This is a genomic window from Streptomyces corchorusii, from assembly GCF_001514055.1.
Taxonomy (GTDB): Bacteria; Actinomycetota; Actinomycetes; order Streptomycetales; family Streptomycetaceae; genus Streptomyces; species Streptomyces olivaceoviridis.
On sequence record NZ_KQ948354.1, the window covers coordinates 171,554 to 227,222 of the forward strand.

Annotated in this window: 50 protein-coding genes and 2 pseudogenes (1 of these 52 only partly in view); 27 read left to right on the forward strand and 25 right to left on the reverse strand. The window is 72.4% G+C overall.

Going from position 1 to position 55,669, the window contains the following annotated elements:
- Positions 1-919 carry the 5' portion of a thioredoxin domain-containing protein gene (locus AQJ11_RS10775; protein WP_014674636.1) on the reverse strand. It extends 1,115 nt beyond the left edge of the window, so the window shows 919 of its 2,034 coding nt (coding positions 1-919); its start codon is at positions 917-919; its stop codon lies beyond the left edge, outside the window.
- Positions 920-1,115: 196 nt separating this feature from the next.
- On the opposite strand from AQJ11_RS10775, the pseudogene AQJ11_RS10780 reads away from it, so the two are divergent.
- A pseudogene (locus AQJ11_RS10780) lies at positions 1,116-1,745 on the forward strand (hypothetical protein); the annotation flags it as partial.
- A gap of 22 nt (positions 1,746-1,767) precedes the next feature.
- On the opposite strand, the gene AQJ11_RS10785 reads toward AQJ11_RS10780, so the two are convergent.
- Positions 1,768-2,016 (reverse strand): hypothetical protein, encoded by a 249-nt coding sequence (locus tag AQJ11_RS10785; RefSeq protein ID WP_167360855.1) that lies wholly within the window; start codon positions 2,014-2,016, stop codon positions 1,768-1,770.
- Positions 2,009-2,890 (reverse strand): mycothiol conjugate amidase Mca, encoded by an 882-nt coding sequence (gene mca / locus AQJ11_RS10790; protein WP_078611806.1) that lies wholly within the window; start codon positions 2,888-2,890, stop codon positions 2,009-2,011. Before mca ends, AQJ11_RS10785 begins: the two co-directional genes overlap by 8 nt.
- A gap of 159 nt (positions 2,891-3,049) precedes the next feature.
- Here mca and AQJ11_RS10795 point away from each other — a divergent pair, with 159 nt between their 5' ends.
- Complete coding sequence (locus AQJ11_RS10795; RefSeq protein WP_059262901.1) at positions 3,050-3,448, forward strand: DUF4307 domain-containing protein; 399 nt, start codon at positions 3,050-3,052, stop codon at positions 3,446-3,448.
- 200 nt (positions 3,449-3,648) lie between these two features.
- Positions 3,649-4,146, forward strand: coding sequence for a transcription elongation factor GreA (gene greA / locus AQJ11_RS10800; RefSeq protein ID WP_014674631.1), 498 nt, complete (start codon positions 3,649-3,651; stop codon positions 4,144-4,146).
- A 109-nt stretch (positions 4,147-4,255) separates the two neighbouring features.
- On the opposite strand, the gene AQJ11_RS10805 is transcribed toward greA, so the two are convergent.
- The 3 genes from AQJ11_RS10805 to ilvA all read right to left on the reverse strand — a co-directional run bounded on the left by AQJ11_RS10805 (position 4,256) and on the right by ilvA (position 7,543).
- The gene (locus tag AQJ11_RS10805; protein ID WP_059262902.1) at positions 4,256-5,107 is read right to left on the reverse strand and encodes an ABC transporter permease; all 852 of its coding nucleotides are present in this window, start codon (positions 5,105-5,107) and stop codon (positions 4,256-4,258) included.
- Complete coding sequence (locus AQJ11_RS10810; protein ID WP_058081702.1) at positions 5,104-6,087, reverse strand: ATP-binding cassette domain-containing protein; 984 nt, start codon at positions 6,085-6,087, stop codon at positions 5,104-5,106. The genes AQJ11_RS10805 and AQJ11_RS10810 overlap by 4 nt, the downstream gene beginning before the upstream one ends.
- 226 nt (positions 6,088-6,313) lie before the next feature.
- The gene (ilvA, locus tag AQJ11_RS10815; RefSeq protein ID WP_059262903.1) at positions 6,314-7,543 is read right to left on the reverse strand and encodes a threonine ammonia-lyase; all 1,230 of its coding nucleotides are present in this window, start codon (positions 7,541-7,543) and stop codon (positions 6,314-6,316) included.
- A 162-nt stretch (positions 7,544-7,705) separates the two neighbouring features.
- Here ilvA and AQJ11_RS10820 point away from each other — a divergent pair, with 162 nt between their 5' ends.
- The 3 genes from AQJ11_RS10820 to AQJ11_RS10830 all read left to right on the forward strand — a co-directional run bounded on the left by AQJ11_RS10820 (position 7,706) and on the right by AQJ11_RS10830 (position 9,199).
- Positions 7,706-8,212, forward strand: a complete 507-nt coding sequence (locus AQJ11_RS10820) for a MarR family winged helix-turn-helix transcriptional regulator (protein ID WP_175252433.1) — start codon at positions 7,706-7,708, stop codon at positions 8,210-8,212.
- A 137-nt stretch (positions 8,213-8,349) separates the two neighbouring features.
- Positions 8,350-8,853 (forward strand): sigma factor-like helix-turn-helix DNA-binding protein, encoded by a 504-nt coding sequence (locus tag AQJ11_RS10825; RefSeq protein WP_059262904.1) that lies wholly within the window; start codon positions 8,350-8,352, stop codon positions 8,851-8,853.
- Positions 8,854-8,950: 97 nt separating this feature from the next.
- Complete coding sequence (locus AQJ11_RS10830) at positions 8,951-9,199, forward strand: hypothetical protein (RefSeq protein ID WP_014674625.1); 249 nt, start codon at positions 8,951-8,953, stop codon at positions 9,197-9,199.
- A gap of 6 nt (positions 9,200-9,205) precedes the next feature.
- Here AQJ11_RS10830 and AQJ11_RS10835 read toward each other — a convergent pair whose 3' ends face one another.
- Positions 9,206-10,363, reverse strand: a complete 1,158-nt coding sequence (locus tag AQJ11_RS10835) for a cystathionine gamma-synthase (protein WP_014674624.1) — start codon at positions 10,361-10,363, stop codon at positions 9,206-9,208.
- A gap of 427 nt (positions 10,364-10,790) precedes the next feature.
- On the opposite strand from AQJ11_RS10835, the gene AQJ11_RS10840 reads away from it, so the two are divergent.
- The 5 genes and pseudogenes from AQJ11_RS10840 (at position 10,791) to AQJ11_RS10860 (ending at position 16,568) form a co-directional block, all read left to right on the forward strand.
- Positions 10,791-11,909 carry a hypothetical protein gene (locus AQJ11_RS10840; RefSeq protein ID WP_059262905.1) on the forward strand — a complete coding sequence of 373 codons (1,119 nt, stop codon included), beginning with the start codon at positions 10,791-10,793 and terminating at the stop codon, positions 11,907-11,909.
- Between the two features lie 231 nt (positions 11,910-12,140).
- A pseudogene (locus tag AQJ11_RS10845) lies at positions 12,141-13,772 on the forward strand (M48 family metalloprotease).
- 99 nt (positions 13,773-13,871) lie between these two features.
- On the forward strand, positions 13,872-14,990 hold the full coding sequence (locus tag AQJ11_RS10850) for a hypothetical protein (RefSeq protein ID WP_059262906.1): 1,119 nt from the start codon (positions 13,872-13,874) through the stop codon (positions 14,988-14,990).
- A gap of 89 nt (positions 14,991-15,079) precedes the next feature.
- Positions 15,080-15,739, forward strand: coding sequence for a peptide-methionine (S)-S-oxide reductase MsrA (gene msrA / locus AQJ11_RS10855; protein ID WP_014674620.1), 660 nt, complete (start codon positions 15,080-15,082; stop codon positions 15,737-15,739).
- Between the two features lie 103 nt (positions 15,740-15,842).
- Positions 15,843-16,568 (forward strand): type 1 glutamine amidotransferase family protein, encoded by a 726-nt coding sequence (locus AQJ11_RS10860; protein WP_059262907.1) that lies wholly within the window; start codon positions 15,843-15,845, stop codon positions 16,566-16,568.
- Positions 16,569-16,715: 147 nt separating this feature from the next.
- Here AQJ11_RS10860 and AQJ11_RS10865 read toward each other — a convergent pair whose 3' ends face one another.
- Positions 16,716-17,756 carry an NAD(P)-dependent alcohol dehydrogenase gene (locus AQJ11_RS10865; RefSeq protein ID WP_014674618.1) on the reverse strand — a complete coding sequence of 347 codons (1,041 nt, stop codon included), beginning with the start codon at positions 17,754-17,756 and terminating at the stop codon, positions 16,716-16,718.
- Positions 17,757-17,926: 170 nt separating this feature from the next.
- Between AQJ11_RS10865 and AQJ11_RS10870 the strand changes: the two genes are divergently transcribed.
- A complete protein-coding gene (locus AQJ11_RS10870) occupies positions 17,927-18,835 on the forward strand; it encodes a helix-turn-helix domain-containing protein (protein WP_208616476.1) in 909 nt (302 codons plus the stop codon).
- A 69-nt stretch (positions 18,836-18,904) separates the two neighbouring features.
- Here the strand turns inward: AQJ11_RS10870 and AQJ11_RS10875 are convergent, their stop codons facing one another.
- The 5 genes from AQJ11_RS10875 to AQJ11_RS10895 all read right to left on the reverse strand — a co-directional run bounded on the left by AQJ11_RS10875 (position 18,905) and on the right by AQJ11_RS10895 (position 26,622).
- Positions 18,905-22,210, reverse strand: a complete 3,306-nt coding sequence (locus AQJ11_RS10875) for a S8 family peptidase (RefSeq protein ID WP_208616490.1) — start codon at positions 22,208-22,210, stop codon at positions 18,905-18,907.
- Positions 22,211-22,452: 242 nt separating this feature from the next.
- The gene (locus tag AQJ11_RS10880) at positions 22,453-23,136 is read right to left on the reverse strand and encodes an ABC transporter ATP-binding protein (protein ID WP_059262908.1); all 684 of its coding nucleotides are present in this window, start codon (positions 23,134-23,136) and stop codon (positions 22,453-22,455) included.
- A gap of 51 nt (positions 23,137-23,187) precedes the next feature.
- Positions 23,188-24,636 (reverse strand): ABC transporter permease, encoded by a 1,449-nt coding sequence (locus tag AQJ11_RS10885; RefSeq protein ID WP_059262909.1) that lies wholly within the window; start codon positions 24,634-24,636, stop codon positions 23,188-23,190.
- A 156-nt stretch (positions 24,637-24,792) separates the two neighbouring features.
- The gene (locus AQJ11_RS10890) at positions 24,793-26,037 is read right to left on the reverse strand and encodes a L,D-transpeptidase (protein ID WP_041665470.1); all 1,245 of its coding nucleotides are present in this window, start codon (positions 26,035-26,037) and stop codon (positions 24,793-24,795) included.
- A 240-nt stretch (positions 26,038-26,277) separates the two neighbouring features.
- On the reverse strand, positions 26,278-26,622 hold the full coding sequence (locus AQJ11_RS10895) for a hypothetical protein (protein ID WP_175252246.1): 345 nt from the start codon (positions 26,620-26,622) through the stop codon (positions 26,278-26,280).
- Between the two features lie 109 nt (positions 26,623-26,731).
- On the opposite strand from AQJ11_RS10895, the gene AQJ11_RS10900 reads away from it, so the two are divergent.
- Together AQJ11_RS10900 and AQJ11_RS10905 are read left to right on the forward strand one after the other, a co-directional pair.
- Complete coding sequence (locus AQJ11_RS10900; RefSeq protein WP_059262910.1) at positions 26,732-27,058, forward strand: LAETG motif-containing sortase-dependent surface protein; 327 nt, start codon at positions 26,732-26,734, stop codon at positions 27,056-27,058.
- A gap of 42 nt (positions 27,059-27,100) precedes the next feature.
- A complete protein-coding gene (locus tag AQJ11_RS10905; protein ID WP_244218191.1) occupies positions 27,101-27,898 on the forward strand; it encodes a hypothetical protein in 798 nt (265 codons plus the stop codon).
- A 55-nt stretch (positions 27,899-27,953) separates the two neighbouring features.
- Here AQJ11_RS10905 and hutH read toward each other — a convergent pair whose 3' ends face one another.
- The 3 genes from hutH to AQJ11_RS10920 all read right to left on the reverse strand — a co-directional run bounded on the left by hutH (position 27,954) and on the right by AQJ11_RS10920 (position 31,872).
- Positions 27,954-29,492, reverse strand: a complete 1,539-nt coding sequence (gene hutH, locus AQJ11_RS10910; protein WP_059262912.1) for a histidine ammonia-lyase — start codon at positions 29,490-29,492, stop codon at positions 27,954-27,956.
- 88 nt (positions 29,493-29,580) lie between these two features.
- Entirely contained in the window at positions 29,581-30,723 is a 1,143-nt protein-coding gene (locus AQJ11_RS10915; protein ID WP_059262913.1) for a GGDEF domain-containing protein, read from the reverse strand.
- 354 nt (positions 30,724-31,077) lie between these two features.
- Positions 31,078-31,872 carry an enoyl-CoA hydratase/isomerase family protein gene (locus AQJ11_RS10920; RefSeq protein WP_059262914.1) on the reverse strand — a complete coding sequence of 265 codons (795 nt, stop codon included), beginning with the start codon at positions 31,870-31,872 and terminating at the stop codon, positions 31,078-31,080.
- A 152-nt stretch (positions 31,873-32,024) separates the two neighbouring features.
- Between AQJ11_RS10920 and AQJ11_RS10925 the strand changes: the two genes are divergently transcribed.
- Positions 32,025-32,678 carry a hypothetical protein gene (locus AQJ11_RS10925; RefSeq protein WP_244218192.1) on the forward strand — a complete coding sequence of 218 codons (654 nt, stop codon included), beginning with the start codon at positions 32,025-32,027 and terminating at the stop codon, positions 32,676-32,678.
- On the opposite strand, the gene AQJ11_RS10930 is transcribed toward AQJ11_RS10925, so the two are convergent.
- Positions 32,653-33,777 (reverse strand): adenylate/guanylate cyclase domain-containing protein, encoded by a 1,125-nt coding sequence (locus AQJ11_RS10930; protein WP_014674603.1) that lies wholly within the window; start codon positions 33,775-33,777, stop codon positions 32,653-32,655. The two genes, AQJ11_RS10925 and AQJ11_RS10930, sit on opposite strands and share 26 nt — an antisense overlap.
- 215 nt (positions 33,778-33,992) lie before the next feature.
- Positions 33,993-34,853, reverse strand: coding sequence for a biotin--[acetyl-CoA-carboxylase] ligase (locus tag AQJ11_RS10935; protein WP_059262915.1), 861 nt, complete (start codon positions 34,851-34,853; stop codon positions 33,993-33,995).
- A gap of 110 nt (positions 34,854-34,963) precedes the next feature.
- Between AQJ11_RS10935 and AQJ11_RS10940 the strand changes: the two genes are divergently transcribed.
- From AQJ11_RS10940 to AQJ11_RS10950, 4 genes are all read left to right on the forward strand, one after another.
- A complete protein-coding gene (locus tag AQJ11_RS10940) occupies positions 34,964-36,577 on the forward strand; it encodes an acyl-CoA carboxylase subunit beta (RefSeq protein WP_014674601.1) in 1,614 nt (537 codons plus the stop codon).
- A 32-nt stretch (positions 36,578-36,609) separates the two neighbouring features.
- Positions 36,610-36,819, forward strand: a complete 210-nt coding sequence (locus tag AQJ11_RS10945) for an acyl-CoA carboxylase epsilon subunit (protein WP_014674600.1) — start codon at positions 36,610-36,612, stop codon at positions 36,817-36,819.
- Between the two features lie 82 nt (positions 36,820-36,901).
- Complete coding sequence (gene mmpB / locus AQJ11_RS52110) at positions 36,902-37,030, forward strand: morphogenic membrane protein MmpB (RefSeq protein ID WP_014674599.1); 129 nt, start codon at positions 36,902-36,904, stop codon at positions 37,028-37,030.
- 32 nt (positions 37,031-37,062) lie between these two features.
- On the forward strand, positions 37,063-37,680 hold the full coding sequence (locus AQJ11_RS10950) for a Maf family protein (protein ID WP_086011571.1): 618 nt from the start codon (positions 37,063-37,065) through the stop codon (positions 37,678-37,680).
- Here the strand turns inward: AQJ11_RS10950 and AQJ11_RS10955 are convergent.
- Positions 37,652-38,221, reverse strand: coding sequence for a hypothetical protein (locus AQJ11_RS10955; RefSeq protein ID WP_398781002.1), 570 nt, complete (start codon positions 38,219-38,221; stop codon positions 37,652-37,654). The genes AQJ11_RS10950 and AQJ11_RS10955 overlap by 29 nt on opposite strands.
- A gap of 380 nt (positions 38,222-38,601) precedes the next feature.
- Between AQJ11_RS10955 and AQJ11_RS10960 the strand changes: the two genes are divergently transcribed.
- Positions 38,602-40,374: an acetyl/propionyl/methylcrotonyl-CoA carboxylase subunit alpha gene (locus AQJ11_RS10960; RefSeq protein ID WP_059262917.1), complete on the forward strand. Its 1,773-nt coding sequence runs from the start codon at positions 38,602-38,604 to the stop codon at positions 40,372-40,374.
- Between the two features lie 362 nt (positions 40,375-40,736).
- Here the strand turns inward: AQJ11_RS10960 and AQJ11_RS10965 are convergent, their stop codons facing one another.
- The gene (locus AQJ11_RS10965; protein WP_079082275.1) at positions 40,737-41,669 is read right to left on the reverse strand and encodes a DeoR/GlpR family DNA-binding transcription regulator; all 933 of its coding nucleotides are present in this window, start codon (positions 41,667-41,669) and stop codon (positions 40,737-40,739) included.
- A 166-nt stretch (positions 41,670-41,835) separates the two neighbouring features.
- Entirely contained in the window at positions 41,836-43,284 is a 1,449-nt protein-coding gene (locus AQJ11_RS10970; protein WP_059262919.1) for an NAD(P)H-quinone dehydrogenase, read from the reverse strand.
- Between the two features lie 96 nt (positions 43,285-43,380).
- Here AQJ11_RS10970 and AQJ11_RS10975 point away from each other — a divergent pair, with 96 nt between their 5' ends.
- The 3 genes from AQJ11_RS10975 to AQJ11_RS10985 all read left to right on the forward strand — a co-directional run bounded on the left by AQJ11_RS10975 (position 43,381) and on the right by AQJ11_RS10985 (position 47,085).
- Entirely contained in the window at positions 43,381-43,818 is a 438-nt protein-coding gene (locus AQJ11_RS10975; RefSeq protein ID WP_014674593.1) for a gamma-glutamylcyclotransferase family protein, read from the forward strand.
- A gap of 134 nt (positions 43,819-43,952) precedes the next feature.
- Positions 43,953-44,777 carry a purine-nucleoside phosphorylase gene (locus AQJ11_RS10980; protein WP_014674592.1) on the forward strand — a complete coding sequence of 275 codons (825 nt, stop codon included), beginning with the start codon at positions 43,953-43,955 and terminating at the stop codon, positions 44,775-44,777.
- 676 nt (positions 44,778-45,453) lie between these two features.
- A complete protein-coding gene (locus tag AQJ11_RS10985; protein WP_059262920.1) occupies positions 45,454-47,085 on the forward strand; it encodes a phospho-sugar mutase in 1,632 nt (543 codons plus the stop codon).
- 126 nt (positions 47,086-47,211) lie between these two features.
- On the opposite strand, the gene AQJ11_RS10990 is transcribed toward AQJ11_RS10985, so the two are convergent.
- Both AQJ11_RS10990 and AQJ11_RS10995 read right to left on the reverse strand, forming a co-directional pair.
- The gene (locus tag AQJ11_RS10990; protein ID WP_059262921.1) at positions 47,212-48,891 is read right to left on the reverse strand and encodes a hypothetical protein; all 1,680 of its coding nucleotides are present in this window, start codon (positions 48,889-48,891) and stop codon (positions 47,212-47,214) included.
- Between the two features lie 386 nt (positions 48,892-49,277).
- Positions 49,278-49,976, reverse strand: a complete 699-nt coding sequence (locus tag AQJ11_RS10995; RefSeq protein WP_059262922.1) for a PH domain-containing protein — start codon at positions 49,974-49,976, stop codon at positions 49,278-49,280.
- A gap of 135 nt (positions 49,977-50,111) precedes the next feature.
- Between AQJ11_RS10995 and deoC the strand changes: the two genes are divergently transcribed.
- From deoC to AQJ11_RS11010, 3 genes are read left to right on the forward strand one after another with little or no spacing between them, the layout of a single operon-like run.
- Positions 50,112-51,071, forward strand: a complete 960-nt coding sequence (gene deoC / locus AQJ11_RS11000) for a deoxyribose-phosphate aldolase (RefSeq protein WP_041665466.1) — start codon at positions 50,112-50,114, stop codon at positions 51,069-51,071.
- Positions 51,072-51,077: 6 nt separating this feature from the next.
- The gene (locus tag AQJ11_RS11005) at positions 51,078-52,508 is read left to right on the forward strand and encodes an aldehyde dehydrogenase family protein (protein WP_014674587.1); all 1,431 of its coding nucleotides are present in this window, start codon (positions 51,078-51,080) and stop codon (positions 52,506-52,508) included.
- On the forward strand, positions 52,501-53,385 hold the full coding sequence (locus AQJ11_RS11010) for an aldehyde dehydrogenase family protein (protein ID WP_041665464.1): 885 nt from the start codon (positions 52,501-52,503) through the stop codon (positions 53,383-53,385). Before AQJ11_RS11005 ends, AQJ11_RS11010 begins: the two co-directional genes overlap by 8 nt.
- Positions 53,386-53,492: 107 nt before the next feature.
- Here the strand turns inward: AQJ11_RS11010 and AQJ11_RS11015 are convergent, their stop codons facing one another.
- Positions 53,493-53,894: a hypothetical protein gene (locus AQJ11_RS11015; protein WP_014674585.1), complete on the reverse strand. Its 402-nt coding sequence runs from the start codon at positions 53,892-53,894 to the stop codon at positions 53,493-53,495.
- Positions 53,895-54,054: 160 nt separating this feature from the next.
- Here AQJ11_RS11015 and AQJ11_RS11020 point away from each other — a divergent pair, with 160 nt between their 5' ends.
- Positions 54,055-54,657, forward strand: coding sequence for a uridine kinase family protein (locus AQJ11_RS11020; RefSeq protein ID WP_058081680.1), 603 nt, complete (start codon positions 54,055-54,057; stop codon positions 54,655-54,657).
- A 161-nt stretch (positions 54,658-54,818) separates the two neighbouring features.
- Here AQJ11_RS11020 and AQJ11_RS11025 read toward each other — a convergent pair whose 3' ends face one another.
- Positions 54,819-55,553 (reverse strand): SigE family RNA polymerase sigma factor, encoded by a 735-nt coding sequence (locus AQJ11_RS11025; RefSeq protein WP_014674583.1) that lies wholly within the window; start codon positions 55,551-55,553, stop codon positions 54,819-54,821.
- Positions 55,554-55,669 lie beyond the last annotated feature (116 nt).

Sequence of the window (55,669 nt, forward strand, 5' to 3'; positions counted from 1 at the left end):
TGCGCAGTTCACGGAGCAGGAACTGGGCGGTGTCCAGCGCGACCCGCCGGGCGAGGTCCGAGCCGGTGGCCCGCCACAGGTGGGTGTACACCCGGCAGAGCAGGGCGTTGTCGTACAGCATCTTCTCGAAGTGCGGCACGACCCAGTCGCGGTCCACCGAGTACCGGGCGAACCCGCCGCCGAGCTGGTCGTAGATGCCGCCCCTGGCCATCCGCTCGCACGTGTCCTGGGCCATCTGGAGCGCGCCCTCGGCACCGGTCCGCGCGTGATGGCGGAGCAGGAACTCCAGCACCATGGACGGCGGGAACTTCGGCGCGCCGCCGAATCCGCCGCGCTGCGGGTCGTACTCGCGGGTGAGCCCGAGCAGGGCCTGCGCGAGTTCCTGCTCGCCGGGCGCCTCGGCGGCCTGCCGGACGATCTCCCGCTGGGCGAGGTCGCGGACGATCTTCCCGGCGACGTCGGCGACCTCGTCCCGGCGGGTGGTCCAGGCCTGCTGGACGCCCTCCAGGACCTGCCGGAAGGAGGGCATGCCGTGCCGGGGCGCGGGCGGGAAGTAGGTGCCGAAGTAGAACGGCTCCGCGTCCGGGGTGAGGAAGACGGTCATGGGCCAGCCGCCGTGCCCGGTGGCCGCCTGGACGGCCTCCATGTAGACGGCGTCCACGTCCGGCCGCTCCTCGCGGTCGACCTTGACGCTGACGAAGTGCTCGTTGAGGTAGTCGGCGGTGGCCCGGTCCTCGAAGGACTCGTGGGCCATCACATGGCACCAGTGGCAGCTGCTGTACCCGACGCTCAGCAGGACGGGCCTGCCGGTCCTGCGGGCCTCGTCGAAGGCTTCGCCGGACCACGGCCACCAGTCGACGGGGTTGTCCGCGTGCTGGAGCAGGTACGGGGACGTCTCATGGGCCAGTCGATTCGGCATGACTCCATCCTGCCGCAGCGATGCCCCCGCGGAACGCCGGGCCCGGACGGCACCTCCCGGTTCCGCCGGACCGGCGGGCGCCGCGGCGACGCCGTGGGGCGCGGCTCCCGCACCCTGACCGACCCCCAGGCAGTCGACACGGAACCCTCACCACCCCCGCTGACCGCCGCCCCCTCGCCATCGCGCATCGCCCTGCCTGGGGCAGGCGCTGGAGGAGACCCGCGAGCTGGACCAGGCGGTGCGCGACCTGGAGCGGTCCCGGACGATGTTCTCCCGGATACGGGACGTGTACGGCCTGGCCTGCGCCCGGCACCACTGGGCGCGGGCGACCCGGGACCAGCGGGCGGCGCGGACCGGCTCGCTGCGCGACTCCGGTTCCGCCCGTCAGCTCCTGGTGGACGCGCGCGCCGCCTTCCAGTGGATCGGCGTCGCCCACGGCGAGGCGTGGACCTGCCTGGAGCCGGCCGTGGTGGACGCGGGCGACGCGCGCACGCAGCAGGCGCTGGCGCTGTGCGACGAGGCGCTCGCCGTGTTCACGTCCTACGGCGACCGGCGCGGCGAGGACTGGGCCCGCTTCCTGCGCTGCACCCTGCCGCCGTACGCGGCGCCGGGCGGGGTGGAGGTGGGCACGGCCGTCGCCCAGGAGGAGCTGGCCCAGCTCGCCCGCGTCTCGCATCCGCCGCGGGACGAGAAGCCGGAGGAGTACGTCCCGGCGTACGCCCTGCTGCTGGAGCGGGGTGTCGAGCCGGAGGCCGGCTGGCAGGCCTGGCGGCTGCGCATGACGCCGGACCGCCACGCCCGGGAGGTGATGGGGGTGGCGGTGCCGGCGGGACGCCGACCCCGGCGGGTCAGCGCTGCCGGGCCGCGGAGTCGGCCTGTTCCCGGGCCTGCTCCGCGTCGGCGTCCGGGGACTCCTTGAAGTCGACCTTCTGCATGTGCTTGCTCATCGACTTCATCAGGCCCCACACGGCCACGGCCATCACCGCGAAGACGATGAAGCCGAGGACGCCGGGGGTGACCTTGTTCTCGTCGACCTCCTTGGCGAGGGGGACGAGATGCGTCACTGCCAGGCTCACGCTTGCGCTCATGTCAGGCATTGTCCCGGATGCCCGCGAAGAGGTCGTCCTCGGGGAGGGAGGTATCGACCAGAGACTTCGCCAGCTCGTACTCCTCCGTCGGCCAGACCTCCTTCTGGAGCTCCAGCGGCACCTTGAACCAGCCGCCGTCCGGGTCGATCTGCGTGGCGTGGGCGATCAGCGCCTTGTCGCGGATCTCGAAGAAGTCCGCGCACGGGATGTGCGTGGTCAGGGTGCGCTCGGTGCGCTCCATCTCGTTCCACCGCTTGAGCCACTCGCCGTAGGGCGACTCCAGGCCGCGGTCGAGCATGGCCTGGTGCAGCGCCTCGGTGCGGGGGCGGTTGAAGCCCTGGTTGTAGTAGAGCTTCAGCGGCTGGTAGGCGGGGCCGAACTCGTCCTCGGGGTACTTCTCGGTGTCCGCCGCGCCCTCGAACGCCACCATGGAGATCTTGTGGGTCATGATGTGGTCGGGGTGCGGGTAGCCGCCGTTCTCGTCGTAGGTGGTGATCACCTGCGGGCGGAAGGAGCGGATCTGCTTGACCAGCTCACCGGCCGCCTTGTCGACGTCCTCCAGGGCGAAGCAGCCCTCGGGCAGCGGCGGCAGCGGGTCGCCCTCCGGCAGGCCCGAGTCGACGAAGCCGAGCCACTCCTGCTTGACGCCGAGGATCTCCCGGGCCTCGTCCATCTCCTTGCGGCGCACCTCGTGGATGTGCTCCTCGATGTAGGTGTCGCCCTGGAGCTTCGGATTGAGGATGGACCCGCGCTCTCCGCCGGTGCAGGTCACCACCAGCACGTCCACCCCCTCGGACACGTACTTCGCCATGGTCGCCGCGCCCTTGCTCGACTCGTCGTCGGGGTGCGCGTGAACGGCCATCAGTCGCAGCTGGTCAGTCAAGACTCAATCCTCGGTAAGTCGGCGCCCCGCGTCTTGGGGTGCAGTCAAACAGGTGCCGCCCCGAAGGGGCGTCCCGGAGGGGCCGGTGGTCGGGCGGCGGGCGGGCGGCTTCTATAGTGACCGAATCGGGGGGCGAATAATTCCGCGGAGAGGACGATCATGAGTACCGCGAGCACGCGGCTGCCCGAGGGCCGCTACGGCCGTTCCTCGGATCAGCGTGCCGACCGCAAGCTCAGGATCGCCGGCTCGGTGCTGGGCGCGGCCCTGCTCGCACTGATCGGCTATTTCGCCTACCACTACGTCGCGCAGAACGAGATCAGCGCCGAGGTCATCACCTTCCAGGCCTCCGGCGACGCGGTCAAGGTGCATCTGGAGGTCCGCAAGGACGCCGGCGCGTCCGGCTACTGCACCGTGCGCTCCCAGTCGGCCGACGGCGCCGAGGTGGGCCGCGCGGACTTCCGCTTCTCCGGGTCGGCCACCCGGATCGACAAGGTGGTCACGCTCCGTACGACGGCGCAGGGGACGACGGCCGAACTGCTGGGCTGTCACGCCGACTGACACCCCGCGGACACGCGCGGCCACGCTCCGGGTTCACCCGGAATGCGTAGGCGCTGACCTGCGTTGATGTGATTCTGATGGCTTATGTCCTCCCCCTTCCGGCGTTGAATTGTTAGGCTCGTGGTTTCGCCCATACCTGAGGGAACATTCTTCTGGGTAGGGCGATGCTTTGTATTCCCAGTACCGACGAGGAGCACCCTGTGACCCAGACCAGCGAGAACGTCACCTGGCTGACCCAGGAGGCGTACAACAAGCTCAGGGACGAGCTTGAGTACCTTACTGGTCCTGCGCGCACGGAGATCGCCGCCAAGATCGCGGCTGCGCGCGAGGAGGGCGACCTGCGCGAGAACGGCGGGTACCACGCGGCCAAGGAGGAGCAGGGCAAGCAGGAGCTGCGTGTGCGGCAGCTGACCCAGCTCCTTGAGAACGCCAAGGTCGGCGAGCCGCCGGCCGCGGACGGTGTCGTCGCGCCCGGCATGGTCGTCACGATCGCCTTCGACGGTGACGAGGACGACACGCTGACGTTCCTGCTCGCCTCGCGCGAGTACGCGAGCGCCGACATCGAGACCTACTCGCCGCAGTCCCCGCTCGGCGCGGGCGTCACCGGCCACAAGGTCGGCGAGGACGCGGAGTACGAGCTGCCGAACGGCAAGAAGGCCTCGGTCCGGATCCTGAAGGCCGAGCCGTACACGGGCTGATCCCGGCCCCCTGGTTGGCTTCAGGCCCCCGGCGCCCTCAGGGCCGCCGGGGGCCTTGTCATGACCGGGCCGTCCATCGCACGGGCCCGTGCCCGCCGCCGTAGTGCTGTCAGGCGGTCGCGGAGCGGTACTTGCGCACCGCGAGGGTGCGGAAGACCAGGATGATCACGACCGACCAGATCAACGAGGCCAGGACCGGGTGCTGCATGGGCCAGGCGTCGGGTGTCCGGAAGCCCGGGGGGAGGTTGCCGAACAGCTCCCGGCAGGCCTGCACGGTGGCGCTGAACGGGTTCCACTCCGCTATGTGCCGCAGGAAGGCCGGCATCTGGTTCGCGTCCACGAAGGCGTTCGAGATGAACGTCAGCGGAAACAGCCAGATCAGGCCGCCCGAGGTCGCCGCCTCCGGGGTGCGCACGGAAAGGCCGATGAGCGCGCCGATCCAGGAGAACGCGTAGCCGAGCAGCAGGAACAGGGCGAATCCGGCGAGCACCTTGCCGAGGTTCTCGTGCGTGCGCCAGCCCACCAGCACGGCGACGACCGCGAGCACGAGCAGAGTCAGCGCCGTCTGCACCAGGTCGGCGAGGGTGCGCCCGGTCAGGACCGCGCCGCGCGCCATGGGCAGGGAGCGGAACCGGTCGATGAGGCCCTTGTGCATGTCGTCGGCGATGCCGGCGCCGGCGCCCGCCGTGGCGAACGTGACGGTCTGGGCGAAGATGCCGGCCATCAGGAACTCGCGATAGGCCTGGGTGGAGCTGGACGAGCCGACCTGGATCGAGCCGCCGAAGACGTAGGTGAACAGCACCACGAACATGATGGGCTGGATCAGCCCGAAGATCAGCATCTCGGGGATACGGCCCATGCGGATCAGGTTCCGGCGGGCTATGACCAGTGAGTCCCGGACGGATCTGCCCACGGCGTTGCCGGGCGCCGCGACGGGCGCGGTCTCGGTGACGGCACTCATTTCACGGCCTCCTTGCCGTTCCGCTCGTCCTGCTCGGCGCTCTCCGCCGCGTGTCCGGTCAGGGACAGGAAGACGTCGTCCAGGGTGGGGCGGCGCAGCCCGACGTCGTCCATCTCGATCCCGCGCGAGTCCAGCTCGCGGATGACCTCGGCGAGCAGCTTGGCGCCGCCGGTGACGGGCACCGTGAGCTTGCGGGTGTGCTCCTCGACCGATGGCTCGCCCTTGCCGAAGCCGCGCAGCACCTCCGCGGCGGCGGCTATCTCCTCCCGCTCGTGCACCACGACCTCGACGCGCTCGCCGCCGGTGCGGGCCTTGAGCTGGTCGGACGTGCCCTTGGCGATGACCCGGCCGTGGTCGACGACCGCGATGTCGTGGGCCAGGTGGTCGGCCTCCTCCAGATACTGCGTGGTGAGCAGCAGCGTCGTACCGCCGGAGACGAGCTGTTTGATGACCTCCCACAGCTGCTGGCGGTTGCGCGGGTCGAGGCCCGTCGTCGGTTCGTCCATGAACATCACCGGGGGCGAGACCACGAGGGCCGCGGCGAGGTCCAGCCGGCGGCGCATGCCTCCGGAGTAGGTCTTGGCGGGACGGTCGGCGGCGTCGGCGAGGTGGAACTGCTCCAGCAGCTCCGTCGCGCGCGCCTTGGCCGCCTTCGCCCGCATCTGGTACAGCTGCCCGACCATCTGAAGGTTCTCCCGGCCGGTCAGGTACTCGTCGACCGCCGCGAACTGGCCGGACAGGCCGATCGAGCGGCGCACGGCGTCGGGGTGCCGCAGCACGTCCACACCGGCGACCACCGCCTTGCCGCTGTCGGGGCGCAGCAGGGTCGTCAGGCAGCGGACGGCCGTCGTCTTGCCGGCGCCGTTCGGCCCGAGCAGGCCGAGGACCGTGCCCTCGGGCACGTCGAGGTCGACCCCGTCCAGTGCCCTTACGTCGCCGAAGGTCTTCACCAGGCCTTCGGCATAGATGGCACCTGGCATATGTGTCTCCACGTCGTCGGGGATTTTCGGGACGGATTCTTCGCAAAGGCTAGGTTTGTTCGCCGGGCTGCGCCCGGGGTTTTCGCGGATGCGATGCCGTGCGCGACGGGTGCCGCGCAGGGGCGGGCAGGCGGCCGGCGACCACACGACACACCATAACGCGATGTATCGCGTCCCTCAAGAGGCTTCGCTCGAACGGGTGGTGGCCGTGGCCGGCCGCCGCGGATCAGGACATGACGGTGTAGCCGGCGTCCCGCAGAGCCCGTCCGACCTCGGCGCAGTGCACCGGGCCCTCCGTCTCCAGGTGCAGCTCCACCTCGGCCTCCGTGAGACCGAGCCGGGGATCGGTGCGGACGTGACTGACGTCGAGGACGTTGGCGTCGACCGCCGACAGCACCCCGAGCAGTGTGGCGAGCGCGCCCGGCCGGTCCGTCAGCCGCAGCCGGACGGCCAGGTAGCGGCCCTGCGCGGCCATGCCGTGCCGCAGCACCCGCTGCATCAGCACCGGGTCGACGTTGCCGCCGGAGAGCACCGCGACGACCGGTCCCTCAAAGGCGTCGGGCGCGGCCAGCAGCGCCGCCACCGGGCTCGCCCCGGCCGGCTCCACGACCAGCTTGGCCCGCTCCAGGCAGAGCAGCAGCGCCGCCGACAACTGGTCCTCACTGACCGTGCGCACCTCGTCGACCAGCTCGTCGACGATCCCGAACGGCACCGCACCCGGCCGCCCCACCTTGATGCCGTCGGCCATCGTCGCCGGGTTCAGCAACGACATCGGGCGCCCGGCGGCCAGCGAGGGCGGGTAGCAGGCGGCCCCCTCCGCCTGCACGCCGACGATCCGCACGTCCGGCCGCAGCGCCTTCGCCGCCACCGCGACACCCGCCGCGAGCCCGCCGCCGCCCATGCCGACGACGATCGTGCGGACCTCCGGGCACTGCTCCAGGATCTCCAGGCCGACCGTGCCCTGACCGGCGATCACGTCCGGGTGGTCGAAGGGGTGGATGAACACCGCGCCGGTCGCCGCGGCGTACTCCTGGGCGGCGGCCAGCGTCTCGTCGACCACCTGGCCGTGCAGGCGCACCTCGGCGCCGTAGTCCCGGGTCGCGCTGATCTTCGGCAGCGGCGCGCCCTTCGGCATGAACACCGTCGCGTGCACACCGAGCAGGGAGGAAGCCAGCGCGACGCCCTGCGCGTGGTTGCCGGCGCTCGCCGCCACCACACCGGCCGCCCGCTCCTCCGGCAGCAGCCCCGCGATCCGCACGTAGGCGCCGCGCAGCTTGAACGAGCCGGTCCGCTGGAGGTTCTCACACTTCAGGTGCACGGGGGCGCCGACCAGCTGGGACAGGTGCCGGCTGCCCTCCATCGCGGTCACACGGGCCACCCCCGAGAGCATCTTCCGGGCGCCGCGCACATCGTCGAGGGTCACGGAGCGCAAGGAATCAGCCGCGCGATAGCTCATGACCCCAGCATCGCAGTTCACGTTCGCGCACGGCGGGTGTGACCAAGCAGCGAGACCGGTTCGTGCAGCGCCGGTACGGCTCGGCGCCGGGCCGCGTACCCTGTCCCCCAACCCAGCAGCCCTTCATGAAGCGAGCCTCCGGCCATGCCCAGACCACCTGAAATGTCGATGGACATGACGACTGTCGGTGACACCGGCCTCCTCGACACCCTCCAGCACGAGGTGGCGGTGTTCGCCCGCCGTGCCGAACAGACGCGGCTCGGCGGCGTCGGCCAGGTGCGCAACTCGATGGACCGCGCCGCGTACCTGCTGCTCAACCGGCTCGACAAGGAAGGCCCGATGGGCGTCAAGGCGCTCGCCGCGAGCATGGGCATCGACTCCTCCACGGTCACCCGGCAGGTGGCGCCCCTGGTCGACACCGGGCTCGTCAAGCGCACCTCGCACCCGGAGGACGGGCGCGCGGTCGTGCTCCAGCTGTCGCCGCGCGGCGCCGCACGACTGGAGGAGGTGCGCTCGTCCCGGCGTCAGCTCATGGCCGAGCTGACACACGACTGGGCGCCGGAGGAGCGCGAGCAGTTCTGCACGCTCCTCACCCGCTTCAACCACGCGCTCTCCGCGCGGATGACGGTGCAGGGCGTTCCGGCGGCGGAGCAGTCCCCGGCCTCCTGACCGCGCACCGCACAGCAGACGCCCCGGGGTCTTGACCCCGGCGCGCCACTGGCCTCATATGAGACCGGGTCCGCAGAGGGGTCCGTCCAGACCGGCTCCGGCCGGGCCGGGGGCGGAACCCGTCGGGGGGAGGCGCGGTGGGGGATCGGCAACTGGCCCGTGATGCCCGCCGGGCCCGGGAGTTCGAGGCGTTCGTCGCGGGCGCGGCCGGGCGCCTGCTGCACGCCGCCATGCTGCTCACCGCGGAGGCGCCGGACGCCAACCCGCGCGCGCGGCGCCTGCTGACGCTCGCGCTCGCCCACACCTACGCCCGCTGGGACCGGCTGCGCGGCGAGGACCCGTACGACTGCGCCCGCCAGTACCTCGCCACCCGCTTCGCGCGCACCACCTGGCACCGGTACGGCGCCTTCGGCCGCGCCCGGCCGGATCCGCGCAGTCCGCTCGCCGCGCTCACGCCGCGGGAGCGACTGGTCCTCGTCCTGCGGTTCTACGAGGGGGTCGCCGAGGAGCAGACGGCGGCCCTGCTCGGCCTGCCCACGGAACGCGTCCACGCCCTGTGCGACCGCGCGACGGCCGATGTGCTGCACCCCGCCCGCCCGGCCGCCCGCCGCGCGGCGAACACCGGGGCGGCACCGTCATGAGCCGCGCCGGCGACCTCGTGCGGCGCGTCCCCCCGGACGACCGCCACCAGGGCGGCCCCTTCTCGTGGAAGCGCCGGTCCGGCGGCGGGAGGCCGTGGTGAAACGGGAGGAGCGGGAAGCCGCCGTGCGGCGGATCATGGAGCGGGGCGGGGCGCCGGTGCCGCCGGAGCTGTGCGGGGACGCGGTGCGCCGTGGGGAACGCCTGCTGCGGCAGCGGCGGCTCGTCCGCCGGATCCTGTGGCTCCTGGCCTGCGTCGCGGCCGTCGCGTTCGCGGTGTGGGCGGCCGACGCCCACCCCTGGGTGGAGCCGCCCTCGCAGACGACCCCACCGCTCACCGGCTGGTGAACCCCGCTACTTGCCGAGCGCCTGCTGAAGGTCCTCCAGCAGATCGTCGACGTTCTCGATGCCGACCGACAGGCGCACCAGGTCGGCCGGGACCTCCAGCGCGGAACCGGCCGCCGAGGCGTGCGTCATCCGGCCGGGGTGCTCGATGAGGGACTCCACGCCGCCGAGGGACTCGCCGAGGGTGAACACCTGGGCGCGGTTGCACACGTCGACCGCGGCCTGCTCGCCGCCCTCGACCCGGAAGGACACCATGCCGCCGAACGCCTTCATCTGCTTGGCGGCGACCTCGTGGCCGGGGTGCTCGGGCAGCCCCGGGTAGAGGACGCTCGTCACGCGCGCGTGCCGGGACAGCATGTCGGCGATCCTCGTGGCGTTCTCGCTGTGCCGGTCCATGCGCACCGCGAGGGTCTTGGTGCCGCGCAGCACCAGCCAGGAGTCGAAGGGGCCGGCGACGGCGCCCATCGCGTTCTGGTGGTAGGCCAGTTCCTCGCCGAGCCCCGGGTCGGACACGATCAGCGCGCCGCCGACCACGTCGGAGTGGCCGCCCATGTACTTGGTCAGGGAGTGCACGACGACGTCGGCGCCGAGGGACAGCGGCTGCTGGAGGTAGGGCGTGGCGAAGGTGTTGTCGACGACGAGCTTCGCGCCCGCGTCGTGGGCGACCTGAGCGACGGCGGCGATGTCGGTGATGCCGAGCAGCGGGTTGGAGGGGGTCTCCACCCACACGGCCTTGGTCTTCGGCGTGATCGCGGCCCGCACGGCGGCCGGGTCGCTGGTGTCGGCGACCGACCATTCCACCCCCCAGCGGGTGGCGACCTTGGCGAACAGCCGGAAGGTGCCGCCGTAGGCGTCGTTCGGGATCACCACGTGGTCGCCGGGGGTGAGGAGCGTACGCAGCAGGGTGTCCTCGGCCGCCAGGCCGGACGCGAAGGCGAGGCCGCGGCGACCGCCCTCCAGCGCGGCGAGGTTCTCCTCCAGGGCGGTCCGGGTCGGGTTGGCGCTACGGCTGTACTCGTAACCGCCGCGGAGCCCGCCGACGCCGTCCTGCTTGTAGGTCGAGACCTGGTAGATCGGCGGGACGACCGCGCCGGTGAGGGGATCCGCGGTGTTGCCCGCGTGGATCGCGAGGGTCTCGAAGTGCTGACTGATGTGCCTGTCGCTCATGTGCACCGAGCGTAATGCGCCCGGCGGGATCGTGACGCCGCCATGAGGCGTCGCCGTGCCGCGCGATCTCTCCGGCACGCTGCGGGAGTGTCCGCTGGCATGCTCCGGACCGTCCCGCTGGCGCGCTCCCAGCCGTCCCGCCAGCATGCTGCGAACCGACTCGCCGGCACGCTCCCGACCGCCCCACTGGCGCGGTCCGGACCGCCCCGTCAGCACGCTCCGGACCGCCCCGCCGAACACTCCCGACCGCCCCGCCAGCACACTCCGAACCGACTCCCCCACACGCTCCCGACCGCCCCGCCGGCACGCTCCGAACCCCTGTGCTTCCTGCCCGCTAGGCGTCCGGCTGTCATGCCCCCGCCCGGAGTTTTCCACAGCCCGGCGGCGGGGTTCGCCAATTGTCGGCGGCGTCTGGTTCGCTTGAGGCATGTCGATTCTCTGGCTGCTCATGGCGCTGCTCCTGCTGGGCTTCGTGCTGCTCCCGCTCATACGGCGCAGGCGCGGGGGCATCGAGCAGGTCCCCCCGGGACACCCGGACGCCGCCGACCCGGCGGCCTACGGCTTCGTGCGCCAGGAGGAGCTGGACGTGCGCCTGCCCGGCCCGGACGAGGACCTGCTCCAAGTCCTGGAGCTGGTGCAGCGCACCCAGGACTACCGGGCCGCCGCCCAGCTGCTGGCCGGCACCGAGTCCGAGGGCGAGCGGCGCTGGCAGCGGGTGCAGGCCTTCGCCGGTGCCGCCGCGCTGGAGTTGCAGCAGCGGCCCGGCGGGGTGCACGAGACGCCGGGCGGCCAGTGGCTGCGGGTGTGGCGGGCCGAGCAGCCCAAGGACGCGGGCGGCGCCGCCGTCCACGCGGAGTTCCTGGCGCAGCAGGCCTGGCGGACGTCGACGCCGGGCACGGACGAATTCCGGATCATCATGGAGGAGGCGCGGGAGTCCTGTGCGCAGGCGGCCCTGCTGGCGCCCGGTGACCCGGTGCCGTACGTGGCAGAGCTGTCCATCGCGCGCGGACTGGCCTATTCGCAGGCCGAGTTCGACCAGCTGTGGCTGAAGATCCTCGACCGCGCCCCGCATCACATGGGCGCGCATCTGGCCGCGCTGCACTACTGGTGCGAGAAGTGGCACGGCTCGCGCGAGCAGGCGTACTCCTTCGCGGAGGCCGCCGCGGCCCGCGCTCCGGAGGGTTCGCTGCTCGCCGCGCTGCCGCTGTTCGCGGTGTTCGAGCACCTGCCGGAGGTCAACCTGGTCGCGAGCTTCTACCAGAGCGAGGTCGTCACCAAGGCGATCCACGGCGCGCTGCACGCCGTGCACGCGGCCGACCCGGACGACCCGACGCTGCCGCACGTCCGGCATCTGCTGCTCTTCTTCCTGGTCCGCGCCGAGCGCTGGGCGGAGGCCATGCAGCAGCTGATACACATCGACGGCCACGTCGGCGCGCTGCCGTGGACCCTGTTCACCGACCCGGCCGCCGAGTTCGCCCTGCACCGCGCGCTGGCGGTGGCCGGTTACGAGGCGAACGGCGGCAGCCCGGCCGGCCTCCCCGGCTGACGCAGCCCGCCCAGGCGCCTAGGTGTGCTGTCCCGGGACCGCCAAGCCTTCCCTCCCCCACTTTTCGCATTGCCCTCCTGACCTGCGGTAGGGCATACTCCGCATCCCCCCACACCGCACCACCAAGCACCGCCGGGCACCGCCAGGCACCGCCCGCGACCGGTCGGCCCGCCGCCGGCCCGGCACTCCGTCATGTCCCTGTTTCTGAGGTCCTGTGGGGGGATCTGCCCGATGGGCGCAACTCTGCGCGCGCTGCGCGCCCTCGTCCTGCTGCTCGGTTTCTATCTGCTGAGCCTCGTCCTGCTCGCCGCGCTGATCGGCATCGACGTCCTCGTGTTCAGCTGGGGACACGGCCCGCTCACGGTGAAGGTCGGCTTCGTCACCGTACTGCTGGCCGTCCCCGTCGTCCGCGGCATGCTGATGCTGCGCACCCCGAAGGGTGAGGACGGGCACGGCATCCCCGTCACCGAGGCCGACGAGCCCCGGCTGTGAGCGCTGGTCCGGGAGCTGGCCACGGCGGCCGGCACCCGCGCGCCCGACCGGATCCTGCTCACCGGCGAGGTCAACGCGGCCGTCAGCGAGAATCCGCGGCTGCTCGGCCTGCTCCCCGGTCCGCGCCGGCTCTACCTCGGCGTCCCGCTGCTGACCGGCCTGACCGAGGCCCAGCTGCGGTCCGTACTCGCCCATGAGTTCGGGCACTTCACCGGCGGCGACACCCGGCTCTCCGCGCTCGTCGTGCGCGGGCGCGTGCAGATCGGCCGGGTCATCGGCCAGTTCCACGAGAAGGCGGACGACAAGGTCGCCGCCGACCGGGCCCGGCAGGAACAGGCGTCCGCCAAGCGGATCGCCAAGGGCAAGAAGGCCAAGCAGATCGACACGACCGGCGTCGGAGCGACGTACCGGACGATGGCGAGGATCTACACCGCGTACGGCAAGCTCTACCTGCGCGCCTCCCTCTCCACCGCGCGCGGCCAGGAGTTCGCCGCCGACCTGACCGCCGCCCGGATCGCCGGACGTGACGCGACCGCGTCGGCGCTGCGCGAGATCCCGGTCCTGTCCGCCTCCCACGACTTCTACCTGGACTCCTACGCCACCCTCGGCCTCCAGGCCCGGCTGCTGCCGCCGCGCGGCGAGTTCTTCGGCGGCTTCGGCCGGCTGCTGACGGCCCGTGAACTGGAGCTGGCGGGGCTCCGCTCGGAGCTGCCGGAGGAGCCGGCCGGTCCGTACGACTCGCACCCGCCGATCGCCGAGCGCGTGCGCCGCATCGAGGCGCTGCCCGCCGACGGCCGCGCCGACGAGGCCAAGGGGGCGGCGCTGGCCCTGCTGACCGACCCGCCGCGCACCCTGGCCGCCCTGGAGGACGCCGTCCTCGCCGACGAGCTGCTCAGCTACCCGCGCGCGGCCGGCTGGGAGGCTCTGCTGGACGCCTCCATGGCCACGGGCCTGTCGGCGGCGCAGACCCCGCTGCACCGGGCGCTGGCCCAGTACACCGGGCAGCCAGCGACGCTCTCCGCGCTGCTCGACGTCATCGACGACGGGCGGCTGTGGCGGGTGGCCGAGAAGCTGCCGCTGTCGGAGGAGGCCGCCGCCGCGAAGGGGCGGGCGTTCCGTGAGTTCGTACGGCCCGTGCTGCGCCGCTCGCTGCGCACCATGGTGCTGGCCGAGTTCAGCAACCGTTCGCTGCTGCACTGGGAGTTCTCCTGGTCCCGCCCGGCGACGGTGCGGCTGCCCGGCTGGGGCTCACAGACGGAGGACGACGGCCCGGAGGCGGCGCTGGAGGCGGCCGTGGAGGCGGCGCTCGCCGACCACCCCGACCCCGCACAGCTGCGGGCGCTCCTGCCGCCGGCGACCCAGAACGCCTGACGGGCCGCGGGCCTGCCGGCTCTCCAGCAGGCCCGCGCCGCCCCGCCACCGCCGACCCACCACCGCCGTACCTCCCGAAACGAACGGACCCGAGCCCCGATGACCGTCCTCTTCTGGATCCTGGGCATCCTGGCCGTGCCCACGCTGATCTTCGCGCTGTGGCTGGCCTGGGTGTTCCTGAAGGAGCTGTTCCACCCGAGCCCCGACGACGACGCGGAGGCGACGGAGGCCGCGGAAGCCGCACAGGCCGCCGAGGAGCTCGGACTGCTGCCCGCCGAGCGGCAGAACACCGACTTCGCCGCGCCCCTGCCGGCGGAGTGGACCGCCGTGCTCACCGCGGTGCGCGGTGGTGACTGGCGGCCGGCCGCCGACCTGCTCGCGGCGATCGGCCGGGACTGGGAGCGCCGGTCGGCGCTCGCGTACCTGCTGGCGGACCGCGCGGCCGAGGAGGACGCGTGGCTGCTGGCGTGGGAGGCCGAGCGGCGCGACGATCCCGACGCCGCCGTCGTCCGGGCGCGCAGCACGGTGATCCTCGCCTGGAAGCTGCGGGGCGCGAAGACGGCCCAGTACACGACCCGGGAGCAGGCCGAGGGCTTCCACCGCACCCTGGTCTCCGCCCGCGAGGAGATCACCCGGGCGGCGGCGCTGAACCCGGACGACCCGACGCCGTACATCGCGGAGATATGGGTGGCGCTGGGCCTCGGCTATCCGAACGCCGAGATGGACAAGTTGTGGGCGGAGATCTCCACCCGTGCCCCGCACCACTACGAGGCCCACTTCTCGGCCCTCCAGTACTGGTGCGCGAAGTGGCGCGGCTCAAGCCGGCTGGCCTTCGAGTTCGCCGAGCGGGCCGCCGCCGACGCGCCGCTGGGCAGCCTGCTGACGGCGCTGCCGCTCATCGCGCACTTCGAGCACGACGAGTCGGAGGACACCGCGGCCGACAACACGCCCGAGATGCTGGCCCGGGTCGAGGCGGCGCTCCGGGACGCCGCGGCGGCGGACCCGTCCCACCCGCGGTTGCCGGAGCTGCGGCACCTGCTGGCGTTCTACCTGCACCTCCAGGACCGCAACGAGGCGGCGCTGGAGCAGTTCAAGCTGGTGGACGGCCATGTGAACGCGCTGCCGTGGCGCTACCGGGGCGACATGGCCGGGCATTACTGCCGGGTCCGCAACACCGTGGTGCAGGCGGTGCGGGAGGCCGCGCCGGCGCCTGCCTGACCGGAATGCGGCGGGCCCCCGGGTCGTTGTCGAGGGAGCCGGTCGGCAAGGCCGCCGGCACCCCATCCCCAGACCGAGAGGGAGACCCCATGCTCTTCGGCCGCACGCCCCGGCTGCCCACCCCCGAGCAGGCGCTCAAGGGCCGCCCCGCACTCGCCTACGAGGTCCCCGACCAGCACACCGTCCTCGGCACCCCGCTCCTCGGCCCGTACCCGGAGGGCCTGGAGGTCGCCGACTTCGGCCTGGGCTGTTTCTGGGGCGCGGAGCGCAAGTTCTGGCAGCTCCCGGCGGGCGTGTACACGACTCTGGTCGGCTACCAGGGCGGCTACACCGAGAACCCGACGTATGAAGAGGTCTGCTCGGGCCTGACCGGCCACACGGAGGCGGTCCGCGTGGTCTACGACCCGCGGCAGATCTCGTACGACCGCCTGCTCAAGACCTTCTGGGAGTCCCACGACCCGACGCAGGGCTTCCGTCAGGGCAATGACGTGGGCACCCAGTACCGCTCGGCGATCTACACCCACACCCCGGAGCAGGCGGCCACGGCGCAGGCCTCCCGCGAGGCCTACCAGAAGGTCCTGACGTCCTCCGGCTACGGCACGATCACCACGGAGATCCTCCCGGCGGAGGGCCGCCCCTTCTACCCGGCCGAGGCGTACCACCAGCAGTACCTCGACAAGAACCCCGCCGGCTACTGCGGTCTCGGCGGTACCGGCCTGTCCTGCCCGATCGGGGTCGCGCGAGCCTGAGCAGCCCGGTGGGCGACGGCTAATTCGGGCGACGGCCCTTGGCCCCTCCCCGTAGATTCGCCCCTCGTGCCGAGACGGATCGGCAGGGAGCGAAGGGGAGGGTATGGGCAGCCGGGTCTTTCTCATCGGCGGGGGCTGGAACCACGCCGAGGTGTACGAGCCGTTCCTGCGGGAGCTGGGCGGTGAGCGGCGGGTCGGGTGTCTGATCCTCGACGAGGGCGACGGGGCCGCGCAGTTCGAGCGGTACACGGCGGCGCTGCGGAAGGCCGGGCCGCCGTGCACACCGGTGCCGTTGCTCGTGCCGCTCGGCGGCCGGTTCGAGCCGGAGGCCGCGCTGGACGGGATCGACGGGCTGCTGGTGTGCGGCGGGCTCACGCCCGCGTACCAGGACGCGCTCGCGGACAGCCTGGAGCGGCTGCCGGCACTGCTGGCGGCGCGCGGGTTGCCGTACGCCGGTTTCTCCGCCGGTGCCGCCGTGGCCGCGCGGCGGGCCGTGGTCGGCGGGTGGCTGCTGGACGGGGTTCCGGTGTGCCCGGAGGAGACCGGGGAGGACCTGGCGGAGATCGACGTACGCCCGGGGCTCGGCCTGGTGCCGTTCTCGGTGGACGTGCACGCGGCCCAGTGGGGCACGCTGGCGCGGCTGGTGGCGGCGGTCGCGCGGGGGCGTGCGCCGTACGGGGTCGCCGTGGACGAGAACACGCTGCTCACGGTGGGGGACGGCCGGGCCCGGGTGACGGGGGCCGGACGGGTCCACGTGGTGCGGCCCGCCCCCGAGGCAGGCGTGGCGGTGCGGGCGTACGGCGCCGGGGAGGGCTTCGTTCTCGGGTAGCGCCCCCCGAAGGGGTGCGGGGAACTGCGCGAACGGCCACGACGGCCCGCACCCGGCGGACGATCCGCCGCAGGCCGCAGTCCGGCAGGGCGGATGCCGTTGCGGCAGTGCTGCCCCGGCAGGACTGCGGCCTGGGGGAACCGCAGGTCAGATCGTGGCCGTGTCGATCACGAAGCGGTAGCGGACGTCGCTCGCCAGCACCCGCTCGTACGCCTCGTTGACCTCGGCCGCGCTGATCAGCTCGATCTCGGCGCCGATGCCGTGCTCGGCGCAGAAGTCCAGCATCTCCTGGGTCTCGCGGATGCCGCCGATCATGGAGCCGGCGAGCGTCTTGCGACCGCCGATCACCGAGAACAGGTTGAGCGCGATGGGCTCCTCGGGCGCGCCCACGTTCACCAGGGCGCCGTCGACCTTGAGCAGCGACAGCAGCGCGCCGAAGTCCATCGGCGCGGACACGGTCGACACGATCAGGTCGAAGGTGCCGGCCAGCTCCTCGAAGGTCTTCGGGTCGCTGGTGGCGTAGTAGTGGTCGGCGCCCAGCTTCAGCCCGTCGTCCTTCTTGCGCAGGGACTGGGACAGCACCGTCACCTCGGCGCCCATGGCGTGCGCGATCTTGACGGCCATGTGGCCGAGACCGCCGAGGCCGACGATCGCGACCTTCTTGCCGGGGCCCGCGTTCCAGTGGCTCAGCGGGGAGTACGTGGTGATGCCCGCGCACAGCAGCGGCGCGGCGACGTCCAGGGACAGCCCGTCGGGGATGCGGAGGACGTAGTTCTCGTCGACGACGATCTTCTCGGAGTAGCCGCCGTAGGTGGGCTCGCCGTCCTTGCCGACGGCGTTGTAGGTGCCGACCATGCCGTTGAGGCAGTACTGCTCCTCGCCTCGCAGACAGTTCTCGCACTCGCGGCAGGAGTCGACCATGCAGCCGACCCCGACCCGGTCGCCGACCTGGAACCTGGTCACGCCGGGGCCGACCTCGGCGACCACGCCGGCGATCTCGTGGCCGGGGACCATCGGGAAGATCGCCTCGCCCCAGCCCTCGCGGGCCTGGTGGATGTCGGAGTGGCAGATACCGGCGAACTTGATGTCGATCAGAACGTCGTACTCGCCGACCGCGCGTCGCTCGATGGTCGTCCGCTCCAGCGGGGCCTTGGCGGCGGGCGCGGCGTATGCGGCAACAGTGGTCATGCGGAGGATCTCCTCGTGGGGGTCTCGCGCCCGGCTGCCTTTCCGCCGGGCACGGTCTCCAGGCTGCCGCGCGAGGCGCCGCCCACCCAGACCACGCCTTTGCGTACGACGGCGGTGCCTACCACTGGCGGGGTCAGGCTCCTGCGCCTACGACCAGGAATACTGGACGTATGGACAGCAGGGACGAGCGGCCGGACGCGAGCGTGGTCACCGGCCGGCCCTTGGACCGGCGGGCGGAGCTGAGCGAGTTCCTGCGCAGCCGGCGGGCCCGGCTGAAGCCCGAGGACGTGGGACTGGCCGCCTTCGGACGGCACCGCCGGGTGCCGGGGCTGCGCCGTGAGGAGCTGGCGCAGCTGGCCGGGGTGTCGGTGGCGTACTACACCCGCCTTGAGCAGGGCAACGGCCGGAACGTCTCGGCCGAGGTGCTGGGCTCGATCGCGCGGGCGCTGCGGCTGTCGGACGCCGAGCACGCGCACCTGACCCACCTGGCCAAGCCGAAGGCGCACAAGAAGAAGCCGGCGGCACGGCAGCAGCAGGTGCGGGGGGCGCTGCGGCAGTTGCTGGACACCATGGAGGGCGTACCGGCGTACGTGGTGGGCCGGCGCTCGGAGATCCTCGCCTGGAACCGGATGGCGGCGGCCCTCTTCGGTGACTGGGGGGAGCTGCCGCCCGGCGAGCGGAACTGGGCGCGGCTGGTCTTCCTGCGCCCCGCCTACCGCGAGCTGTTCGTCGACTGGGAGCAGAAGGCGATCGACATCGTGTGCGCCCTGCGCATGGACGCGGGGTGTGATCCGGACGACGCCCGTCTGTCGGTCCTGGTGGGTGAGCTGTCCGTCAAGAGCGAGGAGTTCCGCCGGCTGTGGGCGACGCACGACGTCAAGGAGAAGAGCCACGGCGTCAAGCAGCTGCACCACCCCCTGGTGGGTGACCTGGCCCTGAACTTCGAGAGTTTCCGCCTGACGGACGGCTCGGAGCAGTCCCTGGTCACGTATCACGCCGACCCGGGCTCCCCCTCCGCGGACTCCCTCCGTCTCCTGGCGAGCTGGGGCGCCGACGCGGCCCGCGCTGCAACGCGCTGAGGGGTGCACCGGAGGCTGTCCTCCGGTGCACCCCTCGTCAAGGAGCGTTACGGCCTACCGCGCTCCGGCCTACTTGCCGAAGTACGCGTTGTAGATCGTGATCGCCGACGTGTTGCCCTTCTTGTCGGTGATGTTGGCGCGGAACGAGATCGCCTTGTTCTTCGCCGGGTTCTTCACCGTGATCTTGCCGTTCTTGACGGTGACCTTCTTGAAGTTCTTGCCGTCGTAGGAGACGTAGACGGCGAGGGACTTCAGGTTGCCGCCGGCGGCGGAGCCCTCGACGGTGACCGGGAAGGTGACCGTCTTGCCGGCCGTGACACGGCTGTCCAGGCCGGTCGTGGCGCCGAAGTGCGGCGCGGAGGCGGGGAGCTTGGCGAAGTCCGCCGGCTTCTTGGAGCGGAAGGTCCAGGCCGCGTCGATGCGCGTCGAGGCCTCCGACACCTTCGCGGACCGCTTGACCGAGGTGGTCAGCTTGTACGCCGCGTCACCGGAGGGCACCTTGAAGGTGGCCTCGCCGAACAGCGGGTCGGTGTTCGAGCCGACCTTGGTGCCGTTGCGGTACAGCGTGGTGTTCACCGAGGTGAACAGCGAGGACCCGGCGTGCTTGGCGGAGTCGGCGAACAGCGGCAGCGCACCGAAGATCTCGTTGCCGTCGCGGAACAGGCCGAACTCCTTGCCGAGGTGCGGGCCGAAGACGGCGGTGTTGACCGTCTTGGTGTAGGTCTGGCCGCCCTTGAAGGTGAACTGGCCGAGCCCGTAGCCGGCCTCGGCGACCGGGAAGCCGTCCTGGTCGACGCCGCCGTCCTGCTCGAACTGGAGCTCCCACTTCACGCCGCCCGTGGCGGACAGGTGCAGGGTGCGGGTGCCGGGCAGCTTCTGCGGGATGCTGATGGAGGAGGCGCCGGAGCTGCCGGGCAGCCAGCCCACCGCGTCGATCGAGCCCTTCTTGCCGCTCGCCGCCGCGCCCAGCCGGGCCTTCACCGTGGCGAGTTCGCCCGTCTTGTAGTGCTTGGTGTAGCCGGTGGCGAGCTGCTTGACGGCGCCGCCGGTGGTGACGTCGTACTCCTCGGTCGCGCCCTTGGTCCAGTGGCCGTCCCACTGCTGCCACAGCGTCCCGGCGGGAAGCTGCGGGCCCAGGTGGGCGCTGCGGAAGTTCTTGTACGAGTCGAGCCACCAGCCGTAGCCGTACTGGCCGTTGCCGATGGTGACGTCGTACTCCGGCGAGGCGAACTGGGACTTCACGCCCGAGGCCGGGACGGTGATGTCCACCGGCTTGGCCTTGCGTGCGTCGATGGTGATCGTCTGCTTCTTGTCGACGGTCAGCTTCGGCTGCGCGATCCAGTCAACCCCCTTGGACGCGTCCTCGGGGTCGCCGTACACGGAGGTGTTGAGGATGTACGTGCCCTTGGGCGCGCGCACCTTCACCGTGCCGGACTTGTCGTACGGGTTCAGCGAGACGCCGTTGGCCAGGCCGGCCACGCCGTCGACGTCGGCTTCGTAGTACGGGGCGGGCTTGCCGTCACGGCCGATGAACTTCAGGGTGAGGTCGTACGACTCCACCTCGCGCTGCACCGCGGCGGCCGTGCGGACGGTCTGGCCGTCGCCGGTCGCCGTGACGTACGCCGAGTAGGCGCCGTCGACGGTGCCGCCCAGCTTGGTGTCGACGGTGAAGTCGGCCGAGGCCGTGCCGTGCGCCGGGACGGTCAGCGTCGTCGTGCCGAGCTTGAAGAAGCCGGACGGGGCCGCCGCGCCCTTGGGGTTGGTGGCGGTGCTGCTCAGGGTGAGCGTGACGTCCTTGTCGCCGAGGTTGCGGTACGTCAGCTTCTTGGTGACCGGCTTGTCGTCGGTGTGCGGCCACTGCTGCACGCCGAAGCTCACCGACACCGGGTCGGCGACGATCGACTGCTTGATGGCCTTGTCGACCTGGATGCGGCCCGAGCCCTGCTGGAACGGGGTGTACTTGCCGCCCTTGGTGGAGCCGGTCAGGGCGCCCTTCAGGTCGGCGTAGCCCCAGTCCGGGTGCTCCTGCTTCAGGATGGCGGCGGCGCCCGCGACGTGCGGGGTGGCCATCGAGGTGCCGGAGATGGTCAGGTAGCCCTCGGGCTTCTCGCCGACCTCCTGGTCGATGACGCTGCCCTTGGCCGCGGCGGCGGTGATGTCCACGCCCGGCGCGGTGACGTCCGGCTTGATGGCGCCGTCGCCGGCGCGCGGACCGGTGGAGGAGAAGTCGGCGAGCTGGTCCTTGTCGTCGACGGCGCCGACGGTGAGCGCGGCGTCCGCGCTGCCCGGCGAACCGATCGACTGGGGGCCCTCGTTGCCCGCGGCGATCGCGAACAGGACGCCCTTCTCGGCGGAGAGCTTGTTGACCTCGGCTTCGAGCGGGTCGATCTCGGGGGTGTCGTAGCCGCCGAGGCTGAGGTTGATGACGTCGGCGCCCTGGGAGGCCGCCCACTCCATGCCGGCGAGGATGCCGGAGTCGTCACCGAAGCCGTTGTCGTCCAGGACCTTGCCGTTGAGGAGCTTGGCGTCCGGGGCCACACCCTTGTACTTGCCGCCCGACTTGGCGCCGGTGCCGGCCACGATGGAGGCGACGTGCGTGCCGTGCCCGAAGTGGTCGGTGGCGTCGGCGGCGGAGGTGAAGTTCTTGGACTCGATCACCTGGTCCTTGAGGTCCGGGTGGCTGGTGTCCACACCGGTGTCCAGGACGGCGACCTTCACGCCCTTGCCGGTGTAGCCGGCGGCCCACGCGGTGGGGGCGCCGATCTGCGGCACGGACTTGTCGAGGGCGGCCTTGCGGACGCCGTCGAGCCAGACGTGCGCGATGCCGGAGGCCGTCCGGTCGCCGTTGGTGAGGGCGTCCCACAGGCCGGCGGTGTCCTTGACCGGGGTCTGCACGGCGTCCGCGTTGAGCGCCTTCAGGTTGCGGCGCAGGGTGCCCGCGTCCCGGACGTCGGCCTTGGCGGCGGTCGCGGAGCCGCGGTAGCCGACGATGACCTTCAGGCCGTTCTTCTGGGCCTTGCGGGTGGCGGCCTTGTTCAGCTCGGTGATGTCGAACAGGCGCTGGTCCAGCGTGCCGGAGGCGACCAGGTGGGCCGCGTCGGCGGGGATGACCAGCGTGTGTCCGGAGGCCTTGCGGACCTGGAAGGCTATGTGCTCGCGTCCCTTGGCCCGTTCCAGGCCGACGACACGGCCCTTGGCGTCGAGGGCGACGCGGTCACCGGTGATCAGGGTGACGTGGTGCTTGACGGCGGCCTTCGAGGCGGCGGTGGCAGCCACCGAGGCGCGGCCGGGCTTCGCCGACGCGGGGCTGGTCATACCCGCTGCGAGGGCGACTGCTGCGGCCGTCGCCACGGTGGCCGCAGCCGCGTTCTTCACTTGTCTGCGCAAGTTCTCCCCCTGGAGATGGAGTACCGGGCGAATTCCCCATTCACCCGGTCGGGGGTGGACTCGCACACGTGCCCGTCAACCCCCCGGACCTCGCAGTATGCCGGGGGGTGATCAATGGGCTCAATAGATGAGAGGACGGTGAGAAAGCGCGCCCGGAAACTGTTACGCGGCGGCCGGGACACCGTTACACAACCGCGAAGTGCACCGCGATCGGACCGTGTTATGCGCCGTCAGGTGGCCGCGTTCTCCTTCACGGTGATCTTCCCCTTGCGCAGTGTGGCCAGGCGCGGAGCCTTCTTCGCCAGTGTGGAGTCGTGGGTGACCATGATGAAGGTCAGCCCGTGCTCCTTCCAGAGGCGTTCGAGTACGTCCATGATCTCGTCCCGCGTTCCCTCGTCCAGGTTGCCGGTCGGCTCGTCGGCCAGCAGCACCTTGGGTTTCTTCACGACGGCCCGGGCGATGGCGACGCGCTGCTGCTGCCCTCCGGACATCTCGCCGGGGAGATGGCCGAGGCGCTCGCCCAGGCCGACGGACCGAAGGGCCTCCGCGGCGAGTTCACGGCGTTCCCTCACCTTGATGCCGAGGGGGACGAGGGCGGTTTCCACATTCTCCTGGGCGGTGAGGGTCGGGATGAGGTTGAAGGACTGGAAGACGAAGCCGATGCTCTCGCTGCGGACCCTGGTCAGCCGGGCCTCGCCCAGCCTGGCCAGGTCGGTGCCGTCCAGGACGACTTCGCCGGAGGTGGGGCGGTCGAGGCCGCCGAGCATCTGGAGGAGCGTGGACTTTCCGCCGCCGGTGGGGCCCTGGATGACGAGCCGGTCCCCGTCGGGGATGGTGAGGTCGATTCCGTCGAGGGCGTGGACGGTGTCCTTGCCCCGGGTGTAGCGCTTGGTGACGTTGTTCAGTTCGTACATGGGGGCTCCGGGATCTGTTGCGGGGTGGGTGCGCGCTCGGTGTGGGCCGGCCTACTCCACCCGCCTGAGCGCGTCCGCCGGGCGCAGCCTGGACGCGCGCCAGCCGCCGAACGCGCCCGCGATCAGGCCGCCCGCCACCGCGAGGCCCACCGCCAGGACGATCGTCGTCACGCTCACCGGGGCCGTGAGGGCGACCTCCAGGGTCTTCGCCGTCCGCCGGCCGGGGCCGCCGGGGAAGCCGCCGCCGCCACCGCCGAGGCCGCCGCCCGTGCCGCCGCCCACCTGGGCCTTGAGGCCGGGGCTGATGGCGGTGACGACGTACGCGCCCGCCAGGCCGAGGGCGATGCCGAGGGCGCCGCCGACCAGGCCGTTGACCATGGCCTCGCCGACCACCTGCCGGGTCACCCGGCCCGAGCGCCAGCCCAGCGCCTTCAGCGTGCCGAACTCGCGGACGCGCCGGGAGACCGCCGAGGAGGTGAGCAGGCCGGCGACCAGGAACGCGGCCACCAGCACCGCGAGGGACAGCCACGTGCCGACGTCGGCGGCGAGGGAGGAGGCCGTGGACAGGGAGCCGGAGACGGTGTCCGCGAGGTCGGCGGAGGTGGTGACCGTCGTACCCGGGACGTTCTTCTGGATCGCCGACTTGACGCTGTCGATCTTCTTCGAGTCGGCCGCCTCGACGTAGACCGTGGTGACCTTGTCCTTGGCGTCGGCGAGGGTCTGGGCCTGCTTCAGCGGGAGGTACAGGTTGGCGGCCGAGTCACCGCTGTCGGCGGTGGCGATCCCGATCACCGTGAACGTGACGCCCTTGATGGTGACGGTGGAACCGGTCTTGTACTTCTTCTCCTTGGCGTAGGCGGAGTCCGCCACGACGACCTTGGCGTCGGTCTCCGTCGCCTTGAACGTACGGCCGCTGGTGATCTTCGAGGAGGTCAGCGGGCCGAGGCCGGGCTTGGTGACGTCGGTGCCGTACACGGAGTAGCTGTTGACGTCGAAGTCGGCGCCGCCGCCCTTCACCTCACCCTGCGGCCCGCCGGTCCCGCCGCCCCGCTGGAAGCCGCCGCCGCTCTCGTCCTGCTGGAACCGGCCCCGGGTGAACTGGCCGCTGACCTTGAGGACCTGGAGGCTCAGGCCGCCGACCGCGTCCGAGACGCCGGACTGCGAGCCCACCTCGGCCACCGTGGAGGCCGGCAGGGTCTGGAAGCCCTGCACCATGACGCGGTCGCTGCTCTGGGTGGCGTCGTCGTCGTTGTTCTGCGCGTCGAACCGGAAGCGGGGCCGCTGGGCGTCACCGGTGGACGCCGACGCCGCCTTGGTCACCGTCATGTCGGTCCCCAGCCCGTACAGCGACTGGAGCACCTTGTCCTGGGCCTTCCCCATGCCGTTGGACACGGAGTTGACCACGATGACCAGCGCGATGCCCAGCGCGAGGCCGGAGGCGACGACGAGGGCCGCCTTTCTGCGGCGGCGCAGTTCGCGCCTCAGGTAGGTGAAGAACATGGCCGCAAGCTAGGGACGGACCGTGATGGCACCATAAGGCCGACATAAGAGAAGCATGAGAAGGCTTCGGCCGGGCTCGGGACTGCCGGGTGGGCGCCCGTGAAAAAACCGGTGCCGCCCCTGGGGGCGGCACCGGCACGGGCGGGTGAGGGAGCGTCAGACGGCCGAGCCGGCCTTCCACTGCGCCCAGTCCATGTTCCAGCCGTTGAGGCCGTTGTCCGGCGAGACGGTCTTGTCGCCGGTGTGCTGGACGACCACGACGTCACCGATCAGCGTGTGGCTGTAGAACCAGGCCGCCGGCGTGCTGGGGTCGTTGGCACCCTTCTTGTCCTGGAGGCCGACGCAGCCGTGACTGGTGTTCACGTTGCCGAACACCGAGGGGGCGCCCCAGTAGTTGCCGTGGATGAAGGTGCCGGAGTTGGTCAGGCGCATGGCGTGCGGCACGTCCTTGATGTCGTACTCGCCCTTGCCGTCGTCGTCGGTGAAGCCGACCGTCGCGCCGTTCATCCGGGTCTCCTTGAACTTCTCGGAGACCACCATCTGGCCCTCGTACGTCTTGTTCTCGGGCGAGCCGGCGGAGATGGGTATGGTCTTGACGACCTTGCCGTCCTGCGTGATCTTCATCTGCTTGGTCTGCGCGTCGACGTACGAGACCTGGTTGCGGCCGATGTGGAAGGTGACCGTCTTCTGCTGGACGCCGTAGACGCCGCTGGCGCCCTGGACGCCGTCGAGCGCGAGCTTCAGCGTGACGGTGGAGCCTTCCTTCCAGTACTCCTCCGGGCGGCAGTCCATGCGGTTGGCGTTGAACCAGTGGCAGGCGACCTCCTGGCCGCTGCTGGAGCTGACCGTGATGCCCTTCTGCACGGCCGCCTTGTTGGTGATCGCCTTGTCGAAGTTGATCGACACCGGCATGCCGACGCCGACCGTGGCGCCGTCGTCCGGGGTGAAGGTGCCGATGAAGCTGTTGGCCGGGGAGACCGTGGTGAAGGACGCGTTCTCGTGGGCTATGCGGCCATCGGAGTCCTTGGCCTCCGCGGCGAGCCGGTAGGTGGTGGAGCGCTCCAGCTGGACGCTGGGCTTCCAGCTCGTCTTGTCGGCGGACAGCCGGCCGTCGACGGTCTTGCCGTCCTGGCTGGTCATCGTGACGGCGGTGAGCGTGCCCTTGCGCACGGTGACGGCCGCGGAGTTGTTGATCGACGCGTTGTTGGAGCCGTCCTTGGGCGTGATCGTGATCTGCGCCTCCGACGACTTCTTGGCCGCCGCCTCGTCGACCTTGGCCTGCGAGGTGTCCTTGCCACCGGAGGCGTCGGCGTCACCGCCCGAACACGCCGTCAGCACCAGCACACCACCGAGCAGAGCGGACGCGGCCGTCAGGCCCCTGCGCCGCATACTGTCCGTCATCACAAACGTCTCCATCGTTGCCGAGTCGCGATAACCCAGAGAGTCCCCGCCAAGAACCGTCAACGCTACGGCCGGCCCGTCCCGTTCCCCAGCCCATGGTCCTGTGGGGCATCCCACGTCCGCGGAACACGGTCGCGTCCGCGGCGGTGCCGGTGGTGCGGGAGTCGGTCCGTGCGTCCCCCGGGACGACGAAACCCCGGACGGCGGTTGCCGTCCGGGGTCCTGGGTGCCCCGCGACGCTCAGCCGATGCCGTCCTCTTCCTCGTCGTCCGCCCCATCATCCTCGTCCAGGTCCCAGTCCGGCGAATCGGGGTCGTAGTCGACCCGCTCGCTGGACCAGGACGCCTGCTGGAGTTCCACTCCGGGAACCTCGCTGACCAGGTCGAACGGGTCCACGAGATACGCGAGGGCCTCCGCGGTGTCTTCCGTCACAGCGGCCTCGGCCTGGGCCCGCTCCCCCTCCGGGAGCTCCGGATCCGCGGCGATCCGGCGCAGCGCGGCCTTGGCCACCTCGTCGTCGTCCTGTACTTCCAGCACCAGCTCCACGCGAAGCCGCACAAAACGTGATGTCTCTTCTGTGCTCATGGCGGGAGCGTACGGCCGAAACCTCCCGTGACTTTCCTGTGACCCGCGCCTTTCACTAACATCGCCCCACACGGCCAATTCGCCAGCGTCACAAGGGGATCGATATTCCGTGTCATCCGCTCGCCGTCCGCTGCTGACCGCCACCGCCGCGGGCACCCTGCTGTGCGCCCTGTGGTTCGTCCCGTCCGCGAACGCCTCGCAGGACGCCCCGGCGCGACAGACGGCGCAGACGTCCGCGCCGTCGCAGGTCACACAGGCCAGAGCCGTCACGGTGGCGACCGCCGAGGGCGCGGACCGGGCGGCGGAGGAGGAGACCGAGCTGGCCGACACGGGTAGCTTCGACACCACGCCGTACGTCGTCGGCGGCAGCCTCTTCCTCGCCGTGGGTGCCGGATTCGTCGTGTATTCGGTGCGCCGGGAGCGCCTGGGCTTTTAATCGTCCTTGACGAAACTTTGACAGCCCGCTCATAGTTCGCTCATGAAGAGATCATCGGGCGTGCGGCTGTGCGCCACCGCAGCTGTGAGCGCGCTGTCGCTCGCCCTCCTCACGGGCTGTGGCGACGGGGGGTCGAAGGACTCCGGGGACGCCAAGGGCCCGGACGCGGCGAAGCCGGCCGCCAAGGCGCTGAGCGCCGCCGAACTGAAGAAGCTGATCATCGCCAAGGGCGACGTGCCCGGGTACGAGGTGGGCCCCGTCGAGGGCGGCATCCCCGACCGCGGCAAGGCCACGTCCGACGACGCCAAGTGCCGGCCGGTGCTCCAGGCGTTCACCGGCATCGCGCCCGGTGAGCCGGCGGCGGACACCAGCCGCATGGCCACGCAGGACAAGAAGAAGGACCCCACGGACGACGCCACGTCCCTGGACGACCTGGCCGACGGCAAGTTCGAGGACGCGATCAACGAGTCCATGGACCTGGACGTCACCGTGGTCACCCTGGCCTCGTACGACGGCGACGGCGCCGAGCAGGCCCTGAAGTCGGTCTCCGACGCGGTCAAGGCCTGCGCGGGCGGCTTCTCCGGCGAACAGGACGGCGAAAAGGGCACGTTCACCAAGGTCGCCGAGGAGAAGTCCTCGGGCACCGGTGACGCGTCGGTGGCCTTCACCGCGACCAACGACGCGGGCAAGGACGGCGCCCTGCCGCTGCACGCCGAGGTCGTGCGGCACGGGAACACCCTCGCCACGTACACCACGATCAACATCGGGGCGATGATGAGCAAGAAGGCCTACACGGTCTCCGCTCCGGTGGTGAAGGCGCAGGCCGCCAAGCTGAAGTGACGTTTCGTCGGTAGCGTCGAGGGGCCCCGGCCGGTGTGCCGGGGCCCCCGCGCGTTCACCGGAGCGGGCCGGTGACCTTCTCCACGGCCGCCACGAGGTCGCCGCCGCGCACGAACGCGTCGGCGGCGGCCAGGTCGGGCGCCAGGAACCGGTCCGGACCGGGGCCCTGCACCCCCGCGCCCCGGACGGCCTCGATGACCGCCCGGGAGGCGGGCGCCGGGGTGAGGCCCTCGCGCAGCTCGATGGCGCGGGTGGCCGCGTACAGCTCGATGGCGATGACCCGGGTGAGGTTGTCCACGGCGGTGCGCAGCTTGCGCGCGGCCGACCAGCCCATGGAGACGTGGTCCTCCTGCATGGCGGAGGACGGGATCGAGTCCGCGGAGGCCGGTACGGCGAGCCGCTTGAGCTCGCTGACCAGCGCGGCCTGCGTGTACTGGGCGATCATCAGGCCGGAGTCCACGCCGGCGTCGTCGGCGAGGAACGGCGGCAGGCCGTGGCTGCGGTTCTTGTCCAGCAGCCGGTCGGTGCGGCGCTCGGCGATGGAGCCGAGGTCGGCGGCGGCGATGGCGAGGAAGTCCAGGACGTAGGCCACGGGAGCGCCGTGGAAGTTGCCGTTGGACTCCACGCGCCCGTCGGGCAGCACGACGGGGTTGTCCACGGCGGAGGCCAACTCGCGCTCGGCGACCAGGCGGGCGTGCGCGAGGGTGTCGCGGCCGGCGCCGGCGACCTGCGGGGCGCAGCGCACCGAGTAGGCGTCCTGGACGCGGGGCGCGTCGTCCTGGTGGTGCCCGGTGAGTTGGGAGCCCTTGAGCACGGCGAGCATGTTGGCGGCGGAGGCGCCCTGGCCCGGATGAGGCCGGATGGCGTGCAGCTCGGGGGCCAGCACCTTGTCGGTGCCGAGCAGCGCCTCCAGGGTGAGGGCGGCGGTGACGTCGGCGGACTTGTAGAGGGTGTCGAGGTCGGCGAGGGCCATGACCAGCATGCCGAGCATGCCGTCGGTGCCGTTGAGGAGGGCGAGGCCCTCCTTCTCGCGCAGCTCGACCGGGGCGATCCCGTGCTCGGCGAGCAGCTCGCCGGCGGGGCGGACGGTGCCGTCGGGACCCTCCGCCTCCCCTTCTCCCATGAGGGTGAGGGCGCAGTGGGACAGCGGGGCCAGGTCGCCGGAGCAGCCGAGGGAGCCGTACTCGTGGACGACCGGGGTGATCCCGGCGTTCAGTACGTCGGCCATGGTCTGCGCGACCTCGGGCCGCACACCGGTGTGCCCGGAGCAGACGGTCTTCAGCCGCAGGAACATCAGGGCCCGTACGACCTCGCGCTCCACCCGGGGCCCCATGCCGGCGGCGTGCGAGCGGACGATGTTGCGCTGTAGCTGGGCGCGCAGTTCCTGGCTGATGTGCCGGGTCGCCAGGGCGCCGAAGCCGGTGGAGACGCCGTAGACCGGGTCGGGCTTGGCCGCGAGGGCGTCCACGATCTCCCGGGCCGCCGCGAGGGCCGCCACCGCCTCCGCCGACAGCTCGATGCGGGCACCGCCGCGCGCCACGGCGAGAACGTCGGACGCGGTGACCCCGGACGTCCCCACCACCACAGTGTGCATATCCATATTCAGGAGCGTACGCATTGAATGCCCTGGTGTCACTAGTGGGGACCGGGAGCACCCCTTACCGCGCGGTGTGGGCTTCGCCTCACGGCCGGCGTCCGCGGAACCGGCGCCGCTCGGCCCGCGGGGGCGGTGGCGCGTCGGCCAGCCGCACGACCGGATCGTCCGGCCCCTCCCGTCCGGCCACCACCGGCCGGTCCAGGCGCAGCGCCTTCGCCCGGTACTGGGCGGCGTCCGCGAGCCGGAACAGCCGGCGGGCGTCCCGCACCTCCCCGACGGCGTCCTCGGTCGAGGCGACCCCGCAGGCGACGCCCTCCCCCGGCTCCAGCTCACCGGCCCGCCGGCACAGTTCGTCGGCCGCCTTCACCACGTCGTCGGCGGGCGGCCCGACCGCGAGCAGACAGAACTCGTCCCCGCCGAGCCGTGCGGCCAGCGCGCCCGGCACCATCGCGCCGCACAGCGACAGCACCGAGCCGAAGCGTTCGAGCAGGCGGTCGCCGACGGCGTGCCCGAGGGTGTCGTTGACCCGCTTGAGCCCGTTGAGGTCGCAGACGACCAGGCTGACGACCACGCCCTCCGCCCGGTGCCGCTCCACGGCCTCCTCCAGGCCTACGTCCACGGCACGGCGGTTGGCCAGGCCGGTGAGGGCGTCGGTGTACGCGAGCCGGCGGGCCTCCTCCAGCCGCTCGGTCTGCGCGATGCCGGCGGCGACGACGGCGGCGAGGACGGTCGCGAAGTCGGCGTCGGCCCGTGCGAAGAGGGGCTCGCCGACCGGCCGCGCCACATACAGTTCGCCCCACGCCCGGCCGTGCAGGACGACGGGCGCGACCACGCAGCAGCCGCGACCGCGGCGGCGCAGGGCGGCGACGCGCTGGTGGAAGTAGCCGGGGGTGCCCTTCGCCGTGCCCTCGGCCGTCTCCACCCAGGCGTTGGGACCGCCGCCGCCGGCCCACCGCTCGTGCAGGAACTCGGTGATCTCCGGGAACTGGTGCACCGGGTAGGTCTCGGCCTCCGGGAACTCCTCTTCGTCCGGGGCGCGGTCGCCCACGTTCACGAGGACCCGGAGCCGGCCGAGTTCGCGTTCCCACACCGACAGCGCGGCGAAGCTGCCGTCCAGCGCGTGGCAGGCGCCGAGGGCGGCGGCCTGCCAGCACTCCCGCGGGGTGTGCGCCGCCGCCATGCCCTGCGCCAGCGCCACGACTGCGGTCAGCCGCTTGTCCTCACCCATTACTCCAGGTTAGGGAGGAATGGGCGGTTTGGGGGTGTGAGTGCGGCGATCAGGTGGCGGGCGGTGCGCTGCGCCGCGTGCGCTGCGGCGTGCGGCATGCGGCTCGGGGGGCCGGGCCGTTGCCGGGTGCGGGTGCGTGGTGGCTTGCGGCGTGCGGCTCGGGACCTCGGGCCGTTGCCGGGTGCGGGTGCGCTGTGGTTGGTCGCGCAGTTCCCCGCGCCCCTTCGGGGCCCGGACCGTTGCCGGGTGCGGGTGCGCTGCGGCATGCGGCATGTGGCTCGGGGGCCAGGGCCGTTGCCGGGTACCGGTGCGCTGTGGCTGGTCGCGCAGTTTCCCGCGGCTCTTCGGGGGCTCTTACTCCCCCGGCCACTGCGGCTTGCGCTTTTCGTTGAAGGCTGCCACTCCTTCCGCCCGGTCGCCCGAGAAGGCCACCGAGCGCCAGGCCGCGTCCTCCACCTCCAGCCCTGCCCGCAGGTCCAGCCCGTGGCCCAGGCGCAGCGCCCGCTTCGCCGCCCGCAGCCCCACCGGCGAGTTCCCGGCGATCCGCTCGGCCAGCGCCAGTGCCTCCTCGCGGTCCCGGCCGGGCTCCACCAGCCGGTCCACCAGCCCCAGCCCGGCCGCCTCCGCCGCCTCCACGCGCCGCGCCGAGAAGATCAGCTCCGCCGCGCGGGCCGCGCCGACCCGCCGGGGCAGCAGCTGGGTGCCGCCGCCGCCCGGGATCACGCCCACGGACACCTCCGGCAGCCCCACCACGGCCGTACGGTCCGCCACGATCAGGTCGCAGGACAGCGCCAGCTCGAACCCGCCGCCCAGCGCGAAGCCGTGCACCGCCGCGATCGTCGGCATCGGCAGCTCCAGCACCCCGGTGTACGCCCCGCGCGCCACCGGCCGCTGCCGTACCAGGTCGGCGTCCGTGAAGGAGTTCCGCTCCTTCAGGTCCGCCCCCACGCAGAACGCCCGTTCGTGCGACGAGGTCAGGACGACCACCCGGGCGTCCCGGTCGGCGGAGATCGCGGCGCAGGCGCCCGCGAGGGAGCGGGCCATCTCCGTGGAGACCGCGTTCATCGCCTTGGGCCGGTCCAGCACCAGCTCCGCGACGTGCCCGTGCCGCCGCACCAGCACGAACTCCCCGAACCGCTCCTCGCTCATGACACCCTCCGGTTAACGCGGGTTAACTGCCGTCGGCCCGATCATCGCAGCCGGGCCCCCGCTCGTGAAGTCCAGGGGGCTACACCCGTTCGAGTGACATCCCGGCCTTCTCCCCGCACACCGCCCACACGAACGCATAGCGTCCGGGACCCATGACACCGATACCTGCGCACTCCGGTGCGGAGCGGGAGAGCGCGCCGGAGCGTACGCCGGGAGTACGGCGCGGCCGGCATCGCAAGCCCCGGCCGCGCAAGGTGCTGCTCGCGGCCGGCGGCCTCGCCCTGGCCGCGGGCGTGCTCAGCCTGGTCCGGGCCGCCCCGGACGCGGGAGTCGGCGCGCCGGGCACGGCGGAGGCCGAGCCCCGGCTCGGCGCGGGCGGCGGGTCCGCGGACCGCTCCGCCGACGCCGCGGCCACCATCGCCGCCGCCCCGACCGCACTGCCGTCGGCGACCTCCGCCATGGGCGGCAGGAGCCTCGCGCCGACGCGCACCGGCTCCCCGGTCCGTACGGCGGCACCGGGCCCGGGCACGGCCACGACAGCGTCCGGCGGCACCGCCGTACCGACCGCCCGGACGAGCCGGACCCCGGGCCCGCCGAGCGCCACGTCCCGGCCGCCCGCGCCGACGGCGTCCGCCCCGCGTCCGGCCCCGGCGACCTCCACACCGACTCCGTCACCGAGCCACGGCCCGGCGGAGCCCGAGCCCCGTCCGGGCGGGGTGTGCGTGCCGGTGATCGGGCTGTGCGTGGACGTCCTCGGCGACAGTCCCCGGCGGCCGGCAGCTACGGCTGGCCGTCGCGGCGGGTGAGCAGCCACGGCTCCACCACGCCGAGGCCGCGCACCGGGCGCTGCCACATCGGCTGGAGCGCGAAGCGGTACACCGGCGGGTCCTCGCCCTCCTTCTCGGCCGCCGCCGCGGCCTCCGCCGCCTCCGCCTCCGAGGCGGGCGCCTCGCCGCTGCGGATCAGCTCCTCGGCGAACGCGCTGTCCACGAGGACGGCGTCGCGCGGGGCTATCGAGGTCAGCCGGGAGGCCAGGTTCACCGTCGTACCGAACACATCGCCCATGCGGGTGGTCACCGTGCCGAACGCCATGCCGACGCGCAGCTCGGGCATCGTCTCGTCGTTCGCCAGCGTCTCCACCAGCCGCAGCGCGATGTCCGCGGCCACACCGGCGTCGTCCGCCGCGTACAGCACCTCGTCCCCGAGGGTCTTGATGAGCCGGCCGCCGCGCGCCGCCACCAGATCGGCCGCGGTCGTCTCGAACGCCTCGACCAGCTCGCCGAGCTCCTCCTCCTCCATGCGGCGGGTGAGCCGGGTGAAGCCGACGAGGTCGGCGAAGCCGACGGCGAGCCGCCGGTCGACCATCTCCTCGTCGTCGGCGGTCTGCACGACCCGGCCGGCCGACGCGGCGAGCTGGCGCCGCCAGACGTAGACGAGGAACTCCTCCAGCTCGGGCAGGAGCAGCTCGACGATCGGGTACGTCACCTCGGTGCGGGTCATCCCCGGTTCCGGGGGCTCGGTCAGGCCCTCCAGGAAGGAGTCGATCTGCCATTCCGCCAACCGGGCGGTGGTCTGCCCGGTGGACCGGGCCACCTGCACCGCCATGGCCTCGCTCAGCAGTCCCGCCTCCACCAGACCGGCGAGGCGGCGCAGGGCCAGGACGTCGGCCTCGGTGAGGGCCTTGGCCTGGCCGATGTCCGCGAAGCCCATCGCCCGCCAGAACCGGGACGCCAGTTCCATGGAGACGCCGGCGCTGCGCGCGGCCTGGAACGGGGTGTAGCGGCGCTCGGCGCCCAGGATGAGCTGTTCGAGACGCAGGGCCAGCGGGTCATCGCCGGTCTCGGGGGCGTGGGGGTCCACCCGGCCGTCCCCGCCAGCGCCGGAGCCCGTGTCGTCGACGGTCACGCCTGCTGCCCTTCCGATCTGCCGCGGTCAGGTATCGACCGGCCTCAACTCTACGGCAGGTGTGCGCCAGCTCACTCCGTCGGGTTGGGGCCGACGGAGTGCGTTCCCGGCACCGGCCAGGTGAACCGGCGTGGTCCGGCCGCGCGCGGTCGCCGTGCCCGGCCGCGGGTCCATCGTGGCTGGTCGCGCGGTTCCCCGCACCCTTTCGGGGCGCTCTACGCCAGCCGCAGGTGGACGATGTCCCCCGCCCCCACCGGCTCCTGCACCCCGTTCTCGGTGGCGATGATCAGCCGCCCGTCGCCGTCCAGCGCCACGGCCTCCCCCACCACCGAGCGGTCGCCCGGCAGTTCCGCCCGCACCACCCGTCCGAGGGTCGCGCAGCCCGCGGTGTACGTCTCCTGGAGTCCGGACGCCGAGGGATCACCCCCCGTGGCCCGCCAGCGCCCGTACCAGCCCTCCAGCGACCGCAGCACCGCCCGCAGCAGCGGATCCCGGTCCGTGACCGGCGCCCCGGCCAGGGCCAGGGAACCGGCCTGCGGGACCGGCAATTCGTCCGCCCTGAGCGTGACGTTGATGCCGACGCCGATGACGACGCCGTCGTCGCCGGCCCGCTCGGCGAGGATGCCCCCGGCCTTGCGCTCCTCCCCGCCCACGGTCACCAGCAGGTCGTTCGGCCACTTGAGGGCCGTGTCGACGCCCGCCGCCCGGGACAGCCCGGTCGCCACCGCCACGCCCGTCAGCAGCGGCAGCCACCCCCAGCGGGCCACCGGCACCTCGGTGGGCTTGAGCAGGACGGAGAAGAACAGGCCCGACCGCGGCGGAGCCGTCCAGCGGCGGTCCAGCCGGCCCCGGCCCGACGTCTGCTCCTCGGCCACCAGGACGGCGCCCTCGTCGGCGTCCCCCGCGGCGGCCAGGGCGGCCAGGTCGGAGTTGGTGGAGCCGGTCCGCTGCACCACCTCGATGTCGCAGTACAGGCCCTCCTCCCTGACCAGCCCGCGGCGCAGCGCCGCGCCGTTCAGGGGTGGGCGGTCCAGGTCGGACCAGCGGCTGTCGTCTGATGGATTCTGCGGCGTCATGCAAGCCACCCTAGGTGTGGTAAACGACGCACTGCTGATCCGCAGGCCCGCCACTACTCTACGGATGAGTAACCGTCCCCCCTTTTGAGCAGGCAGGGAGCCGCATCCCGATGTCCGAGCCGGAAGAGCGTCACGAGATCCAAGAGATCGACATCCACACGACCGCGGGGAAGCTCGCGGATCTCCAGCGCCGCATCCACGAGGCGACGCACGCCGGCTCCGAGCGCGCCGTCGAGAAGCAGCACGCGAAGGGCAAGCTGACGGCGCGTGAGCGGATCGAACTGCTGCTGGACGAGGGGTCGTTCGTCGAGCTGGACGAGTTCGCCCGGCACCGGTCGACCAACTTCGGGCTGGAGAGGAACCGTCCGTACGGGGACGGCGTCGTCACCGGCTACGGCACGGTCGACGGCCGCCCGGTCGCGGTCTTCTCGCAGGACTTCACCGTCTTCGGCGGCGCCCTCGGCGAGGTCTACGGCCAGAAGATCGTCAAGGTCATGGACTTCGCCCTGAAGACGGGCTGCCCGGTCATCGGGATCAACGACTCCGGCGGCGCCCGCATCCAGGAGGGGGTCGCCTCCCTGGGGGCGTACGGCGAGATCTTCCGGCGCAACACCCACGCCAGCGGTGTCATCCCGCAGATCTCGCTCGTCGTCGGGCCCTGCGCGGGCGGCGCGGTCTACTCCCCGGCCATCACCGACTTCACGGTCATGGTCGACCAGACCTCGCACATGTTCATCACCGGCCCGGACGTCATCAAGACCGTCACCGGCGAGGACGTCGGCTTCGAGGAGCTGGGCGGCGCCCGCACCCACAACACCGCCTCCGGTGTGGCCCACCACATGGCCGGGGACGAGAAGGACGCCATCGAGTACGTCAAGCAGCTGCTGTCGTACCTGCCGTCCAACAACCTCTCCGAGCCCCCGGTCTTCCCGGAGGAGGCGGACCTCTCCCCCAGCGACGAGGACCGCGAGCTGGACACCGTCGTACCGGACAGCGCCAACCAGCCGTACGACATGCACACGGTGATCGAGCACGTCCTGGACGACGGCGAGTTCTTCGAGACGCAGGCCCTGTTCGCGCCGAACATCCTCACCGGGTTCGGGCGGGTGGAGGGGCACCCGGTCGGCGTCGTCGCCAACCAGCCGATGCAGTTCGCCGGCTGCCTCGACATCACGGCGAGCGAGAAGGCCGCCCGTTTCGTACGGACCTGCGACGCCTTCAACATCCCGGTGCTGACCTTCGTGGACGTGCCGGGCTTCCTGCCGGGCGTCGACCAGGAGCACGACGGCATCATCCGGCGCGGCGCCAAGCTGATCTACGCCTACGCCGAGGCCACCGTCCCGCTGATCACCGTCATCACCCGCAAGGCCTTCGGCGGCGCCTACGACGTCATGGGCTCCAAGCACCTGGGCGCCGACCTCAACCTGGCCTGGCCCACCGCCCAGATCGCCGTCATGGGCGCCCAGGGCGCGGTCAACATCCTGCACCGCCGCACGATCGCGGAGGCGGAGGCGAGCGGTGAGGACGTCGAGGTGGTGCGCGCCCGGCTGATCCAGGAGTACGAGGACACCCTCCTCAACCCCTACGTCGCGGCCGAGCGCGGCTACGTCGACGCGGTGATCATGCCGTCCGACACCCGCGCGCACATCGTCCGCGGGCTGCGTCAGTTGCGCACCAAGCGGGAATCCCTGCCTCCGAAGAAGCACGGCAACATCCCCCTCTAGGTCCCCAAGCCCTGCCGATTCTGGGAGCGGTCATGAACATCAAGGTCGTACGAGGCAACCCGACCCCGGAGGAGCTGGCCGCCGCCCTGGCGGTGGTCCGCGCCCGCGCCGCGGCGGCAGCGGCGACGCCGTCCGGCGCGGAGCCCCCGAGGGACGCGTGGTCCGACCCGTCGAGGATCGCGGCCCACCGCGTCCCCCGGCCGGGACCGACGTCCTGGACCCGCACCTACTGGCCGAGCTGAGGGCTTTTGGGAACCGCACCGGGCGCCAACTTGAGTAGCAGTACTCAGGCGCCCTCCCCGGCCGGAGCCGCACGCTGGAGGGATGCTGTGGTCAGACCCGGAGAACGAACCGCCGAAGGAACTGCGCGACGCGCAGAACATGCTTCGGCGGCTCGGGCTCCTGGTGGCCCTGGCCATGGTGCTGTTCATGGTCGTCAGTGGGCTGAGGTGAGCCGCGCGGCGCTCCCTGACTAACCTGACCGCATGACTGCCACACGACGCAGGCGACTCGTGCTCGCCTCCCAGTCCCCCGCCCGGCTGGCCCTGCTCCGGCAGGCCGGCCTCGCCCCCGAGGTGATCGTGAGCGGTGTCGACGAGGACGCCGTCACCGCCCCCACCCCGGCGGAGCTGGCCCTCGCCCTCGCCGAGGCCAAGGCGAGCGTCGTGGCGGCGCGGCCGGAGGTGCAGGGCGCCCTGGTGATCGGCTGTGACTCGGTGCTGGAGCTGGACGGGCAGGCGCTCGGCAAGCCGGCCGACGCCGAGGAGGCCACCGCCCGCTGGAAGAGCATGCGCGGGCGGGCCGGAGTGCTCCAGACGGGGCACTGCGTGTGGGACACGGAGGCCAAGCGGTACGTGTCGGCGACCGCGTCCACCGTCGTCCGGTTCGGCGAGCCCAGCGACGAGGAGATCGCCGCCTACGTGGCCTCCGGGGAGCCGCTGCACGTCGCCGGCGCGTTCACCCTGGACGGCCGTTCGGCGCCGTTCATCGAGGGCATCGACGGCGACCACGGCAATGTGATCGGCATCAGCCTGCCCCTGCTCCGCAGGCTCCTGGCCGAACTGGGCGTGGGCATCACGGAGTTGTGGGCACCGGAACGATGATCCGGGCGGGGACCGAGTCCTGCGGCTCGTCGTCCCCGTCCTGCGGCTCGTCCGTACGGCTCACCGGCGCGCCCGCGCCGGCGGGGGCCGCGCCCGGCTCCGCCCGCGCCCCCGGTCCGGCACCCTCCCCGGGCGTGCCGCCGGGTGCCGCGCCCTCCGGGCCGCCCGCACGGTCGTACGTCATCAGGAGCAGCACGATCAGCCCGAGCACGACCACCATGAACAGGAACGCCGTCCAGCCGACCAGGCCCCAGGCGAACGCGCCGAGCAGGCCGTGCACCACGGCCGCGCTGATGAGCAGGACGCGGCCGAGACCCGCCGGGGCGCGGTCGCGTACCGCGACCAGCGCGGCCACCAGCGCGCACAGCGCGAAGTAGAGGCCGAAGACCACTCCGCCGATCTTCGAGGACGTCGACATGACGCCCGGGTCGAGACCGGCCAGGGACATGTCCTGCCGGTCGACGACCACTCCGAGGAACCAGTTCAGCGCGGCGATGAAGACGGCCTCCGCCAGGAGGACGACCGCCACGACCCCAGCCACCGGTCTGCGCACCACCGGTCCCACCCCCTCTCTCACACCAGCAGCCTGTTACCCCAGGTACGTTCGAGACAGCGCGAACGCTACTAACGGGTAAACCCGGGGACAAGGGTTCGGGCGGCAGCAAAGAATCATTGGGCCATTCGTAGGGACTCGACAAAGAATCCGAGTGGGCCGCAGCACGCCTTCACAGAGACCTTGGCCACATGACAGGGCTAGGGTTTTCCGCAGGAGTCCTGCGTACCGAGGTGCGACATGGGCTTTCGCGGGTCGAGCGGGCCTCGCATCACGCTCCGTGTGGGCAAGCTCACCACAGGGGACGGGTCGAAGTGCCGTGTCGGCAGTCCCTAAACTCGGCTTGTTTCAAGGAGGGAGCCTCAATCGTGCGCAAGGTGCTCATCGCCAACCGTGGCGAAATCGCTGTCCGCGTGGCCCGGGCCTGCCGGGACGCCGGGATCGCGAGCGTGGCCGTCTACGCCGACCCGGACCGGGACGCTCTGCATGTCCGCGCCGCGGATGAGGCGTTCGCTCTGGGCGGTGACACCCCGGCCACCAGCTACCTGGTCATCGAGAAGATCTTGAACGCGGCGCGTGAGTCCGGCGCGGACGCCGTCCATCCCGGGTACGGCTTCCTCTCGGAGAACGCCGAGTTCGCGCAGGCCGTCCTGGACGCCGGCCTGATCTGGATCGGCCCGCCGCCGCAGGCGATCCGCGACCTGGGTGACAAGGTCGCCGCCCGGCACATCGCCCAGCGCGCCGGCGCGCCGCTGGTCGCGGGCACCCCGGACCCGGTCTCGGGCGCCGACGAGGTCGTGGCCTTCGCCAAGGAGCACGGCCTGCCGATCGCCATCAAGGCCGCCTTCGGTGGCGGTGGCCGCGGTCTGAAGGTGGCCCGCACCCTCGAAGAGGTCCCCGAGCTGTACGACTCCGCGGTGCGCGAGGCGGTCGCCGCCTTCGGCCGCGGCGAGTGCTTCGTCGAGCGCTACCTGGACCGTCCGCGCCACGTGGAGACCCAGTGCCTGGCCGACAAGCACGGCAACGTGGTCGTGGTCTCCACCCGTGACTGCTCCCTCCAGCGCCGCCACCAGAAGCTGGTCGAGGAGGCCCCGGCGCCGTTCCTGTCCGAGGAGCAGGTCGCCGAGCTGTACCGCGCCTCGAAGGCCATCCTGAAGGAGGCCGGCTACGAGGGCGCCGGCACCTGTGAGTTCCTGGTCGGCCAGGACGGCACGATCTCCTTCCTGGAGGTGAACACCCGGCTCCAGGTGGAGCACCCGGTGACCGAGGAGGTCGCCGGCATCGACCTGGTCCGCGAGATGCTCCGCATCGCCGACGGCGAGGAGCTCGGTTACGGCGATCCGGTGCTGCGCGGTCACTCGTTCGAGTTCCGCATCAACGGCGAGGACCCGGGCCGCAACTTCCTCCCGGCCCCCGGTACGGTCACCCGGTTCGACCCGCCGTCCGGCCCCGGCGTCCGCCTGGACGCGGGCGTGGAGGCCGGTTCGGTCATCGGCCCGGCCTGGGACTCGCTGCTCGCCAAGCTGGTCGTGACCGGTCGTACCCGCAAGGAGGCCCTGGAGCGGGCCGCCCGCGCCCTGGACGAGTTCCAGGTCGAGGGCATGGCGACGGCGATCCCCTTCCACCGCGTGGTCGTGCGGGACCCGGCGTTCGCCCCCGAGCTGACCGGCTCCCAGGACCCCTTCACGGTCCACACCCGCTGGATCGAGACCGGGTTCGTCAACGAGATCAAGCCCTTCGCCGCGCCCGCCGACGTCGAGGCGGAGGAGGAGCTGGGCCGCGAGACGGTCGTCGTCGAGGTCGGCGGCAAGCGCCTGGAGGTCTCGCTTCCGTCGTCGCTGGGCATGAGCCTGGCCCGCACGGGTCTCGCGGCCGGCGCCAAGCCGAAGCGCCGCGCGGCGAAGAAGTCCGGCCCGGTCGCCTCCGGCGACACCCTCGCCTCGCCGATGCAGGGCACGATCGTGAAGATCGCCGTCGAGGAGGGCCAGGAGGTCAAGGAGGGCGACCTGGTCGTCGTCCTGGAGGCCATGAAGATGGAGCAGCCCCTGAACGCCCACAAGGCGGGCACCATCAAGGGCCTGACCGCCGAGGTCGGCGCGTCCATCACGTCGGGCGCGGCCATCTGCGAGATCAAGGACTGACCCCGCCCCGAGCGCCATCCCCACGCCCGGCGAACCGCCCCGGTCCGCCGGGCGTGGCGTTTCTTCACCGTCCCGCCCGTAGAAGGGGCGGGCCGCACACGGCAGCATGCTCCGGACGGAGGAACCGGCGGCCCGGCCGGTACGGAGTGGGTGACCGAAGGGACGGTGCACCGTCAGCTCGCCGAGGCGCCGGACCGGTCACCGGTTGCCCGGGGCCGACCGGGAAGACAGCCGTGAGCGGCCCCGACGCTCGCCTTCGCGTGGCAGCGTCCTGCCGTCCGTCAGCGCCGTGCCACACCCTGGCGGCAGCACTGGCAGCGCGCGGCCGTCCGGGCACTCGGGCTCCTCGGCCCCTGCCGGCGTCAGCGCCTGCGCAGATCGGCGACGCGCCCCCGCTCGGCCGCGGCCGACTCCCCCAGCCCCGCCCCCGAGCGGAGCGCCACGTGCCCCCTGCGCGGCCCCGGCAGTGGGGCGCGGCGGGTCGCCGGGACCTGTTCACCCCCCGGGTTCCCACTCGCCCCGGCCACGGCGATCTGCACTCCCTGGTCCGCGAGCGCCTGCAACTCCGTGGCGGCGCGGTCGTCGTGGGGCGGGGGATCGTCGGTGACGAGCCGGGTGATGAGGTCCGTCGGCACGGTCTGGAACATGGTGTCCGTGCCGAGCTTGGTGTGGTCGGCGAGGACCACGACCTCCGCGGCGGCCTGGACGAGGGCCCGGTCGACGGATGCCGAGAGCATGTTGGAGGTGGACAGGCCGCGCTCGGCCGTCAGACCGCTTCCGGAGAGGAACGCCTTCGACACCCGCAGGCCCTGGAGGGACTGTTCCGCGCCGGAGCCGACGAGGGCGTAGTTGGAGCCGCGCAGGGTGCCTCCGGTCATCACGACCTCCACCCGGTTGGCGTGGGCCAACGCCTGGGCCACCAGGAGGGAGTTGGTGACGACCGTCAGGCCCGGCACGCGCGCGAGCCGGCGGGCCAGCTCCTGCGTGGTCGTACCGGCCCCGACGACGATCGCCTCGCCTTCTTCGACGAGGCTCGCGGCGAGGTCGGCGATGGCCGTCTTCTCGGCGGTCGCGAGATGGGATTTCTGCGGAAAGCCGGACTCTCGCGTGAATCCGCCCGGCAGTACCGCACCGCCGTGCCGGCGGTCGAGGAGTCCTTCTGCCTCCAGTGCCCGCACGTCCCGCCGTACGGTCACTTCGGAGGTCTGGACGACGCGGGCGAGCTCACGGAGCGACACGGCACCGTTCGCTCGCACCATTTCTAGGATCAATTGGCGACGTTCAGCAGCGAACACGAAACTGACAGTAACCCCAGCGACCGTCTGCTTTCAGCAGTTTGCGCCGAATAGCAGAAGTTGTTCGCATGGCAGGGCGGGAAGTGGTATAGAACCCGCCCGCCCCGACTATGCCGACCGCACACGCCGCAACACCCCCTGATCAGGGGGGAGTCGGCGGGGGCCGTCAGGCCTCCGCGCTCGCCTTGCGAGTGTGCAGCTGCCGGGCGACCTCCGCGATCGACCCCGAAAGGGAGGGGTACACCGTGAACGCGTTCGCGATCTGTTCGACCGTCAGATTGTTGTCGACGGCGATCGAGATGGGGTGGATCAGTTCCGAGGCGCGCGGCGCCACCACCACACCGCCCACCACGATCCCGGTGCCCGGCCGGCAGAAGATCTTCACGAAGCCGTCCCGGATGCCCTGCATCTTGGCGCGCGGGTTGCGCAGCAGCGGGAGCTTGACGACCCGCGCGTCGATCTTGCCCGCGTCCACGTCCGCCTGGCTGTAGCCGACGGTGGCGATCTCGGGGTCGGTGAAGACGTTGGACGACACCGTCTTCAGGTTCAGCGGGGCCACCGCGTCGCCCAGGAAGTGGTACATGGCGATACGTCCCTGCATGGCGGCGACGGACGCGAGGGCGAAGACTCCGGTCACGTCACCGGCCGCGTAGACGCCGGGAGCGGTCGTCCGGGACACCTTGTCCGTCCAGATGTGACCCGACTCGCGCAGCTTGACGCCGGCCTCCTCCAGGCCGAGGCCCGCGCTGTTCGGGATGGCGCCGACGGCCATCAGGCAGTGCGTACCGTTGATGACCCGGCCGTCGGCCAGCGTCACCTCGACCCGGTCGCCGACGCGCTTGGCGGACTGCGCGCGGGAACGGGCCATGACGTTCATGCCGCGGCGCCGGAAGACGTCCTCCAGGACGGCGGCGGCGTCCGGGTCCTCGCCCGGCAGCACGCGGTCGCGGGACGACACGAGCGTGACCTTCGAGCCCAGGGCCTGGTACGCGCCGGCGAACTCGGCACCGGTCACACCCGACCCGACCACGATCAGCTCTTCCGGCAGCTCGGTGAGGTCGTAGACCTGGGTCCAGTTCAGGATGCGCTCGCCGTCGGGCCGGGCGTCGGGCAGCTCGCGCGGATGACCGCCGGTGGCGATGAGGACGGCGTCGGCGGTGAGGGTCTCCTCGGTGCCGTCGGCGGCGGTGACGACGACCTTCCGGGACCCGTCCAGCGCCTGCATCCCGTCCAGCCGGCCGCGCCCGCGCATGACCCGGGCACCGGCCCGGGTGACGGAGGCGGTGATGTCGTGGGACTGGGCGAGGGCCAGCCGCTTCACCCGGCGGTTGACCTTCCCGAGGTCCACGCCGACCACCCGGGCCGCCTGCTCCAGCGGCGGGGTGTCGTCGGCGACGATGATGCCGAGCTCTTCGTACGACGAATCGAAGGTCGTCATGACCTCGGCCGTAGCGATAAGGGTCTTCGACGGCACGCAGTCGGTCAGCACCGACGCCCCGCCCAGACCGTCGCAGTCGACGACGGTCACCTCCGCGCCGAGCTGAGCGGCCACCAGCGCCGCTTCGTATCCGCCGGGTCCGCCACCGATGATCACGATCCGAGTCACGTACCCCATTGTCCCGCACGCCTCAAGGTGCCACTGCCCGGGGGCGCCACCGGGTCGCTCCCGGGACACCCGGGGCGGGCGGTGCGCCTGCCGTACCCTCTCCCCATGTCGCTCTATGCCGCGTACGCCGGCAACCTCGACGCGCGCCTGATGTCCCGCCGCGCCCCGCACTCCCCGCTGCGCGCCACCGGCTGGCTGAACGGCTGGCGGCTGACCTTCGGCGGCGAGCAGCTCGGCTGGGAGGGCGCGCTGGCGACGATCGTCGAGGACCCGTTGGCCGAGGTCTTCGTCGGCCTGTACGACATCGCACCCATGGACGAGGAGTCGCTCGACCGGTGGGAGGGCGTAGGCCTCGACATCTACCGCCGGGTACGCGTGCGCGTGCACACCCTGGACGGTGAGGAGCCGGCCTGGGCGTACGTCCTCAACGCGTACGAGGGCGGGCTGCCGTCGGCGCGCTACCTGGGCGAGATCGCCGACGCGGCGGAGTCGGCGGGGGCTCCGCACGACTACGTGATGGAGCTGCGCAAGCGCCCCTGCTGATCCTCCGCGCACCCTCTGTGCCGCGTTTTGCCCCCGTTTTCCCGGCCGCTTGTGGAAACCGACAAGACAACGAACGCAAACCCGTGGGCTCTGTCATCTACGCGCGTAGGCGAAGACCGGCTACCCTCATCGGCGTGAACGCATCTCTTCTTCCGGACGACATCCAGGGCGATCCCTACGCCGCCGCCGACGCCGCCGCCGCGCGCCTGCGCGCGCTCACGGGCGCCGAGACCCACGACGTCGCCCTCGTGATGGGCTCCGGCTGGGCTCCGGCCGTCGACGCCCTGGGGGCACCCGACGCCGAGTTCCAGGTCACCGAGCTGCCCGGCTTCCCGCCGCCGGCCGTCGAGGGCCACGGTGGCAAGATCCGCTCGTACTCCTTCGGTGACAAGCGCGCCCTGGTCTTCCTGGGCCGCACCCACTACTACGAGGGCCGTGGCGTGGCCGCGGTGGCGCACGGCGTCCGTACGGCGGTCGCGGCCGGCTGCAAGACCATCGTGCTGACCAACGGCTGCGGCGGTCTGCGCGAGGGCATGCGGCCCGGCCAGCCGGTGCTGATCAGCGACCACATCAACCTGACGGCGACGTCCCCGATCGTCGGCGCGAACTTCGTCGACCTGACGGACCTGTACTCGCCGCGCCTGCGCGCCCTGTGCAAGGAGATCGACCCCACGCTGGAGGAGGGCGTCTACGCCCAGTTCCCCGGCCCGCACTACGAGACCCCGGCCGAGATCCGCATGGCCCGCGTCATCGGCGCCGACCTGGTCGGCATGTCCACGGTCCTGGAGGCCATCGCCGCCCGCGAGGCCGGCGCCGAGGTGCTCGGCATCTCCCTGGTCACCAACCTGGCCGCGGGCATGACCGGCGAACCCCTCAACCACGAGGAGGTCCTCCAGGCCGGCCGCGACTCGGCGGCCCGCATGGGCGAACTGCTGGCACGGGTACTGGGCAGGATCTGACGCACCGCTGCGCTCGGCTTCGACGGGGCCTACGCGTCGGCCGGCATGCGGCGGGGCTGCGTGCTCGACCCTGGACGGAGCACCGGGCCTGGCTTTGAGCGGGGCACCAGGCTCGGCTACGGCGGGCGTGGGGCTCGGCTTCGGCCGGGGTGGCGCGCCGGCCGGCTTCGGGCGGAGCGCTGGGCTTGGCTCTAGCGGGCGTGGGGCTCTGCTTCGTGCGGGGCCGCTGCGCTCGGCTTCCGGGGGGCGCGGTGTTGCCTCCGACTTCGGGCGGGTCACCGGGCCTGGCCTTGAACGGGCCGCACCCGGCTTCGGGCGGCGCGCCGAGCTCGGCTTCGAACAGAGCCGCTGGGCTCGGCTTCGGCGGTGGTAGTGGTGCTGCGGGCGGCTCTCAGGGGGGGCGGCGGGCCGCTGCCGGCGGGTCGCCGTACTGTCGGCGGCCCGGGGCAGGCGCGATACCGCGGGCAACCAGGAGCGGCCTGCCGTAGGGCCCGCGGCTCGCGGCGGGCGCGGTACCGCACGCGGCCGTGCGCGGTGCGCGGCCCCCGGCAGCGCGCGATGCGGCAAGCTCCCTTCCATGCCGCGCCCGGCTCCCACGGGGCGTCGGCGGCAGGGCGGGGGTCGGGGGCGGAGCCCCCAGTTGGACCAGGCAAACACAGGAGAGGTTGATCCCAAGGTGCACGACGATCTCATCGCCCGGGCCAAGTCCTGGCTCGCCGAGGACCCGGACCCGGAGACCCGCGACGAACTGGCCGGGCTGATCGACGCCGGTGCCGTCGAGGAGCTGTCGGCCCGCTTCTCCGGCACGCTCCAGTTCGGCACCGCCGGCCTGCGGGGCGAGGTGGGCGCCGGCCCGATGCGCATGAACCGCAGCGTCGTCATCCGCGCCGCCGCCGGCCTGGCCGCGTACCTGAAGAAGAACGGCCACTCCGGTGGACTGGTCGTCATCGGCTACGACGCCCGCCACAAGTCCGCCGACTTCGCCCGGGACACCGCCGCCGTGATGACCGGCGCCGGCCTGCGCGCGGCCGTACTCCCCCGTCCGCTGCCCACCCCCGTGCTGGCCTTCGCGATAAGGCACCTCGGCGCGGTCGCGGGCGTCGAGGTCACCGCCAGCCACAACCCACCCCGGGACAACGGCTACAAGGTCTACCTCGGCGACGGCTCCCAGATCGTCCCGCCCGCCGACGCGGAGATCGCCGCCGAGATCGACGCGATCGCCTCCCTGCACGACGTACCCCGTCCGGAGAGCGGCTGGCAGACCCTGGACGAGTCGGTCCTGGACGCCTACCTCGCCCGTACGGACGCCGTACTGGACCCCGCCTCCCCCCGTACCGCCCGCACGGTCTACACGGCGATGCACGGCGTCGGCCGGGACGTCCTGCTGGCCGCGTTCGCCCGCGCCGGCTTCCCCGAGCCGGTGCTGGTCGCCGAGCAGGCCGACCCGGACCCGGACTTCCCGACGGTCGCCTTCCCGAACCCGGAGGAGCCGGGCGCCATGGACCTGGCGTTCGCGCGGGCCCGCGCCACCGACCCGGACCTGGTGATCGCCAACGACCCCGACGCGGACCGCTGCGCGGTGGCCGTGAAGGACGGCGGCGACTGGCGGATGCTGCGCGGCGACGAGGTCGGCGCCCTGCTCGCCGCCCACCTGGTCCGCCGGGGCGCCCAGGGCACCTTCGCGGAGTCGATCGTCTCCTCCTCCCTGCTCGGCCGGATCGCCGGGAAGGCGGGGCTGCCGTACGAGGAGACCCTGACCGGCTTCAAGTGGATCGCCCGTGTCGACGGCCTGCGCTACGGCTACGAGGAGGCCCTCGGCTACTGCGTGGACCCGGAGGGCGTGCGCGACAAGGACGGCATCACCGCCGCGCTGCTGGTCACCGAGCTGGCGTCCGTGCTCAAGGAGGAGGGCCGTACCCTCCTCGACCTGCTCGACGACCTCGCCGTGGAGCACGGCCTGCACGCCACCGATCAGCTCTCGGTCCGCGTCGAGGACCTGTCGCTGATCGCGGACGCGATGCGCCGCCTGCGCGAGCAGCCGCCGACCGGGCTGGCGGGCCTGCCCGTCGTCCGGGCCGAGGACCTGACCCGGGGCACGGAGAAGCTGCCGCCCACGGACGGCCTGCGCTACACCCTCGACGGCGCCCGGGTCATCGTCCGCCCCAGCGGCACCGAGCCGAAGCTGAAGTGCTACCTGGAGGTCGTCGTACCGGTCTCCGCGCACGCCGACCTGCCGGCCGCCCGCGCCCGCGCGACGGAGCTGCTGACGGCCGTCAAGCGCGACCTGTCGGCGGCTGCCGGCATCTGAGGGTCCGGGGCCCGCTGTCCGTCCATGTCCTCAGGACAGGGACGGCAGGGCCCCGTCCGTCCTCACCCCAGGAACAGCAGGGCCCCGTCCGTTCTCACCACAGGAACAGCAGGGCCCCGTCCGCCCTCACCCCAGGAACAGCAGGGCCGCCGTCCAGCCGGCCGCGAGTGCCAGCGCCAGGGGCCACAGCGGCCGTCCCCGCCGGCCCGCGTCGGCGGGGCCGGACGGGCGCAGCGACGGGTCGTGCCACAGGGCGGTGATCTCACTCGCGGCCCGCTCGTGCGGATGCACGAGCCCGAACCGGCGCTCCAGCCACGGCCAGCGGGGAGCGGCAGCCGACCAGGGCGTGAAGGAGGCCCGCCGGCTGTCCACCTTCAGCTCGGTGCTCGTGCACGCGACGGTCCTGATCTCGTCCCACGGGAGGTGCCGGGGTCCGCGCAGCCCGTTGAACCACAGTCCCTCGCTGTCGGCCGTGATCCGCCAGGCGAGCCAGTGGGGCAGCCACAGCGCCCCCGCGAAACCGGCGAGGGCTCCGAGCACACCCCGCCACCCGCCGGTCGCGCCCCAGAAGAAGCCGCTGCCCCACAGCACGAGCAGCAGCGCGCAGAGCCGGTGCAGCAGCCCCGCCCGCCACTGCCGTACGCCCGCCGGGGCCACGCCGCCCGCCTCCCCCGCGACCGCTTCCGCCGCGACCGCTTCCCCGGCCGACCGGCTCAGCTCCGCGTACGCCGCCCGCCGGGCCGCCCGGCGCTTCTCCCCTGCCGTCAGCCGCCGTACCGACGCCTCGGACAGCGGGCGTACGGGCCCTGACGACCGTTCCACCACCGGTGGCGCGTCCGCCTTCCCGGCGGCCGTGACCAGCAGGATCTCGGCGCCGTCGCAGGGCGCGCCGTACAGCACGGCCTCCCTCAGCGGTCCCGGCCCCTCCCGGTCGAGCCGCTGGAGGAACTCCTCCAGCTCCTCCGTGTCGTCCTCGTCGCCGGGGTCGTCGGGCTGCCCGTCGCCGTCCCGGACCTCCATGACGGCGACGCGGAACAGGGGACGCGCCCCGGCCGTGTCGTCGGCGGCGAAGACCTCGGTGTCACCGTCGGCGCCCTCCCGCACGAGCACCCGCAGCACGGGCGCCGCCGCCGCGCGCAGGACGGTGGCCCGGCGCCGGCCCAGCAGCCCGGAGACGAGCGCGGTCAGGCCCAGCCCCGCCACCAGCCAGGCCGACGCCGGCAGCGCCCGTGCCCCCTCGCCCGCGTCCGGGCCGTGGGCGGGCAGGACGGCGACGCCGGCGACCCCGAGCGCGAGCAGGAGACCTCCGCACCCGACGAGGAACAGGCCACGGGGCAGCGACCGGCCGGCGCCCGGCAGCGGAGCGGTGATGCCGCCGGCCGCGTCCAGGGCCCGCTCCCGCTGTCCGCGCCGCGCCACCAGCCGCAGCACGGCCACCGCCCAGACCGACGCCAGGACGATCACGGCGGCCGGCCACAGCCTCCCGGGCCGCAGCACGACCAGCAGCACCGCCAGCACGGGCGCCGACACCGGCACGATCTCCGGGCGCACGTACAGCCACAGCGCGTGCAGCGCCAGCAGGGCCGCCGCCCACGGACGCCATCCGGCGGGGAGCGCCAGCAGCCCGGTGATCGCGGCAGCGGCGGCGGACGCGGTCAGCAGGTGCCCGGTCCGGGAGGGCAGCGGCACCCAGCGCGGCGGCAGCGCGTCGAGCCAGCGGCGGGGGTGCTCACCGCTCCAGGAGGGGCAGGCGGCGGGTACGGCCGCGGCGGGCAGCCGCAGCGGCCGTCCGGGATTCGTACTCATGGCAGTCCAGACACTCGACAGCGGCGAACGGTTGGCCCCGGCCACCGGCCACCGGCTACCAGGACACCCGCCCGCCACCGGTACGCCCTCACCGAGCGTCCCGGCCCCGGCGAACCACCCGCCCGAACAGGCCACCCAGGCAGCCACCCGCCCGGGCAGACCACACGGGCAGAACAGCCCTCACCCCAGAGAGCGGGGACGAAGCACACGAAGCACACCGGGACCCGCCCCGGCCGCAGCGGCGGACCGCCCCCGTCACGCCCAACGGGCACGGCCCCGCACACGAGAACCACGCTTCAGCCCGCCCAGGCCGCAGCCCCGGCTCCCGGTGGCAACCCCGGACGGCCCGGACGGCCCGGACGGCCCGGACGGCCCCCGAGGCTCCCTCAGCCCACGGCCAGCAGGATCGCCAGCAGCACCGCTCCGGCGACCGCGGGCGCGGCCACCTCGTAGGCCCAGCGCACGGTGATCTCGCCCTGCGCCGACTCGGCCTTCCCACGCCGTTCCAGGATGTCCCCCAGCTCGGTCATGATCTGGTCGGTCTGCGCCCGGGCCGGTCCCGTGTCCGGGCCGCGCGCGCCGAACCCGCCGAAGCCGAGGCCGCTCGGTGCGAGCGCCCCGCCCCGGCCGCCCGCCCCGCCCCGGGCCGCGTCCGCCGCCGCCCGCTGCTGCCGGCGGATCGCCTTCTTGCGGGCCCGCAGCGAGACGGGGATCGCCCACAGCTGGTACTTGGTGCCGGACTTGGCGAACACCTCGTTGGAGTAGCCGGAGCGCAGGTCGGCGATCTCGCCCCAGGGCAGGCTGATCACCCGGAACGGGTTGCGGACGCGCAGCCGGTCCTCGCCCGCGAACACCGCCGGGCGGAGCGTGAAGGCGAGCAGCAGCGGCACGATCAGGATCATCCCGGCCAGCGCCAGCCACGGGGTCCGGCCGTGGCCCTTGAACAGGGCGTCGAAGCCCAGCCAGAGGACGACCAGGAGCAGCAGCGCGCCGCCCACCAGCCCGAGGGGCGAGCGGTAGACGCGGTCCTTGGCGACGGGCGCCGGCGGCTGTGACGCGGGTGACGGATGGTCCGGGGTGGTCATGGCCCCGATTCTGCCCGACGCCGTCCGCGGCGCGGCCACGCGCCCGTGAACCGGCGCTCATCCGTGATCTCGGCCTCGGGGACGAGCACGGGGGTGTACAGCCGCTACGCGCGTAGATATGCTCGTCTGGTGACCATGCCCACTACCGCACCCACAGCTCGCGCTCTCGGTGACGTCACCGCGTCCGACAGCACGCTGCGCCGCTTCCTCCACGGGCTGCCCGGCGTCGACGCGGTCGGCCTGGAGGCGCGCGCGGCGTCCCTCGGCACCCGTTCCATCAAGACCACCGCGAAGGCGTACGCCATCGACCTCGCCATCTCGATGGTCGACCTGACGACGCTGGAAGGCGCGGACACCCCGGGCAAGGTCCGGGCGCTCGGCGCCAAGGCGGTCCACCCCGACCCCACGGACCGCACGACCCCGACGACGGCCGCGGTCTGCGTCTACCCCGACATGGTGGCCGTCGCCAAGGAGGCCGTCGCCGGTTCCGGCGTGAAGGTCGCCTCGGTGGCCACCGCCTTCCCGGCCGGCCGTGCCGCGCTCGGCGTGAAGCTGGCCGACGTCCGTGAGGCCGTCGCCGCCGGCGCCGACGAGATCGACATGGTCATCGACCGGGGCGCGTTCCTCGCCGGCAAGTACCTGAAGGTGTACGACGAGATCGTCGCCGTGAAGGAGGCCTGCGGGACGAGCGCCCGGCTGAAGGTCATCTTCGAGACCGGCGAGCTGTCGACGTACGACAACATCCGCCGTGCCTCCTGGCTCGGCATGCTGGCCGGCGCCGACTTCATCAAGACGTCGACGGGCAAGGTCGCCGTCAACGCCACGCCCGCGAACACCCTCCTCATGCTGGAGGCGGTCCGCGACTTCCGGGCCCAGACCGGCGTCCAGGTCGGCGTGAAGCCGGCCGGCGGCATCCGCACCAGCAAGGACGCGATCAAGTTCCTGGTCCTGGTCAACGAGACCGCGGGCGAGGACTGGCTGGACAACCACTGGTTCCGCTTCGGCGCCTCCTCGCTCCTGAACGACCTGCTGATGCAGCGCCAGAAGCTGGCCACCGGCCGCTACTCCGGTCCCGACTACGTGACGGTGGACTGATCCCCCATGGCATTCGAGTACGCACCCGCCCCCGAGTCCCGCGCGATCGTCGACATCGCGCCCTCGTACGGCCTGTTCATCGACGGCGAGTTCACCGAGGCGGCCGACGGCAAGGTCTTCAAGACCGTCTCGCCGTCGACGGAGGAGGTCCTCGCCGAGGTCGCCCAGGCCGGTTCCGAGGACGTCGACCGTGCCGTCAAGGCCGCCCGCAAGGCGTTCGAGAAGTGGTCCGCGCTGCCCGGCTCCGAGCGCGCCAAGTACCTGTTCCGCATCGCCCGGATCATCCAGGAGCGCAGCCGTGAGCTGGCGGTCCTGGAGACGCTGGACAACGGCAAGCCGATCAAGGAGACCCGCGACGCGGACCTCCCGCTGGTCGCCGCGCACTTCTTCTACTACGCGGGCTGGGCCGACAAGCTCGGCCACGCCGGCTTCGGCCCGGACCCGAAGCCGCTGGGCGTGGCCGGCCAGGTCATCCCGTGGAACTTCCCGCTGCTGATGCTGGCGTGGAAGATCGCCCCGGCCCTCGCGACCGGCAACACGGTCGTCCTGAAGCCCGCCGAGACGACCCCGCTGTCCGCCCTGTTCTTCGCGGACATCTGCCGCCAGGCGGGCCTGCCCAAGGGTGTCGTCAACATCCTCCCGGGCTACGGCGACACCGGCGCCGCGCTGGTCGCGCACCCCGACGTGGACAAGGTCGCCTTCACCGGCTCCACGGCCGTCGGCAAGGAGATCGCCCGCACGGTCGCCGGCACCCGCAAGAAGCTCACCCTCGAACTGGGCGGCAAGGGCGCGAACATCGTCTTCGACGACGCGCCGATCGACCAAGCCGTCGAGGGCATCGTCACCGGCATCTTCTTCAACCAGGGCCAGGTCTGCTGCGCGGGCTCCCGCCTGCTGGTCCAGGAGTCGATCCAGGACGAACTGCTGGACTCCCTCAAGCGCCGCCTGTCCACGCTCCGCCTCGGCGACCCGCTGGACAAGAACACCGACATCGGCGCGATCAACTCCGCCGAGCAGCTCGCCCGGATCACCGCGCTGGCCGAGCAGGGCGAGGCGGAGGGCGCCGAGCGCTGGTCGCCGGCCTGTGAACTCCCCTCCGCCGGTTACTGGTTCGCCCCGACGCTGTTCACGAACGTCACCCAGGCGCACACCATCGCCCGCGACGAGATCTTCGGCCCGGTGCTGTCGGTCCTCACCTTCCGTACGCCCGACGAGGCCGTCGCCAAGGCCAACAACACCCAGTACGGCCTCTCGGCCGGCATCTGGACCGAGAAGGGCTCGCGGATCCTGGCCGTCGCGAACAAGCTGCGCGCCGGCGTCGTCTGGTCCAACACGTTCAACAAGTTCGACCCGACCTCGCCGTTCGGCGGCTACAAGGAGTCGGGCTTCGGCCGCGAGGGCGGTCGTCACGGCCTGGAGGCGTACCTCGATGTCTGACCGACTCAGTGTGTTCAAGACCTACAAGCTGTACGTCGGCGGGAAGTTCCCGCGTTCCGAGAGCGGCCGGGTGTACGAGGTGCAGGACTCGAAGGGCAACTGGCTGGCCAACGCTCCGCTGTCCTCCCGCAAGGACGCCCGTGACGCGGTGGTCGCCGCGCGCAAGGCGTTCGGCGGCTGGTCCGGCGCGACCGCCTACAACCGCGGCCAGGTCCTCTACCGCGTCGCCGAGATGCTGGAGGGCCGCAAGGAGCAGTTCGTCCGGGAGGTCGCGGACGCGGAGGGCCTGTCGAAGTCGAAGGCGGCGGCCGTCGTGGACGCGACGGTCGACCGCTGGGTCTGGTACGCGGGCTGGACCGACAAGATCGCCCAGGTGATCGGCGGCGCCAACCCGGTCGCGGGCCCGTACTTCAACCTCTCCTCCCCGGAGCCGACCGGCGTGGTCGCCGTCCTGGCCCCGCAGGAGTCGTCCTTCCTCGGCCTGGTGTCGGTCGTGGCCCCGGTGATCGCCACCGGCAACACGGCGGTCGTGATCGCCTCCGAGAAGGCCCCGCTGCCGGCCCTGTCCCTGGGCGAGGTGCTGGCCACCTCCGACGTCCCGGGCGGTGTCGTCAACGTCCTGTCCGGCCGTACGGCGGAGATCGCGGCGCCGCTGGCCGCGCACCAGGACGTCAACGCGATCGACCTCGCGGGCGCGGACGAGGGCCTGGCGAAGGAACTGGAGATCGCGGCGGCCGACAATCTGAAGCGGGTGCTCCGTCCACAGGCTGTGGATTACTTCGAGACGCCGGGGACCGAGCGGATGACGGCGTTCCTGGAGACCAAGACGGTGTGGCACCCGACGGGGGCGTTGGGCGCGGCCGGTTCCTCCTACTGACGGGGTCCGGGCGGGGAACCGTCGGCCGCGGGCTTTGCCGTGGCCGGTCGCGCCCGCGCGGCGGAGCCGCGTGCCGGACCCCGCCCCGCGCCCCTTCGGGGGCGCTCTCAGCGGCCCAGGGCTCCCAGGACCTGGCCGAGCACCGGAACGCTGCCGAGTGACGGCGCCTGCGCCAGCGGGCGCGTCAGCGTCTGGGAGCCCACCGGCTTGAAGTCGGCCAGCTGGGTGCCCACGCCGTTGTCGAGCGGGTCCACGCCCGTGCCCGCGAGCGGGTTGGGCTTGAGACCGGCGACCGGGCCGGTGACGTAACCCACCGTGCCGGTCAGGGCGCGCGCGCCCGCCTGGGGATCGACGTTGCCGAGGTTCACGGGGCGGTAGTTGAGGCCCACGCCGGGGATCGAGTCGGCGGACGCCGTCGCCGCCCCCGCGCACAGGGCCGCTCCGGCGGTCGCGAGGACGATCAGGGCGCGCTGCGCAGTGGAGTGCTGGGGGGAGGTGTGTCGGGCCATCGCTGGTGCCACCTTCTGGTGCGCAGGGTAAGGATGTCGACACGTAGGGTAGTTGAGGCGAGACTCACGCTCAAAAGCCGACCCGCGGGGTCGGCAGGGCGCCCCCCATGCGTCAAACTGGTGTTCCGTGAGCATTCATCCCCCGTATCCCGCCCGTGTCGTGCTGCTGAGCGGCCCCTCGGGCTCGGGCAAGTCACTCGTCGCCGCCCGTTCCGGGCTCCCTGTGCTGCGCCTGGACGACTTCTACAAGGAGGGTGACGATCCGACTCTGCCGCTGGTGGAGGGGAGTTCGGACATCGACTGGGATCACCCGGGGTCGTGGGACGCGGACGTCGCGGTCGAGGCCATCGCCCGGCTGTGCGCCACGGGATCGACGCCGGTGCCGGTGTACGACATCTCGCTGAGCGCCCGTACCGGCGAGGAGACGCTCCACATCGGCCGTACCCCGCTGTTCATCGCGGAGGGCATCTTCGCCGCCGAGATCGTCGAGCGCTGCCGGGAACTGGGCCTGCTCGCGGACGCGCTGTGCCTGTCCCGGGGCCCGGCCACCACCTTCCGGCGCCGCTTCCTGCGCGATCTGAAGGAGGGCCGCAAGTCGGTGCCGTTCCTGCTGCGCCGCGGCTGGCGGCTCATGCGCGCGGAGCGGTCGATCGTCGCCCGCCAGGTGTCGCTCGGCGCGCACCCCTGCGACCGGGACGAGGCACTGGGCCGGCTCGCGGCAGCGGCGGCGGGCCGGCAGGTACGGCAGCGGACGGCGGCGTAACGCCCGTACCGCCCCCTGCGCACGAAGGGAACGGGGCCGGCAGGACCCCCGGCCCACCAGCCCCGTTCCCTTCGCTCCCCCGTTTCCCCCGTGTTCCCCCGTGTTCCCCCGAAGGTCCACCCCCCAGTGGCCCCCGCTTTCCCCCGTCGTCCCCCCGGACCTCAGGCGACCAGCTCGCCGAAGGCGTCCTCCTCGTCACGGCCGAAGCTGAGGACCTCGTCCTCGCGCAGCCGGCGCAGCGAGCGCCAGATGCTGGACTTCACCGTGCCGACACTGATGCCGAGGATCTCCGCGATCTCCGGGTCCGTGCGGCCCTCGTAGTAGCGCAGAACCAGCATGGTGCGCTGGAGTTCGGGCAACCGGGCCAGCGCCTGCCACAGGACCGCGCGCAGCTCGGTGCCGCGCATCGCGTCCGTGTCGGAGGGCGTCTCCGGCAGTTCCTCGGTCGGGTACTCGTTGAGCTTGCGGCGCCGCCAGGCGCTGATGTGCAGGTTGGTCATGGTGCGGCGGAGGTATCCGCCGACCGCGGCCTTGTCGCTGATCCGGTCCCACGCCCGGTAGGTCGAGAACAGCGCGCTCTGCAACAGGTCCTCGGCCTCGAAGCGGTCGCCGGTCAGGTGGTAGGCGGTGGCGTACAGGGAGGCGCGGCGCTCCTGGACGTAGGCGGTGAACTCCGCCTCGGTCAGCGAACGACGCTCCCCCGGGTCCTCCCCGTACGCGGCTCCCCCGTGAGCTTCCCCCCGTGTGTCAACCACCGCCATGTACGCGGTGTGCTGACGCCCGGTGCCGCGAGCGCACCCCCGCCCGCTCACGGCACCGGACTTCTCCGATCCCCGGTGCACGTCGTGCAGACGCGTGACCACTGCGCTGGTGCTGATGCTGTGCAGCGTGTTCATCTCGCGCTCCCCGTCGTGGACTTCCGGTGACTCCGTCTTGCCCGGGCTGGTTCCGGCCGGCGGCCTTGCCCGTGCCCAAAAGACTGCCGGGGTGACTTCATGGCCATGTCTGCCGA

What these genes read in the sequence shown, in the direction of transcription:
- AQJ11_RS10785 (WP_167360855.1), bottom strand. Translation starts at nt 2,016, where the DNA reads ATGCCTGACATGAGCGCAAGCGTGAGCCTGGCAGTGACGCATCTCGTC.
- AQJ11_RS10795 (WP_059262901.1), top strand. Translation starts at nt 3,050, where the DNA reads ATGAGTACCGCGAGCACGCGGCTGCCCGAGGGCCGCTACGGCCGTTCC.
- AQJ11_RS10805 (WP_059262902.1), bottom strand. Translation starts at nt 5,107, where the DNA reads ATGAGTGCCGTCACCGAGACCGCGCCCGTCGCGGCGCCCGGCAACGCC.
- AQJ11_RS10810 (WP_058081702.1), bottom strand. Translation starts at nt 6,087, where the DNA reads ATGCCAGGTGCCATCTATGCCGAAGGCCTGGTGAAGACCTTCGGCGAC.
- ilvA (WP_059262903.1), bottom strand. Translation starts at nt 7,543, where the DNA reads ATGAGCTATCGCGCGGCTGATTCCTTGCGCTCCGTGACCCTCGACGAT.
- AQJ11_RS10820 (WP_175252433.1), top strand. Translation starts at nt 7,706, where the DNA reads ATGTCGATGGACATGACGACTGTCGGTGACACCGGCCTCCTCGACACC.
- AQJ11_RS10835 (WP_014674624.1), bottom strand. Translation starts at nt 10,363, where the DNA reads ATGAGCGACAGGCACATCAGTCAGCACTTCGAGACCCTCGCGATCCAC.
- AQJ11_RS10840 (WP_059262905.1), top strand. Translation starts at nt 10,791, where the DNA reads ATGTCGATTCTCTGGCTGCTCATGGCGCTGCTCCTGCTGGGCTTCGTG.
- AQJ11_RS10850 (WP_059262906.1), top strand. Translation starts at nt 13,872, where the DNA reads ATGACCGTCCTCTTCTGGATCCTGGGCATCCTGGCCGTGCCCACGCTG.
- msrA (WP_014674620.1), top strand. Translation starts at nt 15,080, where the DNA reads ATGCTCTTCGGCCGCACGCCCCGGCTGCCCACCCCCGAGCAGGCGCTC.
- AQJ11_RS10860 (WP_059262907.1), top strand. Translation starts at nt 15,843, where the DNA reads ATGGGCAGCCGGGTCTTTCTCATCGGCGGGGGCTGGAACCACGCCGAG.
- AQJ11_RS10865 (WP_014674618.1), bottom strand. Translation starts at nt 17,756, where the DNA reads ATGACCACTGTTGCCGCATACGCCGCGCCCGCCGCCAAGGCCCCGCTG.
- AQJ11_RS10870 (WP_208616476.1), top strand. Translation starts at nt 17,927, where the DNA reads ATGGACAGCAGGGACGAGCGGCCGGACGCGAGCGTGGTCACCGGCCGG.
- AQJ11_RS10880 (WP_059262908.1), bottom strand. Translation starts at nt 23,136, where the DNA reads ATGTACGAACTGAACAACGTCACCAAGCGCTACACCCGGGGCAAGGAC.
- AQJ11_RS10885 (WP_059262909.1), bottom strand. Translation starts at nt 24,636, where the DNA reads ATGTTCTTCACCTACCTGAGGCGCGAACTGCGCCGCCGCAGAAAGGCG.
- AQJ11_RS10890 (WP_041665470.1), bottom strand. Translation starts at nt 26,037, where the DNA reads ATGACGGACAGTATGCGGCGCAGGGGCCTGACGGCCGCGTCCGCTCTG.
- AQJ11_RS10895 (WP_175252246.1), bottom strand. Translation starts at nt 26,622, where the DNA reads ATGAGCACAGAAGAGACATCACGTTTTGTGCGGCTTCGCGTGGAGCTG.
- AQJ11_RS10905 (WP_244218191.1), top strand. Translation starts at nt 27,101, where the DNA reads ATGAAGAGATCATCGGGCGTGCGGCTGTGCGCCACCGCAGCTGTGAGC.
- hutH (WP_059262912.1), bottom strand. Translation starts at nt 29,492, where the DNA reads ATGCACACTGTGGTGGTGGGGACGTCCGGGGTCACCGCGTCCGACGTT.
- AQJ11_RS10915 (WP_059262913.1), bottom strand. Translation starts at nt 30,723, where the DNA reads ATGGGTGAGGACAAGCGGCTGACCGCAGTCGTGGCGCTGGCGCAGGGC.
- AQJ11_RS10920 (WP_059262914.1), bottom strand. Translation starts at nt 31,872, where the DNA reads ATGAGCGAGGAGCGGTTCGGGGAGTTCGTGCTGGTGCGGCGGCACGGG.
- AQJ11_RS10925 (WP_244218192.1), top strand. Translation starts at nt 32,025, where the DNA reads ATGACACCGATACCTGCGCACTCCGGTGCGGAGCGGGAGAGCGCGCCG.
- AQJ11_RS10935 (WP_059262915.1), bottom strand. Translation starts at nt 34,853, where the DNA reads ATGACGCCGCAGAATCCATCAGACGACAGCCGCTGGTCCGACCTGGAC.
- AQJ11_RS10940 (WP_014674601.1), top strand. Translation starts at nt 34,964, where the DNA reads ATGTCCGAGCCGGAAGAGCGTCACGAGATCCAAGAGATCGACATCCAC.
- AQJ11_RS10945 (WP_014674600.1), top strand. Translation starts at nt 36,610, where the DNA reads ATGAACATCAAGGTCGTACGAGGCAACCCGACCCCGGAGGAGCTGGCC.
- mmpB (WP_014674599.1), top strand. Translation starts at nt 36,902, where the DNA reads ATGCTGTGGTCAGACCCGGAGAACGAACCGCCGAAGGAACTGCGCGAC.
- AQJ11_RS10950 (WP_086011571.1), top strand. Translation starts at nt 37,063, where the DNA reads ATGACTGCCACACGACGCAGGCGACTCGTGCTCGCCTCCCAGTCCCCC.
- AQJ11_RS10970 (WP_059262919.1), bottom strand. Translation starts at nt 43,284, where the DNA reads ATGGGGTACGTGACTCGGATCGTGATCATCGGTGGCGGACCCGGCGGA.
- AQJ11_RS10975 (WP_014674593.1), top strand. Translation starts at nt 43,381, where the DNA reads ATGTCGCTCTATGCCGCGTACGCCGGCAACCTCGACGCGCGCCTGATG.
- AQJ11_RS10990 (WP_059262921.1), bottom strand. Translation starts at nt 48,891, where the DNA reads ATGAGTACGAATCCCGGACGGCCGCTGCGGCTGCCCGCCGCGGCCGTA.
- AQJ11_RS10995 (WP_059262922.1), bottom strand. Translation starts at nt 49,976, where the DNA reads ATGACCACCCCGGACCATCCGTCACCCGCGTCACAGCCGCCGGCGCCC.
- deoC (WP_041665466.1), top strand. Translation starts at nt 50,112, where the DNA reads ATGCCCACTACCGCACCCACAGCTCGCGCTCTCGGTGACGTCACCGCG.
- AQJ11_RS11005 (WP_014674587.1), top strand. Translation starts at nt 51,078, where the DNA reads ATGGCATTCGAGTACGCACCCGCCCCCGAGTCCCGCGCGATCGTCGAC.
- AQJ11_RS11010 (WP_041665464.1), top strand. Translation starts at nt 52,501, where the DNA reads ATGTCTGACCGACTCAGTGTGTTCAAGACCTACAAGCTGTACGTCGGC.
- AQJ11_RS11015 (WP_014674585.1), bottom strand. Translation starts at nt 53,894, where the DNA reads ATGGCCCGACACACCTCCCCCCAGCACTCCACTGCGCAGCGCGCCCTG.
- AQJ11_RS11025 (WP_014674583.1), bottom strand. Translation starts at nt 55,553, where the DNA reads ATGAACACGCTGCACAGCATCAGCACCAGCGCAGTGGTCACGCGTCTG.